The following is a 43,731-nucleotide window of genomic DNA, read 5'->3' on the forward strand; positions in this document are numbered from 1 at the left end:
GTCCTGGTCGACGTCGGAGACCAGGCACACCGGCACCGTCACAGCATCGAGGAACGGCCGGCTGTCGTCGTATAACGGTGGATGACGCCAGGAGTCCAGCTGCTTGCGGCAGATCGGCTCAAGCTCCACGGATGCCCCGAAGTTCGCCACAGCCTCGGTGAGGCTGCCGAGCGTCAGGTCTGCGAGCGTACGAAAACCGGCCCCATACGCCATTTCGGCGCTGGCCTCCAGCCGTCGGGACCACTCTGCCGCGATAGCAGACGGATCGACTGCGATCAAATCTGCTACTTGCACGCAGACGTCATTGACCGAGCTCTCATCATCGTGTACGAGCGTGCCGTACACGTCCAGCAAGATCGCCTGATACACAGTGAGACGCTACCGGACTGATCTGACCCAAGCCGGATTCGATAATGCAGATTATGTAAAGTGAGGCGTTCTGGCGGTCCCCTTGCCCTCACCCGAGCGGGGTCACTCGCGCGTCAGGCCGGGCGGACACGCGTCCTCGTCCGGACCGACGAGGCGCGCGTTGACCAGCGGGTTGCGCCGCAGGGCCGTCAGTACGGCCACACTGGCGCCGATGTCGGTCCAGGTGTCGTCCCACAGGGCGGAGACGAGCCAGGAACGATCCGCCGGAAAGAACAGGTCGGGCAGCGCCCCGGCGCCGCGCATGTGACCGCTGCGCCAGGTGAGGGCCTGTTTCGGCCCGGCCTCGACCAGTACGTACGACCAACCCCAGTAGAGAGACACCCTCGGGGCATCCGGGAAGACCACGTCGTGGGCGCCGGTGTCGAGAAAGCCCAGCCACCACGGCTGCTCCGGCGTGCACCACACCAGTTCGTCGATCACCGCGCGTTCGTGGGCTTCGAAACCAACCCCTTCTGGTGGGTAGAAGGTGCCGTACGCGTCGAACACCGGCGGGATCGCGGCGGTGACCGAGAAACCCTGCGTGGTGCGCCCGGCGAGCCAGGCGACGTCGCCGGCGGTGCCGATCCGCCAACTCCGCCCGTCCTTGTCGACCTGGGCGGGGCCGGTCCGGGCTCTGGTGTCACTGGCGTGGTGGGGCGCGGCGACGGCGGCGGGCGATGCCCACGGCGACCACCCGGGCCGGTCGGTCACCCGCCACCGATGCCCCTCGGGACAGACCCAGGCCATGGGATCGTCCGGATCTCGGTACACGGTGGGTGTGCCGGGTTGACCACACTCGGGGCAGGTGGCAACGGGCGACGTCATGTCGCGCACGATACGTGTTTCTCGATCAGTGCCACCCGTGTCCGCACCGGTCCGGCCGGCACATCGACCAGCTGGTATCCGTGGTCCTCGTACACCTCCTGGTGCAGGCGGGCGAAGGCCAGCGTGTCGGCGTAGCTGATCTGACGCGCTGCGGTGTGTCGGATGAAGCCCAGCGGGCTGATCAGGAACACCGGGCGTTGGTAGGTGCGCTCGCGCATGATCCGGTCCACCTCGGCGATCAGTGCCGGGCCGATCGGTCTGCCCAGGTGGCGGGCCAGTGCCAGGGTGCACAGCGGCGACCGGTCGTAGAACTGGACCGGCTGACGCGCGTCGGCTTCGACCTGCCGGTGGTGTTGCAGCGCGGCGACAGCGTCGACGAAGTCGGTGTCGTGCCACGGCGCGGCGTACCCCTGTGCCTGCCTCTCGGCGATGAGGTCCGTGGCGGCCTCTCGGACGGTGACGTGTCCCCTGCGGTGGAGCACCTCGATGATGGTTGTCTTGCCGGCGCCGGGCGCTCCTGTGAGGACGTACCGCCGGGGTTCTGGCATCTCCTCCCCCTCTCTCGGTCCCCTACCCGGAAACCCGAAAATGCTGCATAATATGCCTTATGCATGACAAACAGGACGAATCGCTTGCGGTACTGATCGAGGAGTTCCTGACCGCGCGCGCCACCCGCAAGCCCTCCCCCCACACCCTGGCCGCGTACCGCAGGGATCTGCACGCGATCGCGGCTCTGGTCGCGGAAGCCCCTCCCCTCCCCCTGGACGCCTTGTCGATCACCGACCTCTCCCCCCGGGTGATGCGGGCGGCCTTCGCCCGGTTCGCCGCCCCCCGGGCGCCCGCGTCGGTGCATCGGGCCTGGTCCACCTGGAACAGTTTCTTCACGTTCCTGGTCGCTGACGGGTTCGTGGCGGGCAACCCGATGCCGGCGGTCGGGCGTCCTCGGGCGCTACTCCCCCAGCCCAAGCCGCTGCGCGGCGCGGACACCCCCGAGGTGCTGCTCGCGTCCGCCGCGCGCGACGACGGTCGGCAACGCGACCCGTGGCCGGAGCGGGACGTGGCGGTGTTGGCGGTGGCGCTCTGCGCCGGGCTGCGCCTGTCGGAGCTGTTGGCGTTGCGGGTCGACTCGCTCGGTGGTCGGCCCGGTGAGCGGCGGGTCGAGGTGGCGGGCAAGGGCGGGCGGCCTCGGGTGGTGCCGATCGAGGCGGATCTGGACCGGGTGCTGCGCGACTACCTGGACAGTCGGGTGCGGCGGTTCGGCTCGCGGTCGGTACGCCCCGACTCGGCGTTGCTGGTGGATCGGCGTGGTGAGCCGTTGCGCCGTGGTGGCCTGCAGTATCTCGTCGAGTCGTGTTACCGGAGGGCCGGTATCGGTGACCGGGTGCCGCGTGGTGCGCGGCTGCACGCGCTGCGGCACACCTTCGCGACCCGGTTGGCGGAGGACGGTGCGAGTGCGGCGGAGATCATGCGGTTGTTGGGGCACGCGTCGTTGGCGTCGTCGCAGACGTACATCGAGGTGACGGCCGGGCAGCAGCGCGACGCGGTCCGCGCGAACCGGACCAACCGCGCGCTGGCGGGTCTGGTGCCGCCGGGGTGAGCGTGGTCAGTGTGCGCGGTCGCCGGTGCCGTCGGCCGTGACGGGCAGGGGGCCGAGGACGGCGTTGATGATGTGGATGCGGGCGTTGGTGGCCTGGTAGTCGGCGCAGACCGTGTCGGCGCGGTCGCCGAGGCGGGCGGTGGCCCCGGTACGGGTGACGGTGACGGTGACGCCGTCGAGGGTGGTGGCGGTGCCGGCGGTGGTGAGGTCGGCGATCGGGTGGGTCCCGGTGATGAGGTGGGCTTTCAGCAGGGTGCGGAGCTGGTCGGTGTGGCGGGTCATGAGGTCGTCCCAGTTGTCCTCGGAGAACGTGGCGGCGAACGCGTCGTCGGAGGGCGCCAGGACGGTGACGCCGGTGCCGGCGGGCAGGTCGGTGAGGACGCCGCTGGTGCGCAGGGCCGCTTCGAACGTGGTGAGGGTGGGGATCCAGCGCAGCGCCTGTTCGACGGGTTGACCGGCGAGGAAGCTCGGGTTGCCGGGTTCGGTGCCGCTGGGCAGAGCGGCGCAGAGCGGACCGGTGATCTGGGGTGCGGTGGCCGTTGGCGCGGCGTCGGCGCGGGAACCTGCGGGGCTGCTGGTGCAGGCGGCCAGCAGCAGTGTCGGCAGGAGCAGGCCGAGTGCCCGTCGTCGGGGGTGGCGCGGTGCGGTGGCGGAATGCGACACGGCGGCCTCCACGGGTTCGGGGTTGGTCGGTGGGTTGTGCCGGCGGCGCGGGCAACGGGCCCGCGCCGCCGGCAGCGGTTGTCTAGCTGTCGGTCACAGCGTCGCGCACTGGGTGGTGCGGGGGCCGTGGACGGTGTTGGTGATGCCGAGGTTGGTCGGTGCGGGGTTGTTGCCGGTGCAGCTGAGCGGGCCGCGGACGGTGTTGCCGATCAGCAGGGGTGCGTCGGTGCCGGTGGTGTTGCCGGAAAGGTCGACCGGGCCGGCGATGGTGACGTCGATGATGGAGATGGCGTCGGTGGTGTTGGCGATCCGGACCGGGCCGTTGACGCTGCTGTCGGCGAGCAGAACGCCGGCGGCGCCGGTGGCGCTGAGCGGTCCGCTGATGGTCGTTCCGGTCGTGACGAGTGCCGCGCCGGCCCGGACGGTGACCGGGCCGTTGATGGTGGCGTCGTCGGCGCAGGTGAAGCCGGTGACGACCAGGGGTCCGTTGCGGCGGCCGGTGAGGGTGGGATAGACGCGTTCGCCGTCGGTGAGCTTCTCCACGCCCTTGGTGTCGAGGAGCAGTGGGATGAGGCCGCGTTCGGGTTGGTTGAGGGGCACGTAGTAGCCGTCGCCGGTCTTGATGACTTTCCAGCCGTGGGCGGCGATGCGCTGGGCGACGGTGGTGCCGACGCCACCGGGTCCGTCGGTGCGGGCGCCGTGGTACTGCGCGTCGGTGAGTTTGTAGGCGCAGGGTGCGTTGTCGAGGATCAGGTCGGCGGGGGGCGCGTCGAGCGGCGGTGGGCTGTCACCGGGGTGCGGTGCCGGGTGGGCCGGGATGGGGCGGGAGCCGCGGAAGACCAGCCGGCCGGTGTTGGCGGCCTGGAACTCGATGGCCTCGGTACGGGCCTTGAGGATGTCGGCGCGGTCTTCGCGGTGGTAGTCGAGGAACTGCTGGAACGTCCACAGGGCGGAGTACGTCTTGCGGCGCCGGTTGTTGGCGGTGTTGCCCTCGTCGGGGCGGGTCTGGCCGCCGGAGCTGCGCAGTTCCAACAGCGAGTTGGTGACGTTCTTGAGCCCGAGGGTGTTGCGCAGGATGGTTTCCTCGCTGAGGCCGACGTTGCCGCCGCCTTCGCAGCCGTAGGGGCAGGCCCACCAGCCGGCTTCGGCGCCCTTGGCGTACATGTGGTCTTCGATCATGTCCTGGGACTGGTCGAAGATGGGTTGGGCGACGTTCTGGTGCCGTGGGGGCAGCATCGGCAGGTCGCCGGCGCGGGAGTTGCCGAACTCGTGGCCGTCGTAGCCGGCGACGGGTCGGTAGTCGCGGACCATCCTGATGTACGCGGCGGTCTCGGGTTGGCGGATGAGGGAGTAGTCGCGGTTGAGGTCCTGGCCGGTGGAGTTGCCGCGGGTGTTGTTGGCGCGGCCGTCGCCGTTGATGGTGGGGACGATCAGGACGGTGGTGTGGCTGAGCAGGTCGGTGATGCGGGGGTCGGTGCTGAAGGCGAGTTGGCGGGCCATGATGAGGCAGGCTTCGCGGTCGCCGGGTTCGTTGCCGTGCACGTTGCAGTTGATGGCCAGGGGTGCGGTGGCGGCGACGGCTGCGGGGGTGGCCGGCGGGGTGGGGTGGCCGATGACGAGCATGTTGATGGGTCGGTTCTGCACGGTGCGGCCGAGTTCGACGACGCGTACGCGGTCGCTGAGGGCGTCGATGGCGGCGGTGTAGGCGTACTCGTCGGTGTCGCTGGTGTATTGCGCGGCGTGGGTGGTTTCCCATTGGGTGCGCAGCTGTTGGCCGGGGGTGTCGGGGTTGCCCCAGGGTGCGGTGGTGGTGGCGGTGACCGGCTCGGAGTAGGGCTGTTCGGTGCTGCCGGTGCGGGCGCGGACGCGCCACTGGAAGGTGTCGCCGGGGTTGTAGCCGGAGTCGGCGAAGGTAGGCGCCTGTTGGTTGATCTGGCGGTTGGGTCGCCAGATGCCGACGATGGTGGGTGCGCCGGTGGGGGTGTTGTCGGCGTCGACGGGGGTGCGTTCGATCTGGTAGTCGGTGGCGCCGTCGACTGGTTGCCAGGCGAGGGTGGTGTATCCGTCGGCCTGGTGGGCGGTGAGGGCGGTGACCTGGTCGGGTAGCGCGGCTTGTTGGGCGTTGGCGGGGGTGGGCGCGGTGGTGAGGGTGACGGCGATGAGGGTGGACACGGCGATGAGGGTGGTTCGCTGACGTCTCATGTGGCCTCCGACGAGTTGATCGTGGCGCGTGTCGACCAGCATGGTTGTCGGAGTTCGTCGATGCAATGATCTTGAGGGAATCTTGCGACTCGGTGGGGTGCTCCCCCGCCCTCGTCAGGCGTCGATGATGGTGGTGGGTTCGCCCGGTGGGAGCCAGCGGATGCTGTCGCGCACCGCGGGCGGGGCGGCGGTGAACGCGCGCTCGATGACCTCGCGGGGCTCCTGGAAGTGCTGCCAACCCTCGTAGTGCACCGGGATCACGGTGTGGGGTCGCAGCGCGGCGCACAGCTGGACGGCTCGCCGGGCCGTCATCGAGTAGCGCAGCGGCCCGGTGACGGGGAACCGTACCCCGCCCAGGTGCAGCAGTACGGTGCCGATCCGGGTGCGGGTGGCCACGTCGCGGACCCGGCGGGTCAGCACGGTGTCGCCGGTGATCCAGAGCGCGCCGTGGTGTTGTCCGGCCCAGCGCAGGGCGAAGCCGATGACGTCGCCGACGATCGGGCCGCTCAGCGGTGGGCCGTGCCGGCAGGGCGTCGCGGTCACCTCGATCGTCGGTCGTGCGGGGTGCGTGATCCGGGTGGTCTGACCGGCGCGCAGGCCCTGGGTGGCGGGGCCGAGCCGGCGTGCCCCGGACACGGTGGTGAGCACGGTGCCCGCGCCGCTGAGGAGCGCGCGGCCGGCGTCGTCGAGGTTGTCGCCGTGGTGGTCGTGGCTGAGCAGCACCGCGTGGATGGGCCCGAGGTCGGCGGCGGGGATCGCCGGGCCGGTGATCTTCCGGGACGAGGTGCCCCAGCCGAAGGTGTAGCGCCGCCCGGGCGGGTCGAAGGTGGGATCGGTGAGCAGCCGCCACCCGCCGACCTCGATCAGCGTGGTGGGGCCGCCGATGTGGGTGATCCGCAGCGGCGGCGCGGTGTTCACCGGGCGTGCCGCAGGGCCCAGTCGAGGGCGTCGTCGGCGATCTGCTGCCAGCCCTGTTGGGCGGGGAGCAGGTGTGCGTACCCGTGGTAGAGCTTGACCTCGGTGATGGTGTCGCCCTGGTAGTGCGCGGCGTTGGCGCGCTGCACGCTGGGCGGCATGATGTGGTCCTCCGAGCCGGAGATGAACAGCAGCGGCGCGCGCTGGTCGTTGTGGTAGTTGACGGCGATGTCCTGGGGGCCGGGCAGCAGGTTGGCCAGGACGCTGTCCCAGAGGATGCCGCCGGCGGCGGGGATGGCGTAGCGCTCGTACAGGGCGCGGGCCTCCGGCTCGTCGAAGGTGTTGGTGAACGCGTAGTTCCACTGCTCGAAGGTGAACCCGACGGCGCGGTGCCGGTTGGCGGGGTTGCGCAGCACCGGAAAGGTGGAACGCAGCTGGGAGAACGGGATGTTCTTGACACCTTCGGTGGGCGCCGAGTTGAGGGCGACTGCGCTGGCGCCGTACCCCCGGTCGAGCAGCACCTGGGTGAACGCCCCGCCGGCGGAGTGACCCATGATGATCGGCGGCTTGGGCAGCGCGTCGACCACCGCGGACAGGTGCGCGATGACCTGCGGCGCGGTCAGCGTCTCCAGGGGGCTGGGGTCGGCGTTGATCGCCTCGACCTCGCCTTCCAGCCCGGGGTACGTGGGGGTGAGCACCTGGTAGCCCTTGGCCTGGTAGTGAGTGACCCAGTGTTCCCAGCTGCGGGGGGTCACCCAGAACCCGTGGATGAGCACGATCGTGTCCGGCGTGTCGCTCATGGTCAGCTCCGTGATTGTCGGGGTGGCGATGGCGCAACGACGGTGGTGTCGGTTGAGCCCACCCTAGACATTGGTGGCCCGCGATGGTGGCCTGTCGGGCGACCAGGAATCAGCCGAGGTCGACCAGCAGGGGGCGGTGGTCGGAGATGGTGGACGGTGGCGCGGTGACGGCCCGTACCGGTGGGAGGTCGGCGAGGGCGTGCCGGTCGGCGAGGATGTGGTCGAGTTGGACGCGGGGCTGCCCGGAGGGGTAGGTGGGGCGTCGGCCCAGGGGGTGCCAGCCGGAGATGAGCCGGGCCGCGCCGGCGGGCAGGTTGAGGTCGCCGAGCAGGACGCGGGGGCCCGGGAGGGCGCGCAGGGCGCGGACGGTCTGGCGTAGTTGGCGGGCGTTCCAGCCGGGCACGAAGGACAGGTGGGTCGCGGCGACGGTGAGTGGGCCGTGGGGGGTGTCCAGGACGGCGGCGAGGACCACGCGGGGTTCGTCGTGCAGCAGGATGAGGCCGCCGCGGGGGCCGGGCACGTAGACCGGTGAGCGCACGGGCGCGGGCTTGAGTCGGGTGACCTGCCAGCTGCGGACGGGGTATCGGCTGATCAGGCCGATGCCGTAGCAGGGTTCGCCGTGGCCGTCGTCGTCGTGGCGCAGTGGGCGGAACTGTTCGCCGGGGGTGCCGACGACGGCGGCGGCGAAGCGGTGGTGGGGTGCGTTGAGGGCGCGGGCGGCGATGGCGGTGAGGTCGAGGTTGCCGCTGCGGTGTTGGTCGCGGTCGACCTCCTGCAGGGCGAGTACGTCGGCGTCGAGGGCGGCGATGGCGGCGGCGAGTCGGGCGGGGTCGACGAGCCCGTCGGTGAGGGACCGTCCGTGCAGCAGGTTGAACGTGGCCAGGCGCACTCCTGCACCTTACGTGCCCGTGGCATGGTTGCCGGGTGGCGAAGGTGTTGCTGTGCTCGGTGCTGGTGTTCGTGGCGGTCGGGGCTTTGGGGGTGTGGTTGCGGCGTACGCGGGGTCGGTGAGCGGGTGAGGCTTGCCACTTGAGGGCTGCTGCGGCGCGTCGGGTGGGGAGAATTGCCGCCCGTGGACGCCGTGACGCTGAGTACCCTGCTGGCCGCCGCGGCGATGGCCGGGTGGGTCGATGCCGTGGTCGGTGGCGGCGGGTTGCTGCTGCTGCCGGCGTTGCTGGTGGCCGCCCCGGGGTTGCCGGTGGCCACCGCGTTGGGCACGAACAAGTTGGCCGCGATCTTCGGTACGGCCACGGCGGCGGCGACGTACGCCCGCAGGACGACTGTCGACTGGCGGGTGGCGGGGCCGGCGGCGGGGTTGGCGGTGTTCAGCGCGGGTGTGGGCGCGGCTCTCGCCGGGGCGGTGCCGGCGTCGGCGTACCGGCCGGTCGTGTTGGTGGTGTTGGTGGCGGTGGCGGTGTTCGTGCTGCTGCGTCCCCGCATGGGGGTGGTGGCGGTGCCGGCGAAGCGCACTCCGGTGCGGGTGGCGGCGGTGATCGCGGTGGCCGGAGTGGGGATCGCCCTGTACGACGGGTTGATCGGCCCGGGCACCGGCACGTTCCTGGTGTTGGCGTTCACCGCCCTCGTCGGTGCGGATTTCGTGCACGGCTCGGCGATGGCGAAGGTCGTCAACGCGGGGACGAATCTGGGCGCGCTGGTGGTGTTCGGGGTGACCGGGCACGTGTGGTGGCTGCTGGGCGCGGGCATGGCGGTGTGCAACATCGCCGGCGCGGTGTTGGGGGCGCGGATGGCGTTGCGTCGCGGCTCCGGGTTCGTGCGGGTGGTGCTGCTCGTGGTGGTGGTGGCGTTGGTCGCGAAGCTCGGCCACGACCAGTGGGTGGCCCGCTAGCTGCGGCGGCTGGGTGAGTCGAAGCGCCCGGCGCGGATCTCGCGCAGGGCCCGGCGGCGGGTGTCGCCGCGCAGGGTGTCGACGTAGAGCTTCCCGCCCAGGTGGTCGGTCTCGTGTTGCAGGGCGCGGGCCAGGAACCCGCTGCCGGCGATGGTCAGCGGCTCGCCGTGCTGGTCGACGCCGTGGGCGGTGGCGTGCAGGGCCCGCACGGTCGGGAAGTACAGCCCGGGGATGGACAGGCAGCCCTCCTCGTCGTCCTGGAGCTCCTCGGACAGCTCGAGGGTGGGGTTGATGAGGTGGCCGCGGTGCCCGTCGGCGTCGTAGACGAACACCTGGGCGCTGACGCCGATCTGCGGTGCGGCGACGCCGGCGCGGCCGGGGGCGCCGAGCAGGGTGTCCATCAGGTCGGTGACGAGGGCGCGCAGCTCGGCGTCGAAGGTGGTGACCGGTTCGCATCCGGTGCGCAGGACAGGGTCGCCGATGATCCGGATGGGCCGCATGGTCATGGGGTTCAGCGTATCGCCGTCCGGTGCGGCGCTCGGCGCCCGGCCAGGGTGGCGCGGATCGGGGTGGTCTTCGCGGCGGCCTCGGCGACCTCGGCGTGCGCGTCGCTGTCCCAGGTGATGCCGCCGCCGGCCCAGGTGTGCAGCCGCTGGCCGTCGGCGGCGGCGGTGCGGATGGTCAGGCCGAGGTCGACGTGGCCCGGGGCGACCCAGCCCAGGGCGCCCATGCTGGCGCCCCGCCCGACGGGTTCGAGGGCGCTGATCTGGGTCAGGGCGGCGAGTTTCGGGGCGCCGGTGACGGAGCCGCCGGGGCAGGTGGCGCGCAGCAGGTCGGCGAGGCCGAGGCCGTCGGCGGCGGTGGCGCGGACGGTCGACTCGGCCTGCCACAGGTCGCACCAGCGGCGTACGGCGAACAGGTCGTCGACGGTGACGGTGCCGGTGCGGGCGATGCGGGCGAGGTCGTTGCGTTCCAGGTCGACGATCATGATGTGTTCGGCGCGTTCCTTCGCGCTGGCGAGCAGTTCGGCGCGGCCGGCGGGGGTGGCCGGGCGGGTGCCCTTGATCGGTCGGGTGATCACCTGCCCGTCGGTGACCTCGACGAGGGTTTCCGGGGAGGCGCAGCCGATGGCCCAGCCGTCGCCGGTGAGGACACCGCCGTAGCGGGCGCCGGGGAGCGCGCCGAGGCGGCTCAGGGCGGGCAGCGGGTCGCCGGTGTAGGGGGCGGCGGCGTGGCCGACGAGGTTGCTCTGGTAGACGTCGCCGCGGCCGATGGCGGCGCGGACCGCGTCGACGGCGGCGGCGTGCTGCCCGGGGGTCCAGCTCTCGGTCCACTCGCCGAGCCACCACGGCGTCGGTGGGCCGGGCCGGGTGGCCCGGGTGGGGGTGTGCTCGAAGACGACGACGGCGAGGTCGGGCAGGGTCGGCGCGGGTTCGGGTGCCCCGGTGGGGGCGCCGGCCAGCAGAGCCCCGGCCGCGGCGGACAGGTACAGGGCCGCGCCGCAGGCCCCGGTGCCGTGCTGGGCGGCGGCGGGTCGGGTCAGGTCGTGCAGGGGCAGGCCGTGCGCGGCGAGGAACTCCTCGGCGAGGGCCGCGGGGTCGCCGCCGTCGCCGCGGGACCAGTGCAGGCGGGCGCGTTCGGTGAGCGCGCCCCGGCACGCGGCGGGCGCGGCGGGCACATCGACCAGAGCAGCCGAGCCGCTGTCCGCGGGGCACACCTGTGGGAGCGTTTCCACGCCGTACGGTCCAACCTTCCTCATCCGTTCAGTGGATTTCCCGGTCACCAGGCAGGCACCTGCTCGATGTTGGACACTTTCGCTTGGTACTGTGCGTCACTGGTCATGTGAACCATGACACAGTGCCCCCACAGTCCGGAGAACCCGATGTGCCAGCACCAACCGACCTGCCCCTCCGCTGAAGCCACCGACCGGGAAGCCGCGCGGGTCCTCGCCTGCTTCCGTGAGCAGGGCTGGAGCCTGCTCTGCAACGGTGTCATCGTCTTCGAGGACACCGGCGAGCTGCTTCCCGACGGCAGCAGCATCGCACCGCACCGCGGCCCCGCCCGCCACGCCCTCGTGGCCTGACCGACCACTCAGCGTCACCGTTTAGCCGCCGTCGACCCAGGCTAGTCCCCCGGTAAGGGACGTCCCCGCCCAGGTCGCAGCGGCTGCCGGGGCAGGCCGTACCGCCCGCCCCGGCGCGCCGTCGTCAGTCCCCGACCGGCTGCGGCGTTGTCAGTCCTCGAACGCCTCCGGCGACGGGCACGAGCAGACCAGGTTCCGGTCGCCGTACGCGCCGTCGATGCGCCGCACCGGCGGCCAGTACTTCCCGGCCCGGTCCACCCCGCCCGGGTAGGCGCCCACCGACCGCGGGTACGCGTGCGACCACTCGTCACCGCTGACCATCGCCGCGGTGTGCGGCGCGTTGGCCAGGGGGTTGTCCCCCGCCGGCCACGCCCCGGACCCCACCTGCTCGATCTCCGCGCGAATCGCGATCATCGCATCGCAGAACCGGTCCAGCTCGGCCAGGTCCTCGCTCTCGGTCGGCTCCACCATCAGCGTCCCCGCCACCGGGAACGACATCGTGGGCGCGTGGAAGCCGTAGTCGATCAGCCGCTTGGCCACGTCGTCGACGCTCACCCCGGTCGCCTTCGTCAACGGCCGCAGGTCGAGGATGCACTCGTGCGCCACCAGGCCCTTGTTGCCCGCGTACAGCACCGGGAAGTGCCCCCGCAGCCGCGCCGCCACGTAGTTCGCCGCGAGCACCGCCACACCGGTGGCCCGGGTCAGCCCCTCGGCGCCCATCATCCGCAGGTACGCCCACGGGATCGGCAGGATCCCCGCCGACCCGTACTTCGCCGCCGAGATCGCCGGCGTCGCGTCCGCGTGCGCGCCCAGCGGGTCACCGGGCAGGAACGGCGCCAGGTGCGCACGCACCGCCACCGGGCCCACCCCGGGCCCTCCGCCGCCGTGCGGGATGCAGAACGTCTTGTGCAGGTTCAGGTGCGACACGTCCGCGCCGAACTTGCCGGGCTTGGCGAACCCGACCAGGGCGTTGAGGTTCGCCCCGTCGACGTACACCTGCCCGCCGGCGTCGTGGACCTTGGCGCACAGCGACGCGATGCCCGTCTCGTACACGCCGTGCGTCGACGGGTACGTCACCATGATCGCGGCGAGCGCGTCGCGGTGCTTGTCGATCTTCGCATCCAGGTCGACGAGGTCGACGTTGCCGTCGTCGTCGCAGGCCACCACCACGACCCGCATGCCGGCCATCACCGCCGACGCCGCGTTCGTGCCGTGCGCCGACGACGGGATCAGGCACACGTCGCGGTGCGTCTCACCGCGCGACGCGTGGTACGAGCGGATCGCCAGCAACCCGGCCAGCTCACCCTGCGAACCGGCGTTGGGCTGCACGCTCACCGCGTCGTAGCCGGTCACCTCGGCCAGCCACGACTCCAGCTGACCGATCAGCTCCCGGTACCCGGCGGTCTGGGTGTCCGGCGCGAACGGGTGGATGTTCGCGAACTCCGCCCAGCTGACCGGCTCCATCTCGGTGGTCGCGTTCAGCTTCATCGTGCACGAACCGAGCGGGATCATGCCCCGGTCCAGGGCGTAGTCGAAGTCCGACAGCCGCCGCAGGTAGCGCAGCATCGCTGTCTCCGAGTGGTGGCTGCGGAACACCGGGTGGGTGAGGAAGTCGCTGCCGCGCGTCAGGTCGACCGGCAGGGCCGCGTCCACGTCACCGTCGAACGCGGGCACCCCGAACGCCTCCCACACCTGCTCCAGGTGCGCGTCGGTCGTGGTCTCGTCGCAGGACACCCCCACCCGGTCGGCGTCGACCAGCCGCAGGTTCACCCCCCGCTGCGCGGCGGCCTCGACGACCTGCGCCGCCGCGCCGGGCACGGTCGCGGTGACGGTGTCGAAGAACGCGACGTCCGCGACGTCCACGCCGCCGGCGCGCAACCCGGCCGCGAGCCGCGCCGCCATCCGGTGGGTACGCGTCGCGATGTCCCGCAGCCCGTCCGGGCCGTGGTAGACGGCGTACATGCCGGCCATCACCGCGAGCAGGACCTGCGCGGTGCAGATGTTGCTGGTCGCCTTCTCCCGCCGGATGTGCTGCTCGCGGGTCTGCAACGCCAACCGGTAGGCAGGGTTGCCGTCCGCGTCGCGGGACACCCCGACCAGGCGCCCGGGCAGCATCCGCTCCAGGCCCGAGCGCACCGCCAGGTAACCGGCGTGCGGCCCACCGAAGCCCATCGGTACGCCGAAACGCTGGGTGGTGCCGGCGGCGATGTCCGCGCCGATGTCCCCCGGTGCGCGCAGCAGCGTCAACGCCAACAGGTCCGCCGCCACGGTCACCAGGGCGCCGACGGCGTGCGCCGCCTCGACCAGGCGCGCGTGGTCGCGGACCGCACCGGACGCCCCCGGGTACTGCAGGTGCAGGCCGAAGAACTCCGCCGGCAACTCGTCACGCTCGACGTCGAGGACCCGCACGTCGATGCCGAGCGGTTCGGCCCGGCTGGTGATCACCGCGATGGTCTGCGGCAGGGCGTCGGCGTCGACGACGTACACCCGGCTCTTGCTCTTGGAGGCCCGCCGCGCCAGGGTCATCGCCTCCGCCGCCGCGGTGCCCTCGTCGAGCATGGAGGCGTTCGCGGTGGCCAGGCCGGTCAGGTCGGTGACCATCGTCTGGAAGTTCAGCAGCGCCTCCAGCCGGCCCTGGCTGATCTCCGGCTGGTACGGCGTGTACGCCGTGTACCAGGCCGGGTCCTCCAGCACGTTGCGGCGGATCACCGCCGGGGTGTGCGTGCCGTGGTACCCCAACCCGATCATGGAGACGGCGACGGTGTTCCGGGCCGCGAGGGCCCGCAGCTCGGCGATCGTCTCGGCCTCGGTGGCCGGGTCGGGTAGGTCGAGGGTGCCGTGCCAGCGGATCACCTCGGGGATCGCGGCGTCCATCAGCTCGTCGATCGAGTCGTGCCCGACGACCTCCAGCATCCGACGCTCATCGTCGGGGCCGGGACCGATGTGACGGGTGGCGAACTGCTCTACGGTCATAGGGGCACTCCCGGGGCGAGGTCGACGTGTCGGCCTCCCCCTCTGTCGCACCCACAGGGGCACTCCACAGTGCCTGCCCACGAGGTCCTTTTGCCTGAGAGGTTCCGGGGAGGATTTGCCCCTTCGGCGCCGCCCTGCGTGCTGTCGGGCGGTCTCTCCCACGTGGGTGTTACCGGCGTGGTCAACGCTACCAGCGTTGGTGTTTCCGGCGGATGTCCTACCCCCGGGGGCCGGGCACCCCACCCGGGGTGTCCCATCCGCGGGCCGGGCACCCCGCCCGCGCCGTCACACCCCGGCCGGCGCCTCGACGCCGACCCGCGCGGCCAGCTGCGGCAACACCGCACCCAACGGGGCGTCGACGCACACGGTGGCGTGGCCGTCACCACGCGTCGGCCCCTGGTTGACGATGGCGACCGGGATGCCCCGTTTCGCGGCCCGGATCACGAACCGGCGCCCCGACATCACCGTCAACGACGACCCGAGCACCAGCAACGACCGGGCCTGCTCGACGGCCGCGAAACACCGCGCCACCCGCTGCGGCGGCACCGTCTCACCGAAGAACACCACGTCCGGTTTCAGCATCCCGGTGCCGCAGATCCCGCAGTCCACCGGCCGGAACGCCGCCACCTGCTCATCGGGGAGATCAACATCACCGTCCGGGTTGACCGCGGCGACGCGGGCCACGAAGTCCGGGTTGGCCTCGCGCAGCCGCCGGTGCAGCTCCTCCCGGGAGGTCAGGTTGCCGCAGTCCAGGCAGGTCACCTCGTCGAGGCGACCGTGCAACTCGATCACCGAGGTGCTGCCCGCCGCACCGTGCAGCCCGTCGACGTTCTGCGTGATCACCGTGTCGACCAGGCCGGCGTGTTGCAGCCCGGCCACCGCCCGGTGCCCGGCGTTGGGCGCCGCGCCCGCGATCAACCGCCACCCCAGGTGACTCCGCGCCCAGTAGCGCCGCCGGGCCAGGGGATCCCGGGTGAACGCCTGGAAGGTCATCGGCGTGTGCCGCCGCGCCACCCCGCTGGGCCCCCGGTAGTCCGGAATCCCCGACTCGGTGGACAGGCCGGCGCCGCTGAGCACCACCACCCCACCACCGGCCACCAGCGAGGTCAACGCGTCGAGGCTCTCCATCACCTCTCCATGCTGCCTCAACCCGTCCGCTAACGCCGAGCCCCGCGCCGGGTGGGCAGCGCCACCACCCGACGCGGGGCGGCGGGCTACGCCGCGAGGACGTCGGCGACGACGCAGGCGATGTTGTCCGGCGCCCCCTCGGCCCGCGCCAAACCGATCAGCTCCCGCACCGCGTCCGCGGGTTCGGCGGCCGCGGCCAACGCCGAGCGCAGGCCGGCCCGGTCGACGACCGCGGACAACCCGTCGGAGCACAGCAGGTACCGGTCACCGGGCTGGGCGGTGCGCAACGCCAGGTCCGCCTCGACCTGCCGACCGCCACCGAGGGCGCGCACCAGCACCGCCCGCTGCGGGTGCGTCGCCGCCTGGCCCCGGTCCAGCCGGCCCTGGTCGACCTGCGTCTGCACCCAGGTGTGATCCTGCGTGAGCAGCGACAACTCGCCGTCGCGCAGCAGATAGACCCGGGTGTCACCGACGTGCACCAGCCCCAGCCGGGAACCGCTGAGCAGCAGCGCGGTCAGCGTGGTGACCGGCTGGTCGGCGTCGGTGGCCAACCCGCGTACGGCGCGGTCGGCGTCGCTCACCGCACCGGCCAGCATCGTCAGCAGGTCGGCGGCCGGCACGTCGGTGAGCGCCAACGACTTCAGGGCGTCGACGGCGGCGGCGCTGGCGGCCGCACCCCCGGGCCCCCGCATACCGTCGGCCACCGCCAGCAACCGCCCGCTGGCGTACGCGGTGTCCTCGTTGCTGTCACGCACCAGCCCGGTGTCACAACCGGCGGCGCAGCGCACGACAAGGGTGGGATTCGGGTCAGACATGGTGGCGCCCCCTTCAGACAGGTGGTCCACGAGGAGGGTGGCGAGTCGGGCGCGGGCCGCGGTGTCGGCGCTGACCTGCCGCCAGTACGCGGTGATCGCCGCAGCCGCCGCGGCGGGCTCCAGGCCACACACCACCCGGATCGTCGCCAGCGGCATACCGATCCGACGCAACTGGGCGACCAGCCGGGCCACCGGCAACTGAGCCGGGTCGTACAGCCGGTAACCGGACTCCGGATCGACAGCGGCCGGCACCAGCAGCCCACCCTGGTCGTACAGGCGCAACGCCTTCGGCGTCAGCCTGGCCGCCCGGGCGAACGCCCCGATGGTCATCAGCCCCACGTCGACATCCTCCTCGTGCCGGTCACGGCGACCGGCGCCCACCAGGCTCAGGGTTACCCGAAGGTCAAGGTCAAGCCGGCGCCGCCGCTCGCACCGCCACCGCCGGTAGGTTGGGCACATGCGCGTCGTCATCGCCGGAGGCCACGGCAAGATCGCCCTACTGCTGCAACGCCACCTCACCGGGCGCGGCGACACCGCCGTCGGCCTCATCCGCAACCCCGAGCAGACCGCGACGCTGCGCGCCGCCGGCGCCACCCCCGTCGTCTGCGACCTGGAACACACCGAGGTCGCGCAGCTGGCCGAGCACCTTCACGGCGCCGACGCGGTGGTCTTCGCCGCAGGCGCCGGCCCCGGCAGCGGCGCCGCCCGCAAGGACACCGTCGACCGGGCCGCCGCCGCGCTGCTCGCCGACGCCGCCACCCGCGCCGGCGTCCACCGCTACCTGCTCGTCTCCTCCATGGGCGTGGACACACCACCCGCCCCCGGCAGCGACGACGTGTGGGCGGCGTACCTACGCGCCAAACGCGCCGCCGAGGACGACCTGCGCGGCCGCGACCTGGCCTGGACGGTGCTGCGACCCGGCCGGCTCACCGACGACCCACCCACCGGGCGGGTAACCCTCACCCCGGACGCCGGCCGCGGCGCGATCAGCCGCACCGACGTCGCCCACGTCCTCGCCGCCCTGCTCGACGAACCGCGCACCACCGGCGCGACCCTGGAACTCGTCGACGGGCCCACCCCGATCGCCGACGCCGTCCGCGCCGCCACCACCTGACCACCCGCCCCGCCGACGGCGGGCCTCAGCCGCCTGGACGGTGCGCGGCGACCAGCACCGGCCCACCGGGAACGGTCGGGAAACGGCGGACATCACCCAACCCGGCCCCCGCCAACACCTGCGCCATCCGGTCCGCGTCGAAGGCGTTGCCGCCGTTGCGGACGGCGTTCCACCGGTCGACGGCCGCCCGCAACGGATCCTCGGCCGGCGGGTTGGTGCCCGCCACCAGCCAGCCACCGGGTCGCAGCGCCCGCACCAGCCGGGGCAACGCGAGCGCCAACGTCTGCTGGGGAAGAAACGGCGCCGGCAACCAGACCAGGTCGTACCCGCCCGGCTCGTCCACCTCGGCGACGTCCTGCCGGCGCAACGTGATCCGATCCGCGACATCACCCGCCTCGGTCAGCTCCCCGCGGGCCAGGTCCAACGCCCGTTGCAGCACGTCGATGCCGACCACCGACGCCCGGGGCAACGCGCGGGCCACGGCGACAGCCAACGCCCCCACACCGGTGCCCACGTCCAGCACCCGGGCGTCGGCGGAATCCAAGCGCTCCGCCAGCCCTGGCAACTCGGGCACCACCCGCGACGCCAACGCCCGGCCGGTCGCCGCGGACGCCCGACCCTGATGCAGCAACACCTCGTCGTCCACCTGCGCCCAACCGGCCCCGCCCGGCCCGGAAGGCTCCTGCGCCGCCGCGGCGACCGCCTGCCGCAACGAACTCAACCGCGCCTGCACGGCGCTGCGCCCGGTCGGCCCATCGGCAGCCACCAGCGACGGGTGCGCCACCGGCGCCCCACCGTCCCAGGAGAGCAGACCAGCGGCCTCCAGCACCGCGCTGCGGTGCGGCGACCCGGCGAGGACCTCGGCGAGCGGGGCCGACAGGGCGTCACTCATGGTGCCCACCGCGGCCGCCAGAGCCCACGCCGACGCCTCCAACGCGGCCAACGGGTCCGCAGACCCGCCGGGTGGGGACGGAGATACCGACACGACGGCGCCTCTCCCAGGGGCGGGCCGCCGGTCAGCCCACCTGGCCCCTCCGACTATGCCACCGCCGCCAACGGGTGGGGTCCACGTCCGCGGACCCCACCCGGCGACGACTCAGCGCTGCTGGTGCCGCGGCAACGCCGACTGCCCCACCACACCACCCACGAACGGCGCCCCCGGCGTCTCCGCCGCGATCCGGTCCATGGTGCGCGCCAACTGCTCACTGCCGTCGTCGAGATGCCGCGCCGCCGCCTGCATGTGCGACACCATCATCTCCCCGAAGATCCGCAACGCCTCCCGGGTCGCCACCGTGTCGTCGAAGCTCGACCCGGCCGCGCTGCGGTACTCCGCCACCGCCCGCTCCGCCTCCTGCTTCGCCTCCGCCTCCGCCGCGTGCAGGTAACTCTCGTACTGCACCCGGGCGTACTCGGCGACCCGACGCGCGTAGTCATGCGCCTGCGCGATGATCTGCTCGGCCTCCCGTTGCGCCGCCGACAGCAGATTCACCTCCCGCGCCGCCGGAACCTTCGCCGCCGCCCCCGTACTCGGAATCACTCCGTGCCGGTGCAACTCCACCCGGTCGGTCAGCCGCTCGTTCTCCGCCCGCAACGTCGCGATCTGCGTCGCCAACAGGTCCAACTCGTCGGCGACCTGCACCCGGAACCGGTCCACGTCAGCGTTGTCGTAACCACGCCGGGCGAACGACGCGGCACCGAACTCCCACCGCCGAACCCGATCGGCGGTCATCCGCACGTGCACACCGCCGGAAACCTGCACCCCGTCATACCGACTGATCGGCGTCGCGCTCACCTGTGCAGACCTCCGTTCGCGACCGCCGGGCCCGCAAGCTCACTTTTCGCGCTCACCTGACCCGCCTTCCGTTCGCGACTGCGGGGCTCGCCAGCTCACTCCTCGCGCTCACCTGTGCCCACCTCCCGAAGTGTCACCCGCAGCCGACTGCTGCACCGCCGTCCGCCACGCCGGGCCGTACCACTGCGCGCCCAGGCCCTCGTGGTGCACCTGACCCGCGTGGTAACCCGCCTGCACCAACGTCCGCACCGCGTGCGACACCATCTCGTCCGAACCACACACGAATACGTGCCGGGACCGCCAGTCACCGTCGGCCAACGCCCGGTCCACCGGCTGCACGAACTCCCCCGGCCGGTGCACGTCGGCACCCACCACGTACGTCACCGTCAACCACGGGTACGACGACGCCAACTTGTCGATCGCGTCGCTGTCGTAGAACTCGCTACGGGAACGGGCCCCCACGTACAGGTCCACCCGCCGGCGGGAACCCTCCGCGGCCACCTGCTCCACCAACGCCTTCACCGGCGCCCAGCCGGTACCCGCGACCAACAGCAACAGGTCACTGGAACCCGCCGACCACAACCCCAGCCGATCCCCCACCGGCGCCGCCAAATGGACCCGATCGCCCACCGCCGACCCGTACACCAGCCGCGACGACACCGCGCCACCCGGCGCGGCCCGCACGTGCAACTCCAACGTGCCGTCCGCCCGCGGCGCGTTCGCCGGCGAGTAGTACCGCCACGACCGCACCGACGGGTGCGACACCCCGATCGACTGACCCGGCGTGAACGGCAACAGGTACTGCGGACGCACCGTCAACACCGCCACGTCGAACGCCCGCCGCTCGTGCGCCACGATCTCCGCCACCCACCACGGCGGGTTGACCGCCTCAGCGGCCTGCGCGGCCTCCATCATCACCTGGGCGACCAACCCGTACGCGGCCGTCCAGTCCGCCGCCAACTCGTCGGTCCACTGATCGGCGAGGAAATGCTGCAACGTCGCCACCAGCGCCTCACCGACCGCCGGGTAGTGCTCCGCGCGGACCGCGAACTTGCGGTGATCCGCGCCGAGATCCTGCAGGAAACCCACCAGTCGATCCACCTGGTCCACGTTGGACACGATGTGGCCCAATGCGGTCACGAGGCGGTCCCGCTGACCGGCCATGTTCGTGGGGAACATCTGCCGCGTCTCGGGATGAGCGAGGAACAACGTCGAGTAGAAGTAGAGCGGCACCTGGTCACCGTGACCGGCGACCACCGACCAGCTCTGCTTGAGGCGAGCCGCGTCCACGCTCAGGCGCCCGACCTGTTCCCGGCAGCCACCACCTGGCCCTGCACCTGCCCCAGAACTGTCTGCACGTGGGCGAGGATGTCCGCCGGCACCCCCAACTCGGTCAGCGTCACCGTCAGGTGCTCGCCCACCTTCGCGTAGTGCTCCGCGGTGATGTTCAGCGGCTGGTGCGCCTCGGCCAACTCGCGACCCGTGTACTCGTTCGGGCCACCCAACACGACGGTCAACATCAACGCCAGATGGCGCCGCTGACCCGCCATGTCCACGTCAGCGAAGTAGCCCGCCAACTCCGGGTCCGCGAGCACCTTGTCGTAGAACAGCTCAACCGCCGCCTTGACCGAACTGGCACCGCCAATGCGGTCGTAGTGCGAGGCGGGAGCAGTCTCTTCCGTAACCGTCACGGTCGTTCCTTCCGGTAATGAAGGGTCCAGAACCGTGAGGGACCATAGCGTGTCAACCGCTTCCGGTCAGCGCCCCCTTATCGGATTCCCGACAACACGCCACCACGCTAGGTCACCGCTACCGATGGGTACTTCCACAACCGGCCACGGAAACGACACCCACCGTATTCACAGTGGACCATCATGGCCGACAGCACCCCGCCACCGTCACCGACGGTCGCGAGAGAAGCACACAAAAAAAACCGAAAGCCGAACGGTCAGCCGGCGCGCCGCCGCGCTCTCCGCGCCGCCAACTCGTCACCTACCGGGTCCGCCGCCGGCTCCACCGGGCCGCTCGTCGCCGGCTCCGCCGGCAGATGCGACAACGACCCCTGGATCTCCTTGAACGCCCCACCGATCGCGATGCCGAAGACCCCCTGGCCGCCCTGCAACAGGTCGACCACCTCCTCCGGAGACCGGCACTCGTACACCGTCGTCCCATCAGAGATCAGCGTGATACCGGCCAGATCCTCCACACCACGCGACCGCAACGCCTCGATCGCCTTACGGATGTTCTGCAGGGACACCCCCGCATCCAACAACCGCTTCACGACCTTCAACACCACCAGGTCCCGGAACGAATACAACCGCTGCGTCCCCGAACCCGAGGCATCACGAACGCTCGGCACCACCAGCGTCGTCCGCGCCCAGTAATCCAACTGCCGGTAACTGATGCCCACCGCATGGCAGGCCGTCACACCCCGGTAGCCAACCGAACCGTCACCCTCAGCCGCCACACCTGGCGGCGAGGCACCCGGCTCGTCGAACCCTGCACCCGGATCGGAATCCCGCGGCTCGTGCATCCGGACAACCTCCCCGTCAGTGTGGCGACGCATCGTTTCCGGGACGCGCACCCCTCGACATGGAAACCCTATCGCCACCGTCAGGGGTTACCACGGAGGAACCGACGCGACACGCCGCGCAGCCACCGAGAAAGATCACCAACCGAGCCCGGGCACACCTCAGCCCGCGAAGTCCTCCGGACGCACCTGCTCCAGGAACTCGCGGAACTTCTCCACCTCGTCCTCCTGCTCATCAGGGATAACGATCCCCGCCTCGCTGAGGACCTGCTCGGCACAACGAATCGGCGCACCGACCCGCAACGCCAACGCGATCGAATCGCTCGGCCGCGCCGACACCCGCACCCCATCGCCGATCAACAGATCCGCGTAGAAGACGTTCTCCTTCAGCTCGGTGATCTCCACCGCCTGCAAGGGCGCCTTCAACGCCGCCAACACATCCCGCAGAAGATCATGCGTCAACGGCCGGGCCGGCTTGACCCCCTGCTGCTCATAAGCGATAGCCGTCGCCTCGACCGCGCCGATCCAGATCGGCAGATAGCGGTCCCCCTCGACCTCCCTGAGCAGGACGATCGGCTGGTTGCTGGGCAGCTCCACCCGAACTCCGACCACGCTCAGCTCGCGCACCGCCGCCTCCGTGTCGTTGTCACCTACGCCGCACCGCGCCCTTTCCTGCACGGTACACGGACCGCACAGCACCACGCCCGCGCCGAAAAGGGGTTACCCCGGCAAGCCTACGGCACGCTTCCCGGAAGAGATCTTTCCGCTCAGCCACCACCCACCGGGCACCCTCACCGACCCAACGTCGACCGCAACCCCACCCGCACCAACGCCGCGTGCAACTGCTCCGACAACGCCACCAACTCACGCGCCGTCTCCGCCGCCCGCGCCCGCGCCGCCGGATCACTCTGCCGCGCCAACGGCGCCACCAACTGCGCGAACAAACCGACCTCCCGGTCCGCCGCCGTCCGATAACCCCGCAGGTGCCGCGGCTCCAACCCGTACGACGCCAACCCCGCCACCGCCGAAGCGATGATCAGGGCATCCGCGTCATACCACCCCGGCGGATCCGACACCAGCACACCGAGCCGCTCCAACTCCACCAACGTCGACTCGTCGATCCCACTGCGCGCCACCAGATCCGCCCGGCCGAGCCGCACCTGCGACGACTCGGCCGGCTCCGCCAACTCACGACCCGGCACCGCACCATCGGGACCAACCGCCACCAACGCCGGCCGCGACCGCCCCGGCTGCTCACCAGACGAATCCCACTGGGCCAACTGCTCCCGGATCACCCGCAACGGCAGGTACTTGTCCCGCTGCGCGGTCAACACGAACCGCAACCGCGCCACATCGTCCCAGCTGTACTTCCGGTAACCCGCCGCCGTCCGCTGCGGCTCGACCAAACCCTCGGCCTCAAGAAACCGCAGCTTCGAAATCGTGGTGTCCGGAAAATCCACCCGCAACTGCCCAAGCACCTCACCGATGCTCATCAGCGGCTCAGACCGAGCCGCCCCGGGTGACATGGAGGCCGCAGGCTCGTTCACCCCCGGCCGGCCTCCTCCTCCGGGCGCGGACCGGCGATGAACACCACCCGGAACTTACCGATCTGGACCTCGTCACCATTGCTCAACGTGGCCGCCTCAACCCGCTCACGATTGACGTACGTGCCATTCAGGCTGCCCACGTCGCGCACCGTGAACGTCCCACCATCCCGGTGGAACTCCGCATGCCGACGCGACACCGTCACGTCGTCCAGGAAGATGTCACTGTCCGGGTGCCGGCCACTGGTCGTCACATCGTGGTCCAACAGGAACCGGGCACCCGCATTCGGGCCTCGACGAACCACCAGCAGCGCCATACCCGGCGGCAACGAACCGGACATCCGGCTCGGCACCACATCGGTATCCGGCCCCTCCAGCACTTCGTCGAGCGAACCGAGATTGAGCGTCGAAGTGACGTCGAGTGGGGGGAACTCGTCGTCTGGCCGCGTCATGGGACCACCTCACGGATCTGTTCGGTCGGCGTCGGGTAATGGCGGGTCTGGCCGCCGGGCATGTGAACACCCGGCGGCTGGCTCCCCGTGCCCGGGAAGGCAATTCCGCAACGCTCAACTATTGGGTTCTCGGTCGACTGGGCGAGCCTAGCCAGCGCCGAAATGCAGGGCAACCGGACGCGCGCAGACATCCCACGCACCGGATCAAGCACACTCAGCCTTCGGTGATCTTCTGATACGCGGCCGCCGTCAGCAACCCATCCGTGGCAGTCGGATCATTCGGCGTGATCTCCACCAACCAACCCTCACCGTACGGATCAGTGTTGATCAGCTCAGGCGTGTCACCCAACGCGTCGTTACGCGCCGCCACCGTACCGGCCACCGGCGCGTAGATCTCCGACACACTCTTGGTCGACTCGATCTCACCCAACGAGTCACCGGCCGCGACCACCGCGCCCTCCTCGGGCAACTGCACGTACACGATGTCACCGAGCGCGTCCTGCGCGAAGTGGGTGATGCCGACCCGGACCGAAGCCGTGCCGTCACCCGCCACCCACTCATGCTCGGCGGTGTATCGCAGATCCTCGGGAATCACCAGACGCGTCCTTCATCCATCGGTGCCCCGGACCACCCGGGTCCGGCGCGGCCGCGCCGGTCAGGAGACCGGACGGGCGTGTTCCAACTTGATCGGCACGTGCAGCGCCGAAACCTCGGCAACCTCACGCTCCCCAAACGTCACGTTACCGCCGCCACCCCGGACCGACGCCATCACCCCACCAGGAATGTTCAACGCCGTACGCATCGTCGCCGGATCACCGATCACCGTGATCGTGAACGGCCCCGTCAACCGACGCCCCTCCACCACCAACGACCCGTTGTCCCCATCCAGGAAGTACGTCGACGCGATGATCCGCACGGTCGCCCGATCCCCACCGGAGATCTGCATCGCCTCCGCGCCCGCGCCACGCAACTCCTGCACCGCGTCCAACACCCGGTTCGCCGAGATCGGCTTGACCCCGGCGTCGAACTGCACCGTCAACCCCGGCCCCACCGCCGGCAACGTCCCCGCCAGGATGCCCAACTCGTCCGCCCGCCGCGTCGCCTCATCCAACGCCGCCTGACGACCCTGCTCACCCGAGCGCAACTGCCGCTGACTGTCCTCCAGAGCCCGGATGTCCTGCTGCAGACGATTCTCCCGCGCATCCAGATCCGACAGGATCCGAACCAGGTCCTCCTGCCGCGTCGCCCCCAACGTCGGGTCCGTCGACGTCGTCTTCAACTGCACGACCAACGTGAACCCCAGCAACGCCAACAGCGCCACGATCATCACACCGGCGGTACTCCACCGGGACCGAGGAGCCACCGGCCCGGTCGACTCCCCCACCGGCTCCGCCAACCCGTCGGCACTCGCCACCGGCTCCCCCGACCGCGACACCGCGCTCAGGTCCACCGTCGCACCGTCATCGACCGACTCGACACCCACCCGGACAGAGGGCTCGTCGTCCGAACCCTCCGGCTCGGACGACGGCGCCGGCTCCACCGGCGCCTGCGGCTCCACCGGCGGCTGCGGCGCCAACGGGCTCAACTCGTCCGGATCCGGCGCGTCCGGCCGCGGATCCGGCTCACCCGCCGGCCCACCCGGCCGCACCGGACCCGCCGGCTGCGGCCACCCGGTCCCCGTGTCGGTCTGCTCGTCACTCATCGCAACCCAACCTACGCCCGGAACAGGTGCCGACGGATCGCCGCCACGTTGCCGAAGATACGCACACCCAACACAACGACCACACCGGTGGACAACTGCCCACCCACCCCCAACTGGTCACCCAGATACACGATCAGACCAGCGACCAGCACGTTCGAAATGAACGACACCACGAACTGCTTGTCGTCGAAGATGCGGTCCAACCGGGCCCGCACCCCACCGAACACCGCGTCCAACGCGGCCACCACCGCGATCGGCAGGTACGGCTGCAACGCCGCCGGCACCGTGGGATCAAGCCACACGCCCAGCACCACACCGGCGAGCAACGCCAGCACCGCGATCATCGGCCACCTCCGGAGGGGCTAACAGTCGTCGCCGGACCGGACGACCCGGGACTGCCGGACCGGACACCCGACGCGGAAGGGCTCGGACTGACCGACGGCTTGGCGTAGCGTAGCTGCGGCTCCGGCGCCGCCGGCAACGTGAGGTCATCCGACTCCCGCACACCGAACGACAACCCGGTCTTCTGCGCGACCTCCCGCATCAGCGCGGCGTTGCGGCTGTCCTCGAACTTGCGCCGCATCGAACCCGGCCCGATCGCCGACACCTCGTACGGCCCGGTCACCGGCCGGAAATCCACGAGCATCGCCTCACCCGCCGACCGGATCGTCGACGTCGACGTCAACCGCTGCCCGTTGATCGCGATCGCCTCCGCGCCCGCACTCCACAACGCGTTCGCCACCCCCTGCAGGTCGCTGTAGAGCACCCGCGGTGGCCCAGCGCCGGCGCCGGTCACCGCGTCCGCGTTGTCCGGCGCGTCCGCCAACCGCACCACCACACCATCACCCCGCACCCGACCCAGCCCGGTACTCGCCTCCAGGTTGCGCAACCGGGCGGCGGCCGACCCGCTCAACGCCGCGTCCCGCTGCCGACTGACCTCCTCGCGCAGCTGGTCCGCCCGGGTGGACAACCGGTCGGTCTGGCTCTCCCGCTCCTTGATCTGCGCCACCAGCCCCGAGCGGGCCTGGCTCCGGCCCGGCTCGTCCGCCATCGTCTGCCGGTACGCGACCGCGAACAGGAAACCGAGCATCACCACCACGACCAGGCTCACCGACCGCGCCGGCAAGGCCCGCCACCCACGCGCCGGAGCGGACTGCGCCGAACGCCGACGGGCCGCAGCCGCGTCCGCGTACCCCGGATCCAGCGGGTTGCGGAACAGCTCGGTGAGGAAGTCCGGCGCGTACACCCGGTCCTGTCCGGGTTTTCCCAGCCGCGGCGCGCTCACGCCGCCGCCCCCGGGCCGCGCGCGGCCCGCACCAGCCGGGCCGCCTGCACGACATACATCCCACCGGCCACCCAGTAGAGCACCAGGCCCCACCACGCCAACGCCCAACCGATGGCGCTCGCCGCCGTCGCCACGTCGGTCGCCGCGGTGGCCAACAACAGCACCGGGAACGCCGCGAGCAGCAGGAACGTGGCGGTCTTGCCCACGTAGTGCACCGGCGGCGGCCCGTACCCGTAGCGACGCAACACCGCCAGCGAGGCGAGCAGGAGCACCTCACGGGCCAGCAGCGCCGCGGTGAACTGCCACGGCACCACCTCCCGCGCGGTGAAGGCGACCAGGGTGGCGAGGATGTAGAGCCGGTCGGCGAGCGGGTCGAGCAGCTCGCCCAGGCGGCTCACCTGACGCAGGCGGCGGGCGATCCAACCGTCGACCCAGTCGGTGGTGCCGCCGATGGCCAGCACGACGACCGCCGCCACGTCGGCCCGCGCCACCAGGAACAGGTAGAGGAAGAGCGGCACGCCCAGCAGTCGCCCGAAGCTGATCAGGTTGGGCAGGGTGAGCACCTGGTTGCCGGGAGTGTCGTCACCGGTGTCCGGCGGTTGCTCTGCCCGAGCCGGCCGACGCGACACCGATCCTCCTCCACGGCACGCGGGCCCCCGGGCCGACGCCGGGCGCGGCTGAGGGTCGTACGCGCTGTCGGGCCGACCAGCGCCGGCTCTCCCCTGCGGCCCCGGGCGGGGCCCCTTCCCCTGATGCGGCCCGCGATCTCGATGATCGCGGGCCGGGTAGGTGCGCTGCCACTATATCGGGCTTCCTCTCGCGGGCCGGGTGCCGCCGCGTGCTGTTGGTGCGGCTGTGCCGCACTGTGGCGTGGATCACCACGTGTAGAGCGTCCTAGGATACTGGGGTAAGGGAGGCGACTGGTCAGGCCGTCTGGGCGGCGGGGTCGGTCTGCTGCTCGGGCACCGAGGTCGCCGCCCGCGCGAACCCGACCAGCGCCAGCAGCAACTCGTGCTGCTGGCGCGCCGGCATCCGGTCCAGCACCGCCTGCACCGCGCGCTGACGCCGCTCGGCCAACTCCGCCAACAGGGTCAGCGCCGCGGGGGTCGGCACCAACCGCACCTCCCGCCGGTCGCGCGGATCGGCCACCCGGCGCAACAGCCCGGTCGCCTCCAGCCGGTCACACAGGCGGCTCGCCGACGACGGCACCACGTCCAGCAGCTCGGCCAACCCGTTGACGTTGGTCTCCGGTCGACCGCTGATCAGCGTGAGCACCCTCAGCTGGGTGGGCGGCACCTGGTGCCGCGACGCAGCCGAGTCGAGCACGGCGATCAACGTCCCGGCGGCCGCGTCGATCGCCGCGGCGAGATCCGCAGGTCGCTCCACCTGATGTCCCCTGCCGTCGTCGCGCTGGTGCCCGCCCGGCAACGCGGCGGCGAATCTCACCCCGTGCCCCGTTCGCGCGGACCGTGCCAGTCCAGACAGACCACGACGGCGTCGTCGCGCAAATCGGAATCCGCGTGATAGGCGTGCAGTTCGCGCATCACCGTACCAACCGCCTCGGCCGGCGGCTGCAGCCGCGTGGCGCGCAGGGAACGCGCCATCATCCGCTGCCCGTACGGTTCCTGACCCGGCGGCTCGGCGGCCCACACCCCGTCGCTGACCACGAAGAGGCGGTCACCGGGGGCCAGTTGCACCTCCTGAAGCTCGTAGCGGGTCTCGGCGAACATGCCCAGCGGCAGCTGCTGATCCAGCTTCATCGGCTCGACCGTCGACCCACGCATCCGCAACAGGTGCGGGGAGCCCGCGTCGACCGCCCGCACCCGGCCGACGCGAGTGTCCACCTCGAGCAACAGGGTGGCCACGTACCGGGCGCCCCGGTGTTGGTAGAAGACCGTGTCCGAGGCCAGTTCGGCCTGTTCCACCAGGCCGCCACCGGAGCGACGCGCGTTGCGCATCGCGTTGACCGTGACGGCGGTCAACAGGGACGCGGACAGCCCACTGCCCTCGCCGTTGAGCACCGTCACGGTGAGACGGTCGCCGTCCAACGACCAGTCGAAGTGGTCGCCACCGACCGTGTACGCCGGCTCCAGCTGACCGGCCAGATCGAACGCGTGGTGCGACACACCGCGACCGGGCAGCAGGTCCCACTGCATCTCGGCGGCCATCGTCAGTCGCTCCCGCCGGCGGGCCCGCCGGTAACGGTCGGTCTCCCGGTCCGCCGCGCGCATCGCCACCGCCAGGGCGCCGGCGATGTCCGTCGCACGACCGGTGACCGCCGCGTTCGGTACGGTCGCAAGCTCGATCAGCAGCACGCCCAACCGCTCCCCCCACACCGTCAACGGCAGGTAGAGCCGGCACGGGCCCTCGCCGTCGCGTACGGGTTGCTGGCTGCTGAAGCAGCGCTGCGCCATGGTGTGGCAGGCCAGGAACCCGGCCGCCGGCAGGTCCGGGTCCAGCACCGGCCAGAGGCCGCTGATCCGGTAGTCGGCGACGAAGACGTCGGTGCGCAGCGCGCCCATCGCCGACCGGATCGCCCGGTCCGCGGCCTCCGCCAACTGGTCGGGCGGGGCCTCGCGCAACGCGCGCGACACCACGTCCGGCGCGTCTACCATCGTCGTCCTCCCCAGAAGCTTGCTATAGGGCAAGCATCATACGGACGGCCCCCGGACGGCTGATCGGCGCGGTCAGTCGGCCGGGCGGGTCGCGAGCACACCGTGGAACGCGTCGGGAACCCGCGCCGGCGGGCCGTCCGGCCGCCACTCGGCGACCGGGACGATCCCGTCCGCCGTCGGCGCCCACCGACCCAGCAGCGGCGCGAACGCCGCCGGTGGACGCATCCGGAACTGCGGCCCCATCATGGCCAGCGCCTGGGGATGACCGGCCAACTCCTCGGTGTCGAAGTCCACCGCGAGCAGGCTGCCCGGCGCCGCGGCAGCGTACAGCTCGTCGAGGGTGCGCGTCAGGGTGGCGTCGTCGAGGAACGCGGCCAGGCCGAGGAAGACCACCCCGACCGGCCGCCGACCCCACCCCGGCACGAAACGGTGCAGCTGCGCCGGGTCGATGGTGCCGATGTCGGTCGCGTCGCCGAAGCCGTAGCCGGCCCGGTCGCTGCCGGCGAGGATGCTCTGTCCCAGTCGGATGGTGACCGGGTCGACGTCGGTGTAGAGCACCGTCGCGTCGGTGGCGACCTCGTGCACGTTGCCCATCGTCGGCACCCCGGCGCCGAACACCAGGAACCCGTCCACGCCCTGGGCTGCCATGGCCCGCACCGCCCGACCCAGAAACGCCCGCAGCTCCCGGAACACCGGCGCGCACGGTCCGTACGCCTGCTCGAACGCGTGCGCGGCGGCCACGTCCACGGGGAAGTGGTGCTGCCCGCCGAGCCAAAAGTCGATCATGCGAGCGGTGCTCGGCTGGTCCGGTTCACCCATCGGCGGCGCTCCCTCCCCGGTCGTCGCCAGCGTACCGACCGGGACGCGCTCAGCGGTATCGCGGCGCGAGGGCGTCCGGGCCCGCGATACTGGCCGCGAGCGGAGGTGGGCGGTGAACTCGGCGAACAACGCGGCGGTGGTGGTCGGCGTCGACGGTTCGGAGTCGGCGCTGCGCGCCGTGCGCCTCGCCGCCACCGAGGCGGCCCGCCGGCACCGACCACTGCGGGTCGTGCACGGCTTCATCTGGCCGCTGCTGCACGTACCGGTCTCCCCCGCCCCGGACGCGCCGCCCGGCGGTGGGCTGCGCCACCGGGCCGAGGAACTGGTCGAGGCCGCGGTGCGCGAGGCCGACGCGACCGTGCCCGGGTTGTCGATCTCCGGCGAGATCATCGACGGGGAGGCGGCCGCGGTGCTGGTGGGCGAGTCCCCCACCGCCGCGCTCATCGTGCTCGGCGACCGCGGGCTGGGTGGGTTCTCCGCGCTGGTGGTCGGCTCGGTCGCGGTGCAGGTCGCCGCGTACGCCGACTGCCCGGTGCTGGTCGCGCGCGGCACGCAACGACCCGGCCAGCCGGTGCTGGTCGCGGTGGACGGCTCGGACGCCTCCCGGCGGGCGGCGGACGTCGCCGCCGAGACCGCCGTGTCGCTCGGCGTGCCGCTGGTGGCGGTGCACGCCTACCGACATCCGGACAGCAGCGGCCCGGGCGACATGCAACCCCTGGTGTACGACGAGGCGAAACTCCGCGGCGAGCAGGAGCGGATGCTCGCCGGGTGGCTGACCGGGCTCACCGAGGACCACCGGGGTCTGCGGTTGACCTGCCGGGTGGTCCACGGACGACCCGGCAGTGTGCTCGCCGAGGCGTCCCGCTCCGCCCAACTGGCGGTTGTCGGTGGGCGGGGGCGCGGCGAGGTGACCGGGTTGCTGCTGGGGTCGGTGAGCCAGTCGATGCTGCACCACGCGCAGTGCCCGGTCGTCGTGGTCCGCGCCCCCCGGTAACCCGCCGGGGTTGGTCCGCCCCCAGACGGGTAGACGGCCGCGGTACGCCCAGCGGACGGTGGGCAGCACCAGGTGCCCAGACCGACGAAGGAGGCACACATGCCAGGACCACGGCCGGGCAGTAACGCGTACGACAAGCAGCGGGCGCGGATGCGCAACGCGATCGACGACTCCGGACGTCGGGTACCCGACGGCAAGGCCAACCAGGTCGCGAACCGGATCCTCCAGGAGGATCGCGGCCAGCGAGGCGTGGTGCGCGGTGACCGGACGTACGGCCCCAAGAGCGAGCGCGAACCGGGCGACCCGAAGTGAGGACTGTCGACGTGGCCGACGGCGCGATCGCGGGGGCCGTCGGCAGCACCGCGCTGAACGTGGTCAGTTACCTCGACATGGCCCTACGGGGACGGCCGGAGAGCGACGTCCCCCAGGAGACCGTCGACCGGCTGGCCGGGATCGCGCACGTGGACCTGGGGAACGGGGCCCGGGCGGCCAACCGCCGCTCGGGCCTCGGCCCGCTGATCGGTTACGCGCTTGGCGTCGCCGCGGGCGTCGGGTTCGCCCTGTACGCCGGTGGTCGGCGTCAGCCGTTGCCGATGGCCACCGGCCTGCTCGGCGCGGGCGTCATGACCATGACCGACGGGTCGATCACCGTGCTCGGGATCAGCGACCCGCGTACCTGGCGGCGCTCCGACTGGATCTCCGACATCATCCCGCACCTCGCGTACGGGTTGGCGGCCGCCGCAACCTGGAACAGGTTGCGACGGCCGCCGGGCCACGGTCGTTGATCAGCGGGTGTCGCTGTCGTCCTCGGCCACCGGCTCACCGGCCGGGCCGTACGGCGACACCTGCCCCTTGGGCACCGGTCGTCCCTCGTCGCCGCGCGACGAGCCACGGTTGAGCGGGTGTCCGGTCGGCGTGGGTCCCTTGCTGTCCTGGCTGGTGGCGCCCTTGGCGTTGCGCCGGAACTCTTCCTGCTGCGGGTTGACCACGGGTGTCTCCCTTCCCGGTACGGGGGCGGCATCGACCGCCTCCACCGTCGGCATACCCGCCCGCCCCGGTGGCATTCCGGCCCCGGTCACCGGTGCGACGGCTAGCGGGTCCCCAAGTGGGTAACCCGCCGGGGTGGGTAATGATCGAAGTGTGGTGCGGGTCCTGCTCGACCGGCGTGGCCGCACGTACGCCGAGGAGGCCGGCATCCGGCTCGCCGACCGGCCCGGGCCGCTGTACCAGCTGCTGGTGCTGACCACGCTGCTGAGCACCCGGATCCGGGCGTGCGTGGCGGTGGACGCCGCGCGGGAGCTGTTCGCGGCGGGCTACCGCACCCCACAGGCCATGGAGACGGCCAGTTGGCAGGAGCGCGTCGACGCGCTGGGCCGGGGCCACTACCGCCGCTACGACGAGCGGACCGCCACCATGCTCGGCACCGGCGCCCGGCTGTGCCTGGACCGCTGGCACGGTGACCTGCGACGCCTGCACCGGGAGGCCCAGGGCGACCCCGCCGGGCTGCGGCGACGGCTCACCGAGTTCCCCGGCATCGGCCCCACCGGCGCGGACATCTACCTGCGCGAGGCGCAGGCGGTCTGGTCGGACGTGCGCCCGTACGCCGACCGTCGGGCCCTGGCCGGGGCGAAGCGGCTGGGTCTGCCGGGTTCTCCGGACCGGCTGGCCGGTCTCGTCGACGAACCGGACTTCGGTCGGCTCGCCTCAGCGCTGGTACGGGTGGCGCTGGGTGAGGAGTCCGCCGGTGAGGTCACCCGCGTCGCCGCCGGCTGAGGCGCTCACTTGACCGTCTTGTCTCCCGGACGGGTCAGGTGCCACACCAGCAGCGCGGCGAGCAGCGCCAGGACCACCACCCCGCCGGAGATGCCACGGCCCTCCTCGGGGCTGCGGCCGGCGCTGCCGAAGTAGATCACCGCGAGGCCGGCCAGCACCGTGACGAACGTACGCAACCCTCGGTCCTTCACGTCTGGCACCGTAGGCAGACCGCACCCGCCGCTTCGCCGGCTTGCGGCTTTTGTCATCCTTCTGGGTGATGGCCCGCGCCTGGCGACGTGCTGGTCAGCGCTCGGTGACGAACCCGCAGAGCCGCACCCGGCGCACCGCCCGGTCGGCGACCTCCACCACCTGCAGGGTCAGTCCCGGCAGACGCACCGTCTCACCCGGGGAGTCCGGCAGGTGCCGCAACCGGGCCAGCACCAGACCAGCCACCGTCGTGTAGTCCCGGGACAACGGGAAGCTCAGCCGCACCCCCAGGTCGGGCAGGTCATGCAGCGGGAAGTCACCGGGCACCAGCAGGGACCCGTCCGGCTCCCGCACCACCCCGCGCACGTCCCGGTCGGTCTCGTCGTACAACTCGCCGACCACCTCGGCCAGCAGATCCTCCATGGTGACCATGCCGTCGATGCCTCCGTGCTCGTCGACGACCAGGGCCAGTTGCTGGTGCTCCTGCCGCAGCTGACGCATCGCGTCGGCGACCGGCAGGGTCACCGGCAGCAACAGCGGCGCCCGGACCCGCTCGCCCACCGAGGCGGTGCCGGCCCGCACCAGGTCGCGGATGTGCACCACACCGAGCACCTCGTCCAGGCCGCCGGGACCGGTGACCGGAGCGCGGGACCGCCCGGCGGCGGCCAACTGCCGGACCGCCTCGTCGGCGGCCAGGCCGGCCGGCAGCGTGGTCACCTCCCGTCGGGCCACCAGGATCTCCCGCAGCGTCCGGCCGGCGATGTCGAACGCGCCGGTCAGGATCTCCCGCTGCTGGGCCGACAGGCCGCGCTGGCTGGTCAGCATCTCCCGTAGCTCCTCCTCGGTCATCTCCTCCCGGTTGGCCCGCGGGTCACCACCGGCGAGCCGCACGACCGCGTCGGTGGCCCGGCTGAGCAGCCACACCGCCGGCCGGGACACCCGGGCCAGCAGGTCCAGCGGGCCGGCGCTCAGCAACGCCCAGCGCTCGGCCCGCTGCATGGCCAGCCGCTTCGGGGCCAACTCCCCCAGCACCAGCGTGACGAACGTCAGCAGCACCGTCACCAGCAGCACCGCGGCGGGACGCGCCGCCCCGCCGAGGAAACCCAACGGGCCGACCAGCGGACCGGCCAACGACACCGCGGCCGCCGCCGAGGCGAGGAACCCCGCCAGGGTGATGCCGAGCTGGATCGTGGCCAGGTAACGGTTCGGGTCGCGGGACAGCTGCACCAACCGGTCGCCGGCGCGGCTGCGCCGGCCCAGCCGTCGCAACTGCCCCTCGCGCAGGGTCACCAGCGCCATCTCGCTGCCGGAGAGCGCGGCGTTGACCAGCACCAGTACGGCCACCAACGCCAACTGCCCGAGCTGACCGCCCATCGCGTACCCCCGTCCGCCGCCTGAGGTCACTCAACCGCAGCGAGGCCGGCTCCGGGCCCGGTTTGCGACCGCGCCCCGCTCAGTCGACCTCCAGGTCGTCCAGCGAGATGGCGTGGGTCATCAACCACCGGGCCAGCGCCGACATCCCGAACAGCCACAGCGGCACCGACTCGGTGGGTCCGTTCGTGGCGTAGATGGCGAAGCGCAGGTCCGGCGCGCGGTACGCCTCGATCCGCCACCGGTGCTGCCGGTCCCGCCAGACCGCCGAAGGGTCCATGGCGTCACCGTAGGTGACCGCCGCCGACCCGGGGGCCGGTTGGCCCGGCACCACCGTCGTTCCGCGCAACGGCCGGGTCGCTCAGGTGACGACGATCCGGGCGTCGTCGGGCAGCCGGCGGGTCGCGCCCCGCCGGTCCAGCAGCTCCAGCAGGGGCACCGCCACCCGGCGGGTGGTGTCCAACGCCTGCCGGGCCGCGGAGAGGGTGAACGGCTGCGGCAGCCCGGCCAGCACCCGGACCGCGTCGTCGAGCGCGTCCGGCAGCAGCACCACGTTGTCGGCCAGCCGCAGCAGCGCGCCGGCGCGCACCGCGGCGCCGATCTCCCGGGGACCCAGACCGAGGTCGACGAGGCGGTCCGCCTCGGGGGCGCGGAACGGCCGGTCGCCGTACTCGGCGCGGACCCGCTGCACGGCCCGGGCCACCGGTTCGGGCAGCGCGTCGGCGCTCGCCGCCCCGACCCGACCGGCGTGGATCCGCAGGGGTGGCCGGACCAGCGCCTCGACCAGCGCCCGGTCGGGTAGGGCGAGGCGCTGACGCAGGGCGTCCACCGGCATCCCGGGCTCCAACGGGTGCTCCCGCGCGTGCCGGGCGACCTCCTCGGTCAGCCGCTCGCCGAGCCGCCGCCAGTGCGCGGGGTCGGCCAGCCAGTCACCGGCCACCGGCTCGGCGTGCACCGGCACACCCATCCGGACCAACGCGCCGGCCCGGACCAGCCGGCGACGGCGCAGCTCCCCCGCCAGGTCGGGTCGACCGTCCAGCTCGGCGAGAACCTGCGCGCGGGCGGCGGCCGCACCCCGTCGGGCCAGCGGTGGCGGTGCCACGTCCAGCACCCGCACCCCGCCGCTGACGTGGTGGCGGCCCGGGTCGCGCAGCAGCGCCCGGTCGCCCACCAGCAACGGCAGCGGGCGGGCCAACCGCAGCCGGACGGTGTCCGGGCCGAGCGGGCGCACCCGTACCGGCACCGCCGCCGACCCGACGTGCAGGGTGAGGGTGGCCGGCAGGGCGGCGGCCGGGTCGCCGGCGAGCCGGACGTCGACGACGTCGGTGTGGTGGAACCGGCCCGGGGTCAGCAACGCGTCGCCCCGGCCGAGCCGGTCGCGGGGCGTACCGCGCAGGTTGACCGCCACCCGGGCGACCGCCGCCGCCTCCGGACGGGCCTCGCCCAGGGAGTGCAGGCCACGGACCTTGACCGGTTCGTCGGTGCCGGCCAGCTCCAACTCGTCGCCCACCCGCAGCCGGCCGGCGCCGAGGGTGCCGGTGACGACGGTGCCGCTGCCCCGCACGGTGAAGCTGCGGTCCACCCACAGCCGGACCGGGTCGTCGACCACCGGCTCGGGCAGGTGGGCGGCGAGCCGGTCCAGGGCGGCGCGCAACTCCGGCAGGCCGGCGCCGGTGAGGCCGCTGACCGCCACCGCGGGCACCGCACCGAGGCTGGTCGCGGCGATCTCGGCGCGGGCGTGGGCCGTCGCCGGGCCCGGGTCGGCCAGGTCCGCGCGGGTCACCGCCAGCAGGCCGTACGCGACACCGAGCGCGTCGAGCGCGGCCAGGTGCTCGGCGGACTGCGGCTTCCAGCCCTCGTCGGCGGCCACCACGATCAGCGCCGCCGGGACCGGGCCGACCCCGGCGAGCATGTTCGGCACGAACCGCTCGTGCCCGGGTACGTCGACGAAGGCGACGGTGCCGCCGGACGGAAGCGTCGTCCAGGCGAAACCCAGGTCGATGGTCATCCCCCGGCGGCGTTCCTCGGCCCACCGGTCGGGTTCCATCCCGGTCAACGCCCGGACCAGTGTCGACTTGCCGTGGTCGACGTGCCCGGCGGTCGCGACGACGAACACGCTCAGTCGTCCCCGGGTACGCGCAGCACGGCCGCGCGGACGGCCTCGTCGGCGTCGGCGGGCACACAGCGCAGGTCGAGCAGGAGCCGGCCGCGCACCACCCGACCGAGGACCGGCGGGTCTCCGACGCGCAGCGGCGCCGCGTACCGCTCGGGCAGGCTCAACGCCCACGAGTCCAACTCCACCCCGGGGGCACCGCCCCCGCCGACCACCGCGACGGCCGGCACCACCTCCGCCTTGCGGCCGTCCGCGCCGAGCCGGTCCCGTAGCCGCTCCACCCGTTCCCGCAGGGCACCCGGGTCGGCGTGCAGCGCCACCCGGGTCGGGGTGTCCGGTTGGCGCAGCGTGGCGGCCAGCGCCGCCAGGGTGAGCTTGTCCACCCGCAGCGCCCGGGCCAACGGGTGACGACGCAACCGGTCGATCATGTCGACGTCGCCCAGCAGCAGCCCGGCCTGCGGCCCACCGAGCAGCTTGTCGCCGCTGGCCGTGACGAGCGTGGCACCGGCGCGCAGGGTGCTGGCCGCGTCCGGTTCGTCGGGCAGCAGCGGGTCCGCGCCGAGCAGCCCGGAGCCGATGTCCGCGACCACCGGCACCCCGAGCGTGGCCAGTTGCCGTACGCCGACGGCGGAGGTGAAGCCGGTGACCCGGAAGTTCGACGGGTGCACCTTGAGCACGAAACCGGTCTGCGGGCCGAGCGCGGCGGCGTAGTCCGCGAGGATGGTGCGGTTGGTGGTGCCCACCTCGCGCAACCGCGCGCCGGTGCTCTCCAGCAGGTCGGGTAGGCGGAAACCGTCGCCGATCTCGACCAGCTCGCCCCGGCTGACCACGATCTCCCGGCCGGCGGCCAACGCGGTGGCGGCCAGCACCAACGCGGCGGCGCCGTTGTTGACCACGTGCACCGCGCCCGCGTCGGGCACGGCGGCGGCCAGCGCGTCGAGCGCGCCCCGGCCGCGGCGGGCCCGCCGGCCGGTGGCCAGGTCCAACTCGACGTCGGTGTGCCCGGCTGCGGCCACCACCGCGACGACCGCCGCGGACGACAACGGCGCCCGCCCCAGGTTGGTGTGCAGCACGACACCGGTGGCGTTGAGCACCACCCGGGGGCCCGGGGTGGGCAGCGCGGCGACAGCCGCGTCGCGGACCTCGTCGGGGTCGAGCTCACCGCGGCGGGCGCGGTCCTGCGCGTGGGAGACGACCGCCTTGACCTGCTCCCGGCCGAGGGTCGCGGCGGCGGCGGCCAGCACCGGGTCGGCGAGCAGCGTGTCCGTACGGGGCACCCGCCGTCGCGGGTCCACCGGGCCGTCGCCCATCACGTCATCTCCTGCAAGCGGGTTGGCGGAGACGGACGGGAATCGAACCCGCCTGGCCCGGGTCCCGGACCACTCCGGTTTTGAAGACCGGGAGGGGCACCAGCCGCCTGAACGCCTCCACCGGACATTCGATCACACCGCGGGCGGGGCCGCCCGATCAGCTGGAAGATCCATGCCGGTGCGCCGGGCTTCGACCCGTTCGCGCTGGGGCACCACCGTGTACCGGGGGTCGCGGGCCGAGGCGACGCCACCGTAGAAGATGCCGAAGCGGGTCAGCACCGACGAGGCCAGCAGCGCGGTCCCGGAGAGCGCCCCGACCACCCGGCTGCGCCGGCCCAACAGAGCGCCCGCGACCCCGCCGACGGTCAACAGCCGCGCGGCGCGCAGCAACCGACCCGGCCGGCCCAACCGGTAGGGCTCGCTGAGCAGGCCGAGGCGGGTCTCCACCCGGTGCGTGCCGTACAGCTCCAGGGCCGCGCCGGCCACCGCCATCCGACGGGCCGGCCCGGCCTGGGCCGGCGGCGCGGCGAGCAGACCCACGCCGGCGCCGCTGGCCAGCGCGCTGCCCGCGAAGATCACCGGCAGCTCGGGGTACGCCTCATGCCACGACGGCACGGCAGTGTCGGCCAGCAACACCCCGGTGTACGTGGCCAGCGCCGGCGCGGTGCCAGCCGCGAGCAGCCCAGCGGCGTGCCCGACCGGCGGCAACACCCGGCCGGCCAGCCCGAGCAGACCGCGCCGGGGCAGCACACCGGCCGCCTCGGCGATCGCGGCGACGCCCGCCGCCGGCCCGTACGCGGTGAGGATCCAGGTGCCCATCGACATCGGCGAGGTCGGCTTGGCCACCCGGAGCATGTGGTGGAAGCGCGCCGGCCGGCCCAGGTCCTTCACCAGGAAGACGGCGCTGGCGCTGATGGCGGCCAACGCGGTGACCCGACCGGCGCGCCGCAGCGCGGGCCGCCCGGTGAGCTGCCCGCCCGCGGCGAGCAGCGACGAGCCGGCGGCCAGCCCGCCGGTGAACAGGTACGCGGCGATGTCCCACTTCCAGACCGGCCCCTTCAGGACCGGCCGACCGTAGTAGGACGTGAACTCGGCCTCCGGCACCCGCAGTTCCTCGCCACCGCCGCCGCGCCGCCTGCGCCGGCGGCCGGAGGTGTCGGCGCTCCGCCGCGTCGTCAGGTCGCCCCGGCGACCGCTGGCGGTGTTCCGGCCGTCGGCGGTCGTCCGGCCGCTCGTGGCCACTACACCGGTCGTGGTCTCTGTAGCGCTCGCGGCCGCCACACCGCTCGCGGCCACCGCACCGCTTCCGGCGCTCGGCCGCTCGTCGCTCACCTGTGGTCGGTGGCTGCCCTCGGCGGCAAGCCGCTCCCGGAAGCGGCGGAACCGGTCGCCCACGGGGCCCGGTGGGGTCATGAGGAACCTCCGACGAACGCGGCGACGGTCGCCGCCGCCATGGCGAGCGCGGCGAGGCCGGCACGCTTCCACATCTTCGGCAGGTCCCGGGTGGTCACCACCGGGTCGGGTGGCAGCCCGTACACCTCGGGCTCGTCGAGGAGCAGGAAGAACGCCCCGTCACCGCCGACGCCGTCGTTCGGGTCGTGCCCGTACAGGCGCGCCTCGGGAACACCCCGGTCGTGCAGCGTCGCCACCCGGGCGGCCGCGCGTTCGCGCAACTCGTCCAGGGGCCCGTACTGGATCGACTCGGTCGGACACGCCTGCGCACACGCCGGAGTCATACCCGCACCCAACCGGTCGTAGCAGAGCGTGCACTTCCACGCCCGACCGTCGTCCTTACGTTGGTCGATCACCCCGTACGGACACGCCGAGATGCAGTACCCACACCCGTTGCAGATGTCCTCCTGCACCACCACCGTGCCGAACTCCGTGCGGAACAACGAACCCGTCGGACACACGTCCAGACACGCGGCATGCGTGCAGTGCTTACAGACGTCCGACATCATCAACCAGCGGAAATCCGTACGCTCCTCGACGCCGGTGCCCCGGCCCGGCGGCTGAGCCCCCGGCATCCCGAGGAACTGCGGCCCCGCGTCGACCGGCCGGTCAGCGCCGGCGTCGACCGGCCGATGTGGGCCGGCGTCGACCGGCGCGCCGAGGACGTCCGCCGGCGAGACGCCGTGCCCGGCCGAACGCGGCTGCTCGATGAACGCCACATGCCGCCACGAGTTCGCGGTCAACGCGCCGGTGTTGTCGTACGACATGCCGAGCAGGTCCAGGCCGCTCTCCGGGACGCCGTTCCACTCCTTGCAGGCCACCTCGCAGGCCTTGCAGCCGATGCAGACGCTGGTGTCGGTGAAGAACCCCATCCGGGGCGGGGCGTCCTCGTAACCGGCGTCGGGCGCCGGATCCAACGGCCCGTACAGACTGTTCGGGTTAGGAATCACCGTGCTCCTTCCCCGTGCCGTCGGTCGTCACGGCCGGGGCATTCTGGCCCGGGGTGATCCCGGCGCGCCGCTGGTAGTCGGCCACCAGGTCGAGCAACGCCGGCCCGGTGGGACGGCGACCCGGCCGCACGTCGCAGGTGCCGACCTTGCTCTCCTGGATCAGCACGTTCGGGTCCAGGCTGATGCCGAACAGGTCGTTGGCCGAGTCACCGGTCACCAGCCCCTCAAAACCGAAGTGGTACGGCAACCACACCTGATGGATGATCCGACCGTCCACCCGCAGCGGAGTGAGCCGGTCGGTCACCAGCACCTTCGCCTCGATCACCGCGCGGCCACTGACCAGGTGCGCCCAACCCAGATGCGTCAGCCCGACCTCACCGGCCAGGTCCGGGGACACCTCGACGAACATCTCCGGTTGCAGCTCGGCCAGCGGCGACACCGTCCGGCTCATCCCACCGGCGGTGTGGTGCTCGGTGAGCCGGCTGACCGTGAACACGTACGGGAACACCTGGGCGTGCTCCTGCGGCGGGCTCGGGTTCACCGAGTTCACCGGGTGCGCGTACATCTTGCGGGTCGGGTTGGCCTGCTGACCGTAGAGCGGGTTACGCACCGGAGACTCCACCGGCTCGTAGTGCGTCGGCAGCGGGCCGTCCAGGACACCACTGGGCGCGTACAGCCAGCCCTTGCCGTCGCCCTGCATGACGAACGGGTCGTCGCCCGCGATGCCCTCCGTCCCCGACGCGCCGGGTGGCGGCCGGTATGACGGCGGCTTGGTCTTCTCGAAGTCCGGCACGTCGTAACCGGTCCACTCGGCCTGCTCCGCGTCCCACCACACGTAACGCTTGCGCTCACTCCACGGGTTGCCGTCCGGGTCCGCCGAGGCACGGTTGTAGAGGATGCGCCGGTTCGCCGGCCAGGCCCAACCCCACTCGGCGGCCACCCAGTCCTGCTCGTGCCGCGACTTGCGCCGGGCCGCCTGGTTCACCCCGTCCGCGTACACCCCGCTGTAGATCCAACAACCGATCGCGGTGGAGCCGTCCGCGCGGGCCTCGGCGAAACCGGACAGCGGTCGACCGGTCGCCACGTCGTACCCGTTGATCTCCCGCAGCACCGCCTCGGCGCTCGGCTCCACGTGCGGGCCGTGCGTGGGGTAGTTCCAGGTGAGGTCGAGCAACGCCCGGTCGCGCGGCAGCGGCGAGTCGGCCAGCTTCTCCCGCAGTTTGCGGCCCAGGTGATAGAAGAACCACAGCTCGGAGCGGGCGTCGCCCGGCGGTTCGACCGCCTTCTCCCGCCACTGCAACAACCGCTGCGTCTGGGTGAACGTGCCCTCCTTCTCCACATGCGACGCGGCAGGCAGGAAGAACACCTCCGTGCGGCACTCCTCCGGCACTATCTCCCCGGTGGCGACCTCGGGGCCGTTCTGCCAGAACGTCGCACTCTCGATCATGAACAGGTCCCGGACCACCAACCAGTCGAGGTTGGCCATCCCGAGCCGCTGCGCCCGACCGTGCGCCGAACCGACCGCCGGGTTCTGCCCGAGCAGGAAGTACCCCTTGATCTTGCCGTCGATCATGTTGAGCACCTGCTGGTACGTGCCGTGGTCACCGGTCAGCCGGGGCAGGTAGCCGTAGCAGAAGTCGTTCTCCGGCGTCGCCGCGTCACCCCAGTACGCCTTGAGCAGGCTGGCGGCGAACGACCGTGCGTTACCCCAGAACCCCTTCTGCCCCGGGTGGCGGATGCTGTCCACCCACTCGTCGAAGCTCGGGTGCTCGGCGTGGTGCGGCATCGGCAGATAGCCGGGCAACAGGTTGAACAACGTCGGGATGTCGGTCGACCCCTGGATGCTGGCGTGGCCACGAAGCGCCATCACCCCACCACCCGGTCGCCCCATGTTGCCCAGCAGGAGTTGGATGATCGCGCCGGTGCGGATGTACTGCACACCCACGCTGTGCTGCGTCCACCCGACCGAGTAGATCAGCATGCCGGTGCGGTCCCGGCCGGAGTTCGCCGTCCACGCCCGCGCCAGCTCCAGGAACTGCGCCTGCGAAATGCCGCAGACCCGCTCCACCATCTCCGGGGTGTAGCGCGAGAAGTGTCGCTTGAGGATCTGGTAGACGCAGCGCGGGTGCTGCAACGTCTCGTCGCGCCGGGTCTGCCCGCCCACCGGCGCGCCGTGCGACTCGTGGGTCAACCCCGCGGCGCTGTCCCGCTCCTGGGCGGTGTGCCCACTGCCCGACGAACCCTCATGCCCCTCGTACTGCCAGCTGTCCTGCACGTACGTGCCGGTCTCCGGGTCGAAGCCGGAGAAGAACCCGTCGCCGTCCTCGGTGTCGCTGAACTGTTCGCTGACGATCGTCGCCGCGTTGGTGTACGCGAGCACGTACTCCCGGAAGTCCAGCTCGTTGTCGAGGATGTAGCGCACCACCCCACCGAGCAACGCGATGTCCGTGCCCGCCCGGATCGGCAGGTACGCGTCGGCCACCGCACTGGTCCGGGTGAAACGCGGGTCGACATGAAAGACCTTCGCCCCCCGACGCTTGGCCTCCATCACCCACTGGAAACCCACGGGGTGCGCCTCAGCCATGTTCGAACCCTGGATGACGATCACGTCAGCGTTGGCGATGTCCTGCTGGAAATCCGTCGCACCGCCACGACCGAAGCTGGCCCCCAGACCGGGGACGGTGGCGGAGTGTCAAATACGGGCCTGGTTCTCGATCTGGAGCGCCCCCATCGCGGTGAACAACTTCTTGATGAGGTAGTTCTCCTCGTTGTCCAGCGTCGCCCCACCCAGACTGGAGATACCCATCGTCCGGTTGAGCGGCCGGCCCTGCGAGTCGACGTCCTCCCAGGTCTGCTCGCGGGCGGCGAGGATCCGGTCGGCGATCATGTCGACCGCGGTGTCGAGCTCCAGATCCTCCCACTGCGTCGAGTACGGCCGGCGGTAGCGGACCGTGGTCTGCCGCAACGGGCTGGTGACCAGGCTCTTACTCGCCGAACCCTTCGGGCAGAGCCGACCCCGGGAGATCGGGCTGTCCGGATCACCCTCGATCTGAGTGACCTGCCCGTCCTTCACGAACACCCGCTGGCCGCAACCCACGGCGCAGTACGGGCACACGGACCGGGCCATCGAATCGGCGGTGTCGGTGCGGGCGGTGAGCGCGCGAGAACCGTCGGACTTCGCCGCAGCCCCCCGGCCCAGCGGGTCCGTGCCGGTGAGCTGGCGGTAGACCGGCCAACCCTCGATAAAGGTCCGTAGACCCAACCCCGACACCCCCTCCCACGCGAGCGACCTACTGAACATAGGTCAAGCGAGACAGGTTCGCGAACCGGGGGCGCAGACAGCGCCGCCCCCGGCCGGTGGGCCGGGGGCGGCGCTGTGTCGGTGTGCAGGTCGCCTCTCGGCGAGTGGCACGACGCGGCTCCAGCCGAACGGTATTCCGCGAAGGCGATATTAGGTGAGGCCCGGGGACA

General features: G+C 72.1%; 46 protein-coding genes, 1 tRNA gene and 1 riboswitch (1 of these 48 only partly in view). Of the genes, 8 read left to right on the forward strand and 39 right to left on the reverse strand.

Going from position 1 to position 43,731, the window contains the following annotated elements; translation table 11 throughout:
- The 3 genes from ACIBD9_RS28805 to ACIBD9_RS28815 form a co-directional block, all read right to left on the reverse strand.
- A protein-coding gene (locus tag ACIBD9_RS28805; RefSeq protein WP_396722358.1) for an HAD family hydrolase crosses the window boundary here: on the reverse strand, nucleotides 1-369 show its 5' portion. 303 nt of this gene lie to the left of the window's left edge; 369 of the gene's 672 nt are visible here — the first part of the coding sequence; its start codon is at nucleotides 367-369; the stop codon falls past the left edge of the window.
- 102 nt (nucleotides 370-471) lie between these two features.
- Nucleotides 472-1,233, reverse strand: a complete 762-nt coding sequence (locus ACIBD9_RS28810) for a hypothetical protein (RefSeq protein ID WP_396722360.1) — start codon at nucleotides 1,231-1,233, stop codon at nucleotides 472-474.
- On the reverse strand, nucleotides 1,230-1,781 hold the full coding sequence (locus ACIBD9_RS28815) for an AAA family ATPase (protein ID WP_396722361.1): 552 nt from the start codon (nucleotides 1,779-1,781) through the stop codon (nucleotides 1,230-1,232). Before ACIBD9_RS28815 ends, ACIBD9_RS28810 begins: the two co-directional genes overlap by 4 nt.
- A gap of 59 nt (nucleotides 1,782-1,840) precedes the next feature.
- Here ACIBD9_RS28815 and ACIBD9_RS28820 point away from each other — a divergent pair, with 59 nt between their 5' ends.
- The gene (locus ACIBD9_RS28820) at nucleotides 1,841-2,830 is read left to right on the forward strand and encodes a tyrosine-type recombinase/integrase (protein WP_396722362.1); all 990 of its coding nucleotides are present in this window, start codon (nucleotides 1,841-1,843) and stop codon (nucleotides 2,828-2,830) included.
- A 6-nt stretch (nucleotides 2,831-2,836) separates the two neighbouring features.
- On the opposite strand, the gene ACIBD9_RS28825 is transcribed toward ACIBD9_RS28820, so the two are convergent.
- The 5 genes from ACIBD9_RS28825 to ACIBD9_RS28845 form a co-directional block, all read right to left on the reverse strand.
- Nucleotides 2,837-3,493 carry a fasciclin domain-containing protein gene (locus ACIBD9_RS28825; protein ID WP_396722364.1) on the reverse strand — a complete coding sequence of 219 codons (657 nt, stop codon included), beginning with the start codon at nucleotides 3,491-3,493 and terminating at the stop codon, nucleotides 2,837-2,839.
- 93 nt (nucleotides 3,494-3,586) lie between these two features.
- Nucleotides 3,587-5,695, reverse strand: coding sequence for a M14 family zinc carboxypeptidase (locus ACIBD9_RS28830; protein ID WP_396722366.1), 2,109 nt, complete (start codon nucleotides 5,693-5,695; stop codon nucleotides 3,587-3,589).
- Nucleotides 5,696-5,809: 114 nt separating this feature from the next.
- Nucleotides 5,810-6,613 (reverse strand): MBL fold metallo-hydrolase, encoded by an 804-nt coding sequence (locus ACIBD9_RS28835; protein WP_396722368.1) that lies wholly within the window; start codon nucleotides 6,611-6,613, stop codon nucleotides 5,810-5,812.
- Nucleotides 6,610-7,410, reverse strand: coding sequence for an alpha/beta hydrolase (locus ACIBD9_RS28840; protein WP_396722369.1), 801 nt, complete (start codon nucleotides 7,408-7,410; stop codon nucleotides 6,610-6,612). The genes ACIBD9_RS28835 and ACIBD9_RS28840 overlap by 4 nt, the downstream gene beginning before the upstream one ends.
- Nucleotides 7,411-7,519: 109 nt before the next feature.
- Complete coding sequence (locus tag ACIBD9_RS28845) at nucleotides 7,520-8,299, reverse strand: endonuclease/exonuclease/phosphatase family protein (protein WP_396722371.1); 780 nt, start codon at nucleotides 8,297-8,299, stop codon at nucleotides 7,520-7,522.
- A 183-nt stretch (nucleotides 8,300-8,482) separates the two neighbouring features.
- On the opposite strand from ACIBD9_RS28845, the gene ACIBD9_RS28850 reads away from it, so the two are divergent.
- A complete protein-coding gene (locus tag ACIBD9_RS28850; RefSeq protein WP_396722373.1) occupies nucleotides 8,483-9,256 on the forward strand; it encodes a sulfite exporter TauE/SafE family protein in 774 nt (257 codons plus the stop codon).
- Here ACIBD9_RS28850 and def read toward each other — a convergent pair.
- Both def and ACIBD9_RS28860 read right to left on the reverse strand, forming a co-directional pair.
- On the reverse strand, nucleotides 9,253-9,762 hold the full coding sequence (gene def / locus ACIBD9_RS28855; protein ID WP_387166729.1) for a peptide deformylase: 510 nt from the start codon (nucleotides 9,760-9,762) through the stop codon (nucleotides 9,253-9,255). The genes ACIBD9_RS28850 and def overlap by 4 nt on opposite strands.
- A 5-nt stretch (nucleotides 9,763-9,767) precedes the next feature.
- Nucleotides 9,768-11,015, reverse strand: a complete 1,248-nt coding sequence (locus tag ACIBD9_RS28860) for a chorismate-binding protein (protein ID WP_396722375.1) — start codon at nucleotides 11,013-11,015, stop codon at nucleotides 9,768-9,770.
- 123 nt (nucleotides 11,016-11,138) lie between these two features.
- On the opposite strand from ACIBD9_RS28860, the gene ACIBD9_RS28865 reads away from it, so the two are divergent.
- A complete protein-coding gene (locus ACIBD9_RS28865) occupies nucleotides 11,139-11,339 on the forward strand; it encodes a DUF5999 family protein (protein ID WP_007460326.1) in 201 nt (66 codons plus the stop codon).
- Between the two features lie 150 nt (nucleotides 11,340-11,489).
- On the opposite strand, the gene gcvP is transcribed toward ACIBD9_RS28865, so the two are convergent.
- From gcvP to ACIBD9_RS28880, 3 genes are all read right to left on the reverse strand, one after another.
- On the reverse strand, nucleotides 11,490-14,312 hold the full coding sequence (gcvP, locus tag ACIBD9_RS28870; RefSeq protein ID WP_396722377.1) for an aminomethyl-transferring glycine dehydrogenase: 2,823 nt from the start codon (nucleotides 14,310-14,312) through the stop codon (nucleotides 11,490-11,492).
- A gap of 72 nt (nucleotides 14,313-14,384) precedes the next feature.
- Nucleotides 14,385-14,483, reverse strand: a riboswitch (glycine riboswitch).
- Between the two features lie 114 nt (nucleotides 14,484-14,597).
- Nucleotides 14,598-15,440, reverse strand: coding sequence for an NAD-dependent protein deacetylase (locus ACIBD9_RS28875; protein WP_396722379.1), 843 nt, complete (start codon nucleotides 15,438-15,440; stop codon nucleotides 14,598-14,600).
- 86 nt (nucleotides 15,441-15,526) lie between these two features.
- Entirely contained in the window at nucleotides 15,527-16,594 is a 1,068-nt protein-coding gene (locus ACIBD9_RS28880; RefSeq protein WP_396722414.1) for a MerR family transcriptional regulator, read from the reverse strand.
- A 118-nt stretch (nucleotides 16,595-16,712) separates the two neighbouring features.
- Between ACIBD9_RS28880 and ACIBD9_RS28885 the strand changes: the two genes are divergently transcribed.
- Complete coding sequence (locus tag ACIBD9_RS28885; protein ID WP_396722381.1) at nucleotides 16,713-17,369, forward strand: NAD(P)-binding oxidoreductase; 657 nt, start codon at nucleotides 16,713-16,715, stop codon at nucleotides 17,367-17,369.
- Between the two features lie 25 nt (nucleotides 17,370-17,394).
- Here the strand turns inward: ACIBD9_RS28885 and ACIBD9_RS28890 are convergent, their stop codons facing one another.
- From ACIBD9_RS28890 to ACIBD9_RS28965, 16 genes are all read right to left on the reverse strand, one after another.
- Nucleotides 17,395-18,261: an SAM-dependent methyltransferase gene (locus tag ACIBD9_RS28890; RefSeq protein WP_396722382.1), complete on the reverse strand. Its 867-nt coding sequence runs from the start codon at nucleotides 18,259-18,261 to the stop codon at nucleotides 17,395-17,397.
- 204 nt (nucleotides 18,262-18,465) lie between these two features.
- Nucleotides 18,466-19,161, reverse strand: a complete 696-nt coding sequence (locus ACIBD9_RS28895) for a DivIVA domain-containing protein (protein ID WP_396722384.1) — start codon at nucleotides 19,159-19,161, stop codon at nucleotides 18,466-18,468.
- A 108-nt stretch (nucleotides 19,162-19,269) separates the two neighbouring features.
- Nucleotides 19,270-20,451 carry a globin domain-containing protein gene (locus ACIBD9_RS28900; RefSeq protein ID WP_396722386.1) on the reverse strand — a complete coding sequence of 394 codons (1,182 nt, stop codon included), beginning with the start codon at nucleotides 20,449-20,451 and terminating at the stop codon, nucleotides 19,270-19,272.
- A 2-nt stretch (nucleotides 20,452-20,453) separates the two neighbouring features.
- The gene (locus ACIBD9_RS28905) at nucleotides 20,454-20,852 is read right to left on the reverse strand and encodes a group 1 truncated hemoglobin (protein ID WP_396722388.1); all 399 of its coding nucleotides are present in this window, start codon (nucleotides 20,850-20,852) and stop codon (nucleotides 20,454-20,456) included.
- A 257-nt stretch (nucleotides 20,853-21,109) separates the two neighbouring features.
- Nucleotides 21,110-21,694, reverse strand: coding sequence for a MerR family transcriptional regulator (locus ACIBD9_RS28910; RefSeq protein ID WP_396722390.1), 585 nt, complete (start codon nucleotides 21,692-21,694; stop codon nucleotides 21,110-21,112).
- A gap of 159 nt (nucleotides 21,695-21,853) precedes the next feature.
- Complete coding sequence (locus ACIBD9_RS28915) at nucleotides 21,854-22,318, reverse strand: bifunctional nuclease family protein (RefSeq protein WP_030327706.1); 465 nt, start codon at nucleotides 22,316-22,318, stop codon at nucleotides 21,854-21,856.
- A 164-nt stretch (nucleotides 22,319-22,482) separates the two neighbouring features.
- Nucleotides 22,483-23,184, reverse strand: coding sequence for a MerR family transcriptional regulator (locus ACIBD9_RS28920; RefSeq protein ID WP_387166754.1), 702 nt, complete (start codon nucleotides 23,182-23,184; stop codon nucleotides 22,483-22,485).
- Between the two features lie 50 nt (nucleotides 23,185-23,234).
- The gene (locus ACIBD9_RS28925; RefSeq protein ID WP_007071101.1) at nucleotides 23,235-23,687 is read right to left on the reverse strand and encodes an FHA domain-containing protein; all 453 of its coding nucleotides are present in this window, start codon (nucleotides 23,685-23,687) and stop codon (nucleotides 23,235-23,237) included.
- Nucleotides 23,688-23,901: 214 nt separating this feature from the next.
- Nucleotides 23,902-24,282, reverse strand: a complete 381-nt coding sequence (gcvH, locus tag ACIBD9_RS28930) for a glycine cleavage system protein GcvH (RefSeq protein WP_387166757.1) — start codon at nucleotides 24,280-24,282, stop codon at nucleotides 23,902-23,904.
- A 60-nt stretch (nucleotides 24,283-24,342) separates the two neighbouring features.
- Nucleotides 24,343-25,389 carry a DUF881 domain-containing protein gene (locus ACIBD9_RS28935; RefSeq protein ID WP_396722391.1) on the reverse strand — a complete coding sequence of 349 codons (1,047 nt, stop codon included), beginning with the start codon at nucleotides 25,387-25,389 and terminating at the stop codon, nucleotides 24,343-24,345.
- 11 nt (nucleotides 25,390-25,400) lie between these two features.
- Nucleotides 25,401-25,733 carry a small basic family protein gene (locus ACIBD9_RS28940; protein WP_030327710.1) on the reverse strand — a complete coding sequence of 111 codons (333 nt, stop codon included), beginning with the start codon at nucleotides 25,731-25,733 and terminating at the stop codon, nucleotides 25,401-25,403.
- Entirely contained in the window at nucleotides 25,730-26,674 is a 945-nt protein-coding gene (locus ACIBD9_RS28945; RefSeq protein ID WP_387166763.1) for a DUF881 domain-containing protein, read from the reverse strand. The genes ACIBD9_RS28940 and ACIBD9_RS28945 overlap by 4 nt, the downstream gene beginning before the upstream one ends.
- A complete protein-coding gene (locus tag ACIBD9_RS28950; protein ID WP_387166765.1) occupies nucleotides 26,671-27,303 on the reverse strand; it encodes a CDP-alcohol phosphatidyltransferase family protein in 633 nt (210 codons plus the stop codon). The genes ACIBD9_RS28945 and ACIBD9_RS28950 overlap by 4 nt, the downstream gene beginning before the upstream one ends.
- Nucleotides 27,304-27,598: 295 nt before the next feature.
- Nucleotides 27,599-28,060 (reverse strand): MarR family winged helix-turn-helix transcriptional regulator, encoded by a 462-nt coding sequence (locus ACIBD9_RS28955; RefSeq protein WP_396722392.1) that lies wholly within the window; start codon nucleotides 28,058-28,060, stop codon nucleotides 27,599-27,601.
- A gap of 56 nt (nucleotides 28,061-28,116) precedes the next feature.
- Nucleotides 28,117-29,289, reverse strand: a complete 1,173-nt coding sequence (locus ACIBD9_RS28960) for a PP2C family protein-serine/threonine phosphatase (RefSeq protein WP_396722395.1) — start codon at nucleotides 29,287-29,289, stop codon at nucleotides 28,117-28,119.
- A gap of 72 nt (nucleotides 29,290-29,361) precedes the next feature.
- Nucleotides 29,362-30,108 carry an SAM-dependent methyltransferase gene (locus ACIBD9_RS28965; protein WP_396722397.1) on the reverse strand — a complete coding sequence of 249 codons (747 nt, stop codon included), beginning with the start codon at nucleotides 30,106-30,108 and terminating at the stop codon, nucleotides 29,362-29,364.
- Between the two features lie 112 nt (nucleotides 30,109-30,220).
- Here ACIBD9_RS28965 and ACIBD9_RS28970 point away from each other — a divergent pair, with 112 nt between their 5' ends.
- From ACIBD9_RS28970 to ACIBD9_RS28980, 3 genes are all read left to right on the forward strand, one after another.
- Complete coding sequence (locus ACIBD9_RS28970) at nucleotides 30,221-31,102, forward strand: universal stress protein (protein ID WP_396722399.1); 882 nt, start codon at nucleotides 30,221-30,223, stop codon at nucleotides 31,100-31,102.
- Between the two features lie 99 nt (nucleotides 31,103-31,201).
- Complete coding sequence (locus tag ACIBD9_RS28975; protein ID WP_354888949.1) at nucleotides 31,202-31,414, forward strand: phosphatidylethanolamine-binding protein; 213 nt, start codon at nucleotides 31,202-31,204, stop codon at nucleotides 31,412-31,414.
- Nucleotides 31,411-31,887 carry a hypothetical protein gene (locus tag ACIBD9_RS28980; protein ID WP_396722401.1) on the forward strand — a complete coding sequence of 159 codons (477 nt, stop codon included), beginning with the start codon at nucleotides 31,411-31,413 and terminating at the stop codon, nucleotides 31,885-31,887. The genes ACIBD9_RS28975 and ACIBD9_RS28980 overlap by 4 nt, the downstream gene beginning before the upstream one ends.
- Here ACIBD9_RS28980 and ACIBD9_RS28985 read toward each other — a convergent pair whose 3' ends face one another.
- Nucleotides 31,888-32,091: a hypothetical protein gene (locus tag ACIBD9_RS28985; protein ID WP_088948252.1), complete on the reverse strand. Its 204-nt coding sequence runs from the start codon at nucleotides 32,089-32,091 to the stop codon at nucleotides 31,888-31,890.
- Between the two features lie 133 nt (nucleotides 32,092-32,224).
- On the opposite strand from ACIBD9_RS28985, the gene ACIBD9_RS28990 reads away from it, so the two are divergent.
- Nucleotides 32,225-32,875 carry a hypothetical protein gene (locus ACIBD9_RS28990; RefSeq protein WP_396722402.1) on the forward strand — a complete coding sequence of 217 codons (651 nt, stop codon included), beginning with the start codon at nucleotides 32,225-32,227 and terminating at the stop codon, nucleotides 32,873-32,875.
- 5 nt (nucleotides 32,876-32,880) lie between these two features.
- Here the strand turns inward: ACIBD9_RS28990 and ACIBD9_RS28995 are convergent, their stop codons facing one another.
- The 9 genes from ACIBD9_RS28995 to fdh all read right to left on the reverse strand — a co-directional run bounded on the left by ACIBD9_RS28995 (nucleotide 32,881) and on the right by fdh (nucleotide 43,522).
- Complete coding sequence (locus ACIBD9_RS28995) at nucleotides 32,881-33,066, reverse strand: hypothetical protein (protein ID WP_036410487.1); 186 nt, start codon at nucleotides 33,064-33,066, stop codon at nucleotides 32,881-32,883.
- A 94-nt stretch (nucleotides 33,067-33,160) separates the two neighbouring features.
- Nucleotides 33,161-34,438, reverse strand: coding sequence for a hemolysin family protein (locus ACIBD9_RS29000; RefSeq protein ID WP_396722404.1), 1,278 nt, complete (start codon nucleotides 34,436-34,438; stop codon nucleotides 33,161-33,163).
- A gap of 79 nt (nucleotides 34,439-34,517) precedes the next feature.
- A complete protein-coding gene (locus ACIBD9_RS29005) occupies nucleotides 34,518-34,715 on the reverse strand; it encodes a hypothetical protein (RefSeq protein WP_030327722.1) in 198 nt (65 codons plus the stop codon).
- An 81-nt stretch (nucleotides 34,716-34,796) separates the two neighbouring features.
- The gene (gene selB, locus ACIBD9_RS29010) at nucleotides 34,797-36,551 is read right to left on the reverse strand and encodes a selenocysteine-specific translation elongation factor (RefSeq protein WP_396722406.1); all 1,755 of its coding nucleotides are present in this window, start codon (nucleotides 36,549-36,551) and stop codon (nucleotides 34,797-34,799) included.
- Between the two features lie 2 nt (nucleotides 36,552-36,553).
- Nucleotides 36,554-37,858, reverse strand: coding sequence for an L-seryl-tRNA(Sec) selenium transferase (selA, locus tag ACIBD9_RS29015; protein ID WP_396722415.1), 1,305 nt, complete (start codon nucleotides 37,856-37,858; stop codon nucleotides 36,554-36,556).
- Between the two features lie 23 nt (nucleotides 37,859-37,881).
- Nucleotides 37,882-37,977, reverse strand: a tRNA-Sec gene (locus ACIBD9_RS29020).
- Nucleotides 37,978-37,990: 13 nt separating this feature from the next.
- Nucleotides 37,991-39,271, reverse strand: coding sequence for an NrfD/PsrC family molybdoenzyme membrane anchor subunit (gene nrfD, locus ACIBD9_RS29025; protein WP_396722407.1), 1,281 nt, complete (start codon nucleotides 39,269-39,271; stop codon nucleotides 37,991-37,993).
- Nucleotides 39,268-40,257, reverse strand: coding sequence for a 4Fe-4S dicluster domain-containing protein (locus ACIBD9_RS29030; RefSeq protein WP_396722416.1), 990 nt, complete (start codon nucleotides 40,255-40,257; stop codon nucleotides 39,268-39,270). The genes nrfD and ACIBD9_RS29030 overlap by 4 nt, the downstream gene beginning before the upstream one ends.
- Nucleotides 40,250-43,522 (reverse strand): formate dehydrogenase, encoded by a 3,273-nt coding sequence (fdh, locus tag ACIBD9_RS29035; protein ID WP_396722409.1) that lies wholly within the window; start codon nucleotides 43,520-43,522, stop codon nucleotides 40,250-40,252. Before fdh ends, ACIBD9_RS29030 begins: the two co-directional genes overlap by 8 nt.
- Between the last annotated feature and the right edge of the window lie 209 nt (nucleotides 43,523-43,731).

The sequence above is a fragment of the Micromonospora sp. NPDC050784 genome, from assembly GCF_044456765.1.
GTDB lineage: Bacteria > Actinomycetota > Actinomycetes > Mycobacteriales > Micromonosporaceae > Micromonospora > Micromonospora foliorum.

Coding starts and splice junctions, on each gene's coding strand:
- ACIBD9_RS28810 (WP_396722360.1), bottom strand. CDS start 1,233: ATGACGTCGCCCGTTGCCACCTGCCCCGAGTGTGGTCAACCCGGCACA.
- ACIBD9_RS28815 (WP_396722361.1), bottom strand. CDS start 1,781: ATGCCAGAACCCCGGCGGTACGTCCTCACAGGAGCGCCCGGCGCCGGC.
- ACIBD9_RS28820 (WP_396722362.1), top strand. CDS start 1,841: ATGCATGACAAACAGGACGAATCGCTTGCGGTACTGATCGAGGAGTTC.
- ACIBD9_RS28830 (WP_396722366.1), bottom strand. CDS start 5,695: ATGAGACGTCAGCGAACCACCCTCATCGCCGTGTCCACCCTCATCGCC.
- ACIBD9_RS28840 (WP_396722369.1), bottom strand. CDS start 7,410: ATGAGCGACACGCCGGACACGATCGTGCTCATCCACGGGTTCTGGGTG.
- def (WP_387166729.1), bottom strand. CDS start 9,762: ATGACCATGCGGCCCATCCGGATCATCGGCGACCCTGTCCTGCGCACC.
- ACIBD9_RS28860 (WP_396722375.1), bottom strand. CDS start 11,015: ATGAGGAAGGTTGGACCGTACGGCGTGGAAACGCTCCCACAGGTGTGC.
- ACIBD9_RS28865 (WP_007460326.1), top strand. CDS start 11,139: ATGTGCCAGCACCAACCGACCTGCCCCTCCGCTGAAGCCACCGACCGG.
- gcvP (WP_396722377.1), bottom strand. CDS start 14,312: ATGACCGTAGAGCAGTTCGCCACCCGTCACATCGGTCCCGGCCCCGAC.
- ACIBD9_RS28875 (WP_396722379.1), bottom strand. CDS start 15,440: ATGGAGAGCCTCGACGCGTTGACCTCGCTGGTGGCCGGTGGTGGGGTG.
- ACIBD9_RS28885 (WP_396722381.1), top strand. CDS start 16,713: ATGCGCGTCGTCATCGCCGGAGGCCACGGCAAGATCGCCCTACTGCTG.
- ACIBD9_RS28890 (WP_396722382.1), bottom strand. CDS start 18,261: ATGAGTGACGCCCTGTCGGCCCCGCTCGCCGAGGTCCTCGCCGGGTCG.
- ACIBD9_RS28910 (WP_396722390.1), bottom strand. CDS start 21,694: ATGCACGAGCCGCGGGATTCCGATCCGGGTGCAGGGTTCGACGAGCCG.
- ACIBD9_RS28920 (WP_387166754.1), bottom strand. CDS start 23,184: ATGAGCATCGGTGAGGTGCTTGGGCAGTTGCGGGTGGATTTTCCGGAC.
- ACIBD9_RS28925 (WP_007071101.1), bottom strand. CDS start 23,687: ATGACGCGGCCAGACGACGAGTTCCCCCCACTCGACGTCACTTCGACG.
- ACIBD9_RS28935 (WP_396722391.1), bottom strand. CDS start 25,389: ATGAGTGACGAGCAGACCGACACGGGGACCGGGTGGCCGCAGCCGGCG.
- ACIBD9_RS28940 (WP_030327710.1), bottom strand. CDS start 25,733: ATGATCGCGGTGCTGGCGTTGCTCGCCGGTGTGGTGCTGGGCGTGTGG.
- ACIBD9_RS28960 (WP_396722395.1), bottom strand. CDS start 29,289: ATGGTAGACGCGCCGGACGTGGTGTCGCGCGCGTTGCGCGAGGCCCCG.
- ACIBD9_RS28965 (WP_396722397.1), bottom strand. CDS start 30,108: ATGGGTGAACCGGACCAGCCGAGCACCGCTCGCATGATCGACTTTTGG.
- ACIBD9_RS28975 (WP_354888949.1), top strand. CDS start 31,202: ATGCCAGGACCACGGCCGGGCAGTAACGCGTACGACAAGCAGCGGGCG.
- ACIBD9_RS29000 (WP_396722404.1), bottom strand. CDS start 34,438: ATGGGCGGTCAGCTCGGGCAGTTGGCGTTGGTGGCCGTACTGGTGCTG.
- ACIBD9_RS29005 (WP_030327722.1), bottom strand. CDS start 34,715: ATGGACCCTTCGGCGGTCTGGCGGGACCGGCAGCACCGGTGGCGGATC.
- selA (WP_396722415.1), bottom strand. CDS start 37,858: ATGGGCGACGGCCCGGTGGACCCGCGACGGCGGGTGCCCCGTACGGAC.
- nrfD (WP_396722407.1), bottom strand. CDS start 39,271: ATGACCCCACCGGGCCCCGTGGGCGACCGGTTCCGCCGCTTCCGGGAG.